We start from the raw sequence: 57671 nt of genomic DNA, 5'->3' as shown, positions 1-57671 counted from the left end.
ATGCAATTCCGGTTTGACGTCCATTTGCAATTATCGAGTTATCCTCAAGATCGTAATACACCGGCAATCTTGGATTATGCCCAGAAAGGCAATTGATCACCATTGATGCCTCATCGGCTGCCTGCTGATTATCAAAAGCATATGAATAGATATAGACGCCGTAGGGAATTCCGAGTCGCTCGCACTCAGAAATATTTCGATTAAATTGATAGTCAACTCGACCGCCCCAAGATGGAGCGCCAAATCCAACACGCAGAATAGCGAAATCGATACCAGAAGCCTTAACAGCATTCCAGTCAATACGTCCTTGATGCTCACTGACATCGATGCCCTGCGCCGTAGCCCCATCGGGAAGAATGCCCATGGACAATAAGGCTATTCCATCTTCTTCGGAAGAAGCATCCTCTGCGACCAATTGCCCACCCTCATAACGCCAGGAATTCTCAACTAGGGACCGCGCAGCTTCCGCGTTCGACGGGAAAACAAACACAGAAATGGGCGCAAGGACCATCAGCACCAACAATGCCGAAAATAACTTAAGATGTTTGCTCATGTAAACCTCGTCATTCGTTCTTGTTTACGTCTAGCTTACAGCATGGCTGTGAAAGATTTCCGAACATCCAACTGGACAAGACGCCATCTAGGACGACAAATAACTGCACGCAATACCACAATGTAAACAAGAACTTCCCAGCAGGGTGAAACCAAGGACTCCTAGTCCCTACTCTTAGCCCCAAAGAATGCCGACATCAGTTAGCTTTCAAACCAGATGTCAAAAAGGTAGGGGACCCAGAAAGTCCCCTACAGCTCGGAATTCTAACGAATCAGTATTACTTTCGATGGGCCAAAGCAGTCAAACCGGAAATGCGATTTCCATAACCATCGCTATGCCAGAACAAGTTTTCGCTCGGCGAATTGCCCCAGAAAAAGCCAATGTGGCTATCGTCCGCATATGGGTTGTAAGGATTGAAGAACACAATGTCCCCCTTACGGGCCAAACCGCTACGCAGTAACTCATCAATAGAGTTGAAATAAGTCACGTTCGCGCACGTATCGATAGCGTAGCCGTACCAACGATAAGCGTTTACGCAGCCGCCCCTTCCGGGACCTCCACTCCAAGGGGAATGGCTCTGCTCGGCGGCAATGGGAGCTAAATTGCCGCCCGCCTTCATATATGCGTGCGATACAAATCCACCGCAGTTCATACCGGTATACCCATCCCAGCGAGGATCTCCCTTTGGATACATGCACGTTTCCTGGCTGAGATGTGTGTCGTAGCGTGTTCCACGGTAATAGCCGTCGTTTTCGTGGCTCATAAGCCAATTGACCAGGCTGGACCTATTGACCCCCAAAACAGAACCAGACGTATTCAACCATGCACCGCTTGCATTGAAGTAGTAGTCGACGCCATCGATTTTCAGCCACCCGTTAGCAAACATAGCGCCCGAAGGCTGAAGCCAGTACCACGTGCCGCGGTCATTGAGCCATCCGGTCTTCATCTTGTACGTGGAAGGATCCATCCAATACCACGCACCGTTAACATATTGCCAACCAGACTTAAGGACACCATTGGAAGATGCGTAATACCAAGTATTGCCGCTTTCGTCAGAAGCGTCTTTCGACATAAACCAACCAGATGCTACATTGACGGCGCCGTTTGCATCCGCATAGAAAACCGCGTCTCCAATATGAATCACACCTGGCAATGAAGACGAGTCGGTACGATCAGCGACTACGGGAGATCCATCAGATGAAGTAGGCAACGGCTCGCTCAGTGCTCCAGACGAATTCGCCCATGCCATACCGTTGCTCAAATTAATCCAGCACGAAGATGCCATCGCACCGGAATCATAAGAAAAATAGCGCGTGCTTCCTACCGCGAATTCACCAGTACGCATTGCGCCGGATACATCATCAAGGTAATACCAGGCGCTTCCGGACTTTATCCATCGTCCTCGTTGAATAGCTCCGCTTGATGCGGCGTAATACCAAGTGCCATCAGCAAGTGCCCAGCCCGTTGCCATGGCACCTGAACTCGTAAGGAAATAGGTGGACGAGCCCACTTGCACAAAGCCCGTGAGCATAATATGGCTTCCCGGATCAAGGTAACACCAAGAATTCCCCAGAAGTAACCAGCCTCCATGCAGTAAGCCGTTGGAGTCAGCGTAATACCAGTTGTTGTCAATAAGTGCCCACTGGGAGGATAGCATGGCCCCTGAACTGTTAAAGATATAAGAGGTGCCATTGCATTCTTTCGTCCCGGTAGCCATAGAACCGTCTGCAAGATCAAGCCAGTACCAACGGCCCCCATCCGAGAGCCAGCCCTTTACCAGAGCGCCAGAGCCGGAGAAATAATGCCAGGCAGAAGTGGAGCCAGTAGAATCTAGGTACCAGCCGACACGCATTGCACCCGAAGAGGAGAACCCATAAGTCGCACCCCCGACTTGGACCAATCCATCCTGAGCCATTCGACCTTTGTCGTCGAACCAGTACCAGCTACCGTTTATATGTCTCCAAGAAGAAACAGCGATTGTTCCGTCGGACAAGCCCCAACGCCAAGAACCAGCCCCTTCTTCGGGTGATATCCACCCCTGATGCCAAATAATTTAATTCGAAACCTCAGAAGGGGTCTCATTATCCACCTGAGAGTTCTGCTCGACAGCGAAGGTCGATTCGCACTGAGCATCAATGACTGACTCAACAGAAGCAATAGCAACGTTAGATGCGGAACCTTCGTCAGTGTTATTCAAATCAAGGGCGTATAACATCGAGGGCGAACTCAAAAGGAGCCCCAAAGAAACAAGGCCGGAAAAGACCAGCACCCCGAATGAGCATTTCTTCATAGCAGCACGGTATCCAATCACGCAGCGACCCCGTCACCTCAGGGCAACGGGGTCTCAATCAAAACTAACTCAGTAATGTGCTAGCCAATTTGCTGGCAGTTTTTGCACTCTCGTGAAGCACCACGCCTCTGGGCCTCCTGAATAGAGATCTGCGAATAGCCCTTTGCGTCCTTACCAACGGTACGGCACTTATGCGTATGGTAAACATCGCTACCGTTCTTATACCAAACTAGGCCGTAACCCGGAATCCACTTGCCGTCCTCGCCGACATAATAGGAGCCGACCCAGGCGTTCGTAGCCATAGCGCCGGAAGACTGGAGATAGTAGTCGCCGACCCAGGCGTCGTGGGCCATAGCGCCGGAACCGTTAAAGTAGTACCAGGCGCCGTCAATCTGACGCCAGCCGGTGGCCATGGCACCGGCGCTGTCGAACCAGTACCAGACTCCGCCAATGTTGGCCCAAGAGTTAGAGGCCATAGCGCCCGAACTTCCGAGCCAATACCACGTGCCGCCATTGCCGAGCCAACCGGTTGCCATGGTGCCCGAACCACTCGCATAGTACCAAGAGCCGCCTGCCAAGAACCAACCAGTTGCCATTGCACCGGAGTCGCCGAACCAGTACCAGGAGCCGCCGAGGCTGCGCCAGCTGTTAGCGGCCATGGCGCCCGAGCCGTCGAGGTAGTACCACGTACCGCCGATGTTGAGCCAGCCAGTGGCCATCGCGCCGGAGGCGTTGGCATAGTACCAGGTACCCGAATCGTTGATCCAGCCAGTCAACATAACACCGTACTCGTTGAAATAGTACCAAGTTCCAACGATATTTTGCCAACCGGTCAACAACTCGCCGTTGGAAGTCGCATAGAGCCACTTTCCATAAATGGAGTCATAGATCCAGCCGCCATGCTGCATGCGGCCATCGGCGTTGGCGCCAGGGGTGTTCAGGAAGTAGTTCTTGCCGTCAATTTGAACTCGGCCGTATGCCATATCATGGCTTTCGGGGTAGAAGTAGTACTTGTCCCCACCGATAGACTGCCAGCCCGACACCGCGATCCCGTCAGCGCCAAAATAGTACCAGACAGCTTCGTATTCGTTATGCCACTGGTTCGTGACCATGGCGCCAGTTTCGGGATCGAAATAGCGAAGGTTGCCGTCCTCGCACCGAACGAGTCCAGTCTTCGGACGACCGTCGGAACACCATTCCGTAATCGGTCCACCGCCTCCGCCACCGCCAGCAATATCAGCAAATGAGGGCGCCGGGGCAACCGTCATGCAGGCAGCGGCAAATGCAACAACTCCCAGCACTGTTAGTCCGCGCCATCTTTCTCGAAGGTTTTTCATACGACATCCTTTCTCCGAGATTTAAGGCTCTCTTAAGTTATTTTTAAACTATCAATTCAGTATTTCAACGGGAAATCGATAAAAGGTGTCTTTGTGACTGCAATTTAAATATGAGTCGCCACACCTCAACCGTTACGCCAAATAGCTTCTGAGTCAAACCGAGCACATAAGCGAACCAATTTAATACAACCACTTGTAAAAATCCTGAGGCACGTTTTCGATATGACAAGAGGCGCTTAAACGAGGAGTACTTGAACCCCACCGCTCTTGCAGCTCTTGAGGGCACTTTGCCGGATCTTGAAATTACTTCGCGCTAAAGCGAGAAGTGCTCACTGTCGGAGGATAAGTTCGGTCCGAGCCAGGAATCACCATCCAAGAAGAACTCCGGGCAGCGCTGCATGAACAGCGCCTGTTCGCGTTTCCAGCGGCGCAGTTTATCCTCGTTGGCCTCTTCCCTGCCGCGCGAGGTGAACTCATAGTGGAGAAAATCGGTAAATCAGTTTCACAAACTTATCGTGACAATATCAAACATATTTACCGAAAAATCGCCAAAAAATGCCCCAGTGTTTCGCTTGTATCAGAGGCGTCTGGGGCTTCATTGACAGAGTAACCGGGTCGCCGCATTTAAGAAAAGCAGAGTTCGGCCTTCATGAATCAAACACTAGTAAACGGCGCTCGCACGTGTCATTGAATCTTCTAATGAGCAAGAAGACAGGGATCTATGAGAGACTTGATAGTTCTTGGAAGCTGGGAATCATCGAACTCACCATCTTTAAACAAGAGAGAATCATATAGCTTCTTATCGTTCTGTTTCGAAAAGATATGAGTGACCAGATGCACATCGCGGGCCTTTGAAATACAATCTTCGTCCCTTAAAGATTCAGCAACATAACAACCGCCCCAATCAAAAAACCGAGATAGCCCCGGCTGATAATCAAAGAGGCGGTTGGATTGGCAACACCTATTTGGACGATTCCGGGAGGGACAGCCCCGCCTCCCTGAACTCGACCGGCGACATGTAGCCCAGCGTCGAGTGGATCCTGAAATTGTTGCACCAGTGCACGTAGTCCGAGAGTTTGACCCGGAGCTCGCGCGTCGTGCCGAACGTCTCGCGGTGGACGAGCTCGGCCTTCAGTATCCTGTTGGTCGACTCGTCGACGGCGTTGTCGTAGGGGCAGCCCATGGCCGACAGCGACCTCTCTATGCCGAAGGCCTCGAGCATCAGGTCGATCTCGGCGTTGTCGAACTCGCTGCCGCGGTCCGTGTGGAAGACCTCGATGTCCGAGATCGGGAAGGAGAGCGTCGCGAACGCCGACCTGACCAGCCGGGCGTCCTTTGTGTTCTGGTGGCGAAGCTCCTGCGGTGGTACATTTCATTTTTCAGCGTCGCAAAGAACGACTCTGCGACGGCGTTGTCGTGGCAGTTGCCGGTACGGCTGCAAGAGAGGCGCACATGGTTGCCCCTGGCCCACTCAGCGAGCTTGCGGCTGGTGTACTGCGCCCCCTTGTCCGAGCGGAATATGGCGTTCTCTGCCACGTACCCGCGCGCACGCGCGCTCTCGAGGGCGCTGACGACGATATCGGCGGTCATGCGCTCGGACAGCGACCAGCCCACGAACATGCGGGTGTTCAGGTCGATCACCGTCGACAGGCAGAGCCAGCCCTGGCCGGTGCGCAGGTAGGTGATGTCGCCGACGAGCTTGTAGGTGGGCACCGGGCTCGTGAAGTCCCGCCTGATCAGGTCGGGCCTTGGCTTGGCGTCCCTGTCGGGGACCGTCGTCCTCTTCGACTTGTACGGCGTGCAGCCGCGGATCCCCAGCTCGCGCATGCACTTGCGCACACGGTACAGCGTGATGCCGCGCAGGCCGTCGGGCAGGAAGCGCTTCACGAACCGCGCGCCGAAGCGCCTGTCGGACTCGAGCCACACGCGCCGCACGGCGTCGCGCGCCTCGGACCAGTCGTCGACGGGGCAGCCGTTGGAAACCCAGCTGCAGTGGCCCGACCGGCTCACCCCCAGCACCTTGGCCATCATCGCCACCGTGAAGTTGCCCTTCTCCGCCTCCATGAGCCTGTACCTGGCTAGAGTGCCTGCTCTTTGGCGAAGAAGGCCGCGGCTTTTTTTAGGAACGCGTTCTCCGCCTCGAGCTCGCGTATGCGCTTCCTCGCCTCGCGAAGCTCGCGCTCCTCGGCCCTCGGGTCGGGCTCGCCCCCCAACTCGCGCTTGCGCTTGAGCACCCAGTCGTTCACCGTCTTGGGGTTGAGCCCGAGCTCCCCGCAGACCTGGGTTATGGGGCGCCCCGTGGAGATGACGTAGTCGGCTGTCTCCCGCCTGAACTCGTCGGTGTACTTCTTCTGATTGGCGACCATGAGGCAATCCTTCCGTCCATCGGCTTGAATGCAGTCTAGGGCATCGCGGCCACACGATCCCTCCAGCCCGCGTGTCCGACAAAACGATACAGGTCAGAGGTCGCCCCGCGACGCGGCGCCACGCGACGAAGTGCAACCGCAGGCTGATCGACCGCAGGGAGGCCATGGCCGCCGCCGGCAAGAGGCCGTGCATGGCCAACTGCGCCACGGCGCGCGAGATGGCGTGCTGGGTGTGGGCCATAGCCGGGATGGCGGCGGCGTAGCGCGCCGCCGCCCCCGGACACGGGTTCCGACCCCGGCGCGCGCCGCGCTCGAGGCCGTTGGGAGGCCATCCGAGTCCCTTTTCTGGGCGGCGGGAGACCGCCATGCCCGCATAAAGACTCCGATTTCGCCGCGAGGCCCCCAGCCGTAGCAACGAAATGCGCAGCCGAGAAGGCCACGCGCGGATATTAGAATGCCGAACGTGCGTCGAGCAGACACGCCCTCCAGCGGCGCGGTCGCAGGGTGAAGATAGGTAGGCCCGGCCGTGCGCGGTAGCTCCGCGGGCGGCCGGGCCGGTTTTGCCTCTTGGCAATGTTCAACTCATATTAAAAGGGAGGAGTCGACTGATCGGCCCCTCCCACGGCGTTTCGCCGTTTCTCTCTGCACATATTAGCACACGGAAGGAACGTCACCGCTTGCGCCCGTAGCCATCGATGAACCCCTCAATAAATCCGTATTTCTGCCGGTCACCGCTTCCGACGATCATCATGTACGTATCAACCCCGACAGCGCTCTCGAGCTTCTCGAGCTCCCGCAGGCATTTCCGAAGAAAATCTCTGGAACGCTTCTTCTGATGCGTTAGCAAGGTCAATAGGTAGGCCAGGAGAACGATGTAGTCGATTATGGAATTGAAATTCAACCTGTACCCGATAGAAAGATCCTCATCGAGAAGCTCGCCAACCGCGGCCAGGTTTCTGTCGGTCTTGGGATACTTAACCGATTGGCTGAACCTCGAATCAAATACCGCCCCGTTATGGGCGACCGCGTTCCTTAAGGGACGAATCGTCTCGACGATGTTGATGACGATGCCGGGGTTCGCATGTAAGAGACCTAGGTCGCTTGCGATATCGGCGAGGATTTCATCGGGAAGGCTTCTGCATACGCTTGTGAGATCGCCGAGGGTCATCACCTCGAAAATGCTCCAAACGGGCGCGTCATCGTCGCGATCGACATAATGCTTCACGAGATCGTTTTTGTAACTCCGTCTCACGATGTTCTGAAGCTGGCTCTTGAGCTTGAGCTTTTCCCCCATCTGCCCGTTCACGACCCTTCCGTTGACATCCCTGCATGTCCGGAGGCCGCGCTTTAAGAAGGTCGCCAGCCCGGGGTCCTCTATGTTCTCAAGTATTCTGGCCAAGACTATGTTTTTAACCGCCGTTTCGATGAACATTATCTCCGGGTAGATTGCAGCCTTGATGGCGGAATCGAACCCGTATATGTCCATGAGTGCATCGAACGAAGGGAGGGGGAGCGCATTTTTGGGCTTTCGGACAAACCGGAAGCCTTTATAGCCATGGAAATAGCCCATGTTTCTCAGCAGTATCTTTCTGTCGCTCCCCCGCAAATCCTCCATACCGTGATTCGTCCTCATGTGCTTCATGAGGGAATTGATGCTCATGCCCTTCTTCATCGAACCTCCCTTGGCCTCCTTCTAGGAAATTATATCCCAGCCCGCCTCGACGGGGCGAGCCTGTCGTTGGCGCCGGCCTATTTGTGTTTGTTAACGTCGTGATTGCGGGTTTAGGCTCCCCGTGCACAAGTCGGCCGAGGGGTTCGACTGGTCGCACGTGCGGTTCTCCGAGGGCTGGGGCCGCGACGACATGCTTTCGCTGGGCTTCGTCGGCGCCCGCGAGGACCTCGTGTTCTTCGGCAAGACCGGCAGGGGCAAGACCCACATGGCCGTGGCCCTGGCGATGCGCACGGCCGCCGCCATCTGGTCGTCGCCGAACACCGCGCCCCACCGGCTGAACTCCAGGTTCGTGGTGATGACCACCGACTGCCGCTCGTAGGCGTCGGCGAACACCTAGAAGAGAGCGCGCGCCGTCGGGATCCAGCGGCAGGAAGCCGAGCTCGTCGATGACGAGCAGCCTAGCGCAGCCGATGAGCGCGGCCTCACGGTCAAGGCGCCCCTCGTCGCGGGCGCGCCGCAGCCGCATGACGAGCGATGACGCGGTGAAGAAGCGGGGCTCCATCCTCCGCTCGCACGCCAGCATGCACAGCGCCGAGGCCATGTGCGTCTTGCCGGTGCTGACGTCCCCCACCAGCACGAGGTCCTCGCAGAAACCAGTTTCATGGAGCGTTTCATTGAAAATCCCCCTAATCTAGCAACGGTTTAAAGTCTACTAGATTGGGGGGACGCGAGCCAAGTCGACAAAGGCAGTTAACCGGCAGCTATTCATGCCTCGATTTAGAACCGCTCGAGAATCTCCGCAGCATTCTCTCGCAGATAGATATCTAGGTCCGGCACGGCAAACTGCACGTAGCCCCTCTGTGGTGCCTGAATAACCTCTCTTTGTACCAATTTGGCCCTAATAGAGCTGATCTCATTGGTCTTTTTACCCATGCGCTTAGCAATCTCGGCTGATTTGGACTGTTGTTTATCCTCGCACATCGCCAAAAGGTATTTGATATCGTTAAGTCCCAGTCCAGAAATCGCGGGCTCGTGAACAACATCGTGAAAACGAGCCTCTGCCAGCGCAATGCCTTCGGTGACATCGTGTTCGCTCACAATGGCACTTTTGGCACGATGCAAGTTGGCGCGCTGCCAAATGGAGTAACCGACCATTTGCACCAGATAGGCATAGCCCTTAGTGGTCTTAGCGGTTCTCGACAGCAGTTAAACCATTGTCTAAAGCGAGAAATACTCACTCTCGGCAGATAAGTTAGGCCCCAACCACGGATTACCCGTCAAGAAAAACTCCGGCCAGCGCTGCATAAACAGTGCCTGCTCGCGCTTCCAACGGCGCAGCTTCTCCTCGCTGGCCTCTTCCCTGCCGCGCGAAGTGAACTCGTAGTGGTACAGCTCGGCATAAGGCGTAAAGATGGTGCGGTAGCCCGCCTCCCATGCGCGCAGGCAAAAATCTGCATCGTTAAAGCCAACGGCGAACTCCTCGTCGTAACCTTCAACCTGCTCAAACACCTCGCGTCGGACCATCTGGCAGGCGCCCGTTACGGCACTAAAGTTGCCCGGACGCACAGCGCGGGCAAGATAGCCCTCACGCTTTGCCGAGAAGTCCTGGTTAGCATGGGCAAGCGCACCACGCACGCCAACCAAAATGCCGGCATGCTGCACCAGATGATCGGCAAAATAGAGTTTGGCACCCACCACGCCCGCATCGGGACGCTGCAGATAACCCATCATCTCTTCGATAAAGTCCGGGCTTATGACCTCGGTATCGTTGTTGAGCAGCAGTAGATAGTCGCCCTTAGCATGCTCAACGCCAAAGTTGATGATCTGGGAGTAATTGAACTCGCCCGGCCAGTACACAACGCGCGCGCTGCCCTTGCCACCAGATGCAGCGGTTACGCGCTCCGGCAGGGTTTCGTAATACGCAAACGTCTCTGGGACTTCGCTGTTGTTCTCCACCAAAACGATCTCGTAGTTGGCATACGTGGCCTTCTGAGCGATCGACATCACGCAGGCGTCGAGCGTCTCGACGTGATCCTTGGTGGGAATCACAATGCTCACCAGCGGTGCAGGCTCTGGCAGCGCATAGCGCATACGGTAGACAAACGGAGTTTCGGACTCCTCGACCGCTCCATGAACGCCCAGCGAGCCAAAGTGACGCTGCAGGGCCAGGCGTCCGGCCTCGATGGCATACGGTTTGCTGTCGGCGGATCCGTCGGCGGTCGACCCCGGATGCACGCGCCAGTGATACAACACGTGCGCAATATGCTCAAAGCGCGCGCCCGCCGCAAGGCAGCGGAGCGTCAGGTCGTAATCCTGGGCGCCCGCGACGTCTTCCGGCGACATGCCGATGCAATCAATGAGCGCCTTCTCCACCATCAGGAAATGCGTCACGCAGTTATGGCTATAGAGCAGGTCGACGTTGAGTCGCGTCTTAAAGACCGGCTGGCCCCACTCCCCCGTTTTCTGGAACATGTCCTCGTCGCAGAACAGGACCTGGGGACGCTCTCCCTCGGCAGCCTTGTTCAGCGCAGAAACATAGTGGAATAATGCGTCCGGTTCCAGGATGTCATCGTGGTCCAAGAACGCGATGTAGTCGCCTGTCGCTTGCTCGATACCTGCGTTGGTGTTGAGCACAATGCCGCCGTTGCCGGAAAGCTCGATGCGGCGAACGCGCTCGTCGTTGGCGTCTGCCGCAAGAGTGGCCACCGCGTCCCATTCGGGCGAGGCATCCATGAGCAGCAATTCCCAGTTGTCATAGCTCTGGGCTAGCACCGAGTCCAGCAGCTCGCGCAGGTAGACCCGATCAGTCTTGTAGCACGGCACCACAATGCTCACGAGCGGCCTATAGGCAAAGGCCGCCGAAGCGACACGCTGGCACACCAAATCGCCCGGCTTTGCGCGATGCTGTTCAAACCAACGTCGATAAGCTGCATCGTCTGCACGCGCGTCCTTCATGCGGTTCCAGCTGTCGTCGACCATGCCGTTGTACAGGCGACCATCCATGGCGCAAAACCCGCTCTGGATTAGGCCCGTGGGATCAGCCGCAATCGCGACAAAATCCCGTATATCCTGAGGCATCTCTACGCTCAGATACGTTTTATTGACGCGGCATCCGTTCTGCTGCGGCACGTCAACCTGCGATTCAAAAACATGCACGGTAACATCGATGGCGTTCATATGTGTATCGAAGATCTGGAACTCAGGGGTGCACTGGGGGTCTCCCGCCCAGGTAACCTCATAGCGCCACACCGCGCCGGCGTCTGCCGGCAAATAGCGAATGGCATCGATCTCGTAGCGACCGCAGCATTCGCCACGCTGCGCATCGCGGATAAGCGCGCACAGCGCAGGCTTTGCTTTGTAGTTAACCTTGGATTCCAGCTTGGCCACGCGGCTATCGGGGCGAATGGAGCCAAGCTTTTGGCCATCGGACGCAAATGCGACGTCAATCGTAGAGCCGTCCAAAAAGGGAAGCACCAAGACGGCGAGCTCGCGCTCGTAATCGGAAACGGAAGGGCAAAGCGCCAGCACACGGCCATGATCGACCGGGAGCACCAGCGACGGCACACAAGAACCGCTCGTCGTCGCATGGGCAAACGCTTGAGAACCCTCCCGTTCAATAAGCGCGGCGACATCCTGACCGGCAAAACGAAGCAGCACAAACAGACGGCCCTGACTGCGGCAAAGTGCCAAACGCTTGATACTCATCTACACTTCTCGCTTTCCCAGGGCGTTCGCTGCCATACGTTTGCAGGCACCCAGGCGTCCAAACCTCAAGACGTCGTAATCGAACATGAGCTTTTTGCACTCACGGGCATTGGGGACCTTGCTGGTAAGCGCCGCACGCACCATAGCGGCAACAGAAGGAGCGCATTGTGCGAGCGCAGCATCGCTGCCCACGGCAGAACCGGCAAGCGCCGCGGCAACGGCGGCAAACACCTTGCCGCAGTCCGAACCCAGCAACCTGAGCGCATCGTACAGCACCAGATCGCATAGGAAGTACGCCAGGTCATCGGCATACTGGACATCGAGACCGTCGCGTTGCCAGTCAGCCAGCACCGCGGAGTAAATCTTCACGTGCTCCAGCAGACGCGTCTCGTCGTCATAGCGCATGGTGTCCATAAGCGAGCCCTTGCGCGCCACGCGGTAGTCATACAGCTTGTTCGAGATAAGCGCGGTCTTACGCGAACGACCGTACACGGCAAAATCGAAGACCTGGTCCTCGCCATACTTAACGGTTTCGTCAAACACGATCCCGTTGCCCAGCAAAAACTCACGCTTGCAGGCGGTGCGCCATGCAAAGGGGCGAGACGCTTCCTTAAACAGCAGGTCAGAGCTATAGCCTTCAAACGACACATCGCGCGGGCTCAGCACATAGTTAAGCCACGGATACCCCGCCTCCAGCGGATACGGATTCGCGCCAAAGGTCAACACGTCGCAATCCTCGCGTTCAAAGGCATCGACGATCACGCGGCATGCATCGGGCGTAAAGCGGTCGTCGGAATCCAAAAAAGCAACAATAGGCGCCGTGGACGCAGCGATACCCGCATTGCGGGCGCTCGACAGGCCGCCGTTGGGCTTATCGACCAGCGTAAAGCGCGCGTCCTTTTCGCAATAGGCAGCCGCAATATCGCGCGAACCGTCCGGCGAGCCATCGTTGACCAGCACGCCTTCCCAATCGGGCATGTCCTGCGCAAGCAGGGAGTCCAGGCACCAGGCCAGGCACTCCTCCACGTTATAGATAGGAACGACAACGGAAATCTTGGGGGTAGCCATAGTCACTCGCTCCTACTGTGCGGCCGGAACGTCATCGGGGTGCGGATTATCACCGTAGGTGCGCTGATACGTCAGCACGCGCCAGACCAGCGGCAGCCCGCCAATCTTAAAGTAGTGCTTAAACGTATTGATCTTGCCCGGCTTTTTAAAGCCAAAGCGCGAATCGATATAGGCGCGGGGCGACTTGACCATCAGGCGCAAGTCGGTCTCGCCACGCGGATCGAACAGCGACAGGTCAAAGCGACCGGCATCCCAATCGGACTTGAGCTCGGGAGAGGCCTTCTCCCAAAACTGCTCGCGCAACTCATCGACCAGGCGCTCATCATTCCAACGGTACGTATCGACCTTCATGCGCATTAAAATGCCCTGAAGCTGAGCCTTGAGCTCGGGACGCTCGTCCAAAAAACGTTGCATCTCAGCATATTCGTCGCACACGCAAAACACCTTGTTGGGCGAATTAACTGAGCTCTTCTCGTTGTCTTGGCGATAGCACAAAATGGGGTCCGCAATAAACGCGGCACGCTCGGCGCATGCCCAGACCTTAAAGTTAAAACCCGCATCCTGATACGAAGCACCCGGCGTGGGAAGGAACCGAATCTGATTGTCGTTGAGGAACTCGCGCCGATAGATAGCCGACCAAATGGAAGGTTTGCGGTAGAAAATGCCCGGGCGATCGACGGGGCGATACGCGGCGCCCGTCATATGCTCGTCGATGATCCCAAACAGCTCACGGCGTTCGCTGGGCGTGGACCAATACAGGTAAAAGTCGCCCTTTACCACATCGGCATGTTCAGCATCGGCCTTGGCGACCAGCTTTTGGAGCGAGTCCTCAAACATAAAGTCGTCGGACTCAAGGATGCCCACGTACTCGCCGCGAGCCATCTCCAGGCCGCGGTTCATCGAGTCGCCGTAGCCGCTGTTGGCTTTATCGATCATCTTTACACGGGGGTCGCGCTCCATGTACTCGCGGATGATATCCGGCGAGCTATCGGTGGAGCCGTCGTTGATACAGAGGATCTCGATGTCCTTGAGCGTCTGCGCCACGGCGGAATCGAGGCACTCGCGCAGATAGCGCTCGACATTGCAAATGGGGACAAGCAGCGAAACTTTAGGGGTATCAGAGTTCTGCAAGAGAACCTCCTGTTGAATAGCGTGTAACAGGGTTATTTTAGCAGCCGAGTTGCGGCGGGCGGCAGCGCTTGGAATTAGATAAAGCGCTCCAGGCAGGCTTTGAGACCGCGAGTCGAAAGATAGAACTGCGTGGCGTCTGCCATCGAAACGCCCGAGGTCGCCGCAACGAGCTTGTGGGCAACACGACGAACGGCACCCTTAGCAGGCATATCCGCCCACTCCGTTCCCAAAAACGTCGTGAGGTCCATGTTGACGCGAGCCGCCACGCGATGGAAGCCATCAGCATCCAAGCGCACCAGGTCGAACACAATGAGGTCCAAAAACCAAGTTATCAGCTCGCCGGGGCACAGGTCCAAAAGACCGTAGGCCGCCCAGCCCTCCAAGACCTCCTCGAGCATCCTCATGTGGGCGTCAAGCTTTTTGACGCGAGCCTCGGCACTGTTGAACTCATGCGTCGCCGATTCGCTCTCCATCACGTAGTGGTAGAACTTGTCCGGCATGACAACGGCCTTGCGGGCAAGCGCATAAGCCGCAAATTGGAAGACAACGTCCTCGCCCAAAGCCAAACCGGGGGCGAAGCGAATGCCTTCGCGATTGAGCAGCTCGCGCGAAAAAGCCGCACGGCAGGCGTAGGGCTGCGCATTCGCATGGAACAGCAACTGGGGATCACGGGCGCCGAAGGTACCGGCTTTGGGGCTCATGAGTTGTTGGACGCGTTTGGGGGCAGCATCGGCTGGTTCACAGACGCCGCCAAAAACGGAGACCTCGGCATCTGCAGGCTCCATGGCATGCAGCACGCGCTCGACCGTCTGGACATCGATGTAATCGTCGGCGTCCACAAAAAAGACGGTCTCGCCCTCGGCGGCATCGATACCGGCATTTCGAGCGCACGAGACGCCCGCGTTTTCCTGGTCAATAACCAGTACGCGATCGTCGGCCAGCTCGATCTGGCGCAACACGTTCAACGAATCATCGGTCGAACCGTCGTTGACGCAGACAACCTGAATCGAGCGCTCGGACTGGGCCAACAGCGAATCGACGCATCGCTGAATGGAGCGCGCAGAGTTGTAAACGGGGACGACAATGGTAGCTTTAGGACACGAGGCCTCTCCCATGCCGACCTACCCCCTCAGCGATTCGATGAGGAAGGCGGCGACCACGCCTGGGCCTCCAACCGAGGCGTAATACTTAGCACGCCCCAAGGCACCATCCGTCGCAAAACTCGGATGCTCGTCAACCCAGCCCTCAGGATCTTTGAGGATGGCAGCGAGATTTGCGCGCTTCCACGGCTTGAGATCGTCAAGCGAAAACTCCCCCGCGTCCAAGGCCGCTTGGAACTCCTTGGCCATCTGAACCAGGAACTCCTTATAGAACTTAGGCGCTAGACGCACGTAGTTCCACATGTACGAATCGTACTTAATGAGCTGATTGAACTTGAGCATGCGCGCGACGTCATCACTTGCGTGGTCACGGGCATAATCCTCTCGAATCCAACGCTCAATCTCGGCATACTCGGTATTGACGCAAAAGACCTTAGCCGAAGAATTGACCGAGGAATTCTCGTTGTCCTGGCGATAAGACAACACGGCATCATGAAGGTAAACAGCCTTATCGGCGCACGCGATCACCTTAAAGGCGAATGACGTGTCCTGAAAGGATGCCCCCGGAGTCGGCAGGAACTTAATGCCGTTGCGCTCAAGAAAATCGCGACGGTACACGGCCGACCAAATCGACGGCTTTTGCTTAAAGAACTGCGTCGTATCGCTCGGGTGCACCGGCTTGCCACAGTCCTTGGCTTTAAACATCTCGTGCAGCGAACGGCGCTCCTCGGGCTTAGACCAGTAGAAATCAAAGTTCGCCTTCGCAAAGTCGGCATTATTGCTATCGGCGGCCGAGACAAGCTTTTCGAGTGCGTCGGGCGCCATAAAGTCATCGGACTCCAAGATGCCAACGTACTTGCCACGCGCCATCTCCAGACCGTGGTTCATCGAGTCGCCGTAGCCGCTGTTGGCCTTGTCGATCATCTTGACGCGCCCATCGCGCTCCATATACTCGCGAATAATCGCGGGCGAGTTATCGGTCGACCCGTCGTTAATGCAGATGATCTCAATATCCTTGAGCGTCTGCGCCAGGGCGGAATCGAGACACTCGCGCAGGTAGCGCTGAACATTGTAAATGGGAATAAGCAGCGACAGAACAGGGCTGCCAGAGGCGTTAGTAGACAAATGTGCTCCTTAGGAAATACCTGTCGTTTCATGGTATCAAAGGGTCAGCGCGCCAGCGGGCGTTTATATAATCTATGGAGCCTCTTGCGGGCAAAGTAGCCGCACGTCATGCGGCGGGCCCATGGCAGGTTCCTGCGTTTTATTCAAAGCTTGCCGTCAAGGTGCGGCGAGCCTTTACAATAGGACAGTCCCAAGGACGTATTCGATAGCTTCCGCGCAGCGCTCGCCCGCCGCGCGTGAAAGGATATATTGCCCCATGCCTTCAACCCTTCCCGCCCCCATCGATAAGCTCGCCATCGTTGTCGTCACGTACAAGCGCCAGGAACTCCTGGCCAACTTGTTCGACTCCATGACCGAGCTCACGGCAACGCCCTGGCGCATCGTGATTGTCGATAACGAGAATTCGCGCGAGACCGAGGCCATGTGTACCGCATTCAACGAGCGCCTGGCCAACCTGTGGGGCATCGACACCGAGCAGCCCGACGCGCAGGGCGGCACCGACCGTGTCATCTACGCCCCGCAGCTCGAAAACGGCGGCGGTGCGGGCGGCTTCTCCGCCGGCACTAAATGCGCCTACGACCTGGGCGCCCAGTGGTTCTGGGTCATGGACGACGACGTGCTCGTCATCCCCGAAGGCATCGAGCGCTTGGCCAAGTGGACCGACCGTTACGACGTCATTCAGGGTTCGCGCCTGGACTTTGACGGCGGTGCTTTCTTTTGGCAGTACCAGCTCATCCTTTCGCTCGGCATTCCCAACCCCATCGCCAAGTGGGATCTGGGACCCGAGGGCTACCGCACCATGAACCAACTGTGCTTTGAGGGCGGCATGTTCTCGCGCCGCGTGGTCGACAAGATTGGCCTGCCAGACGCGCGCTTCTTTATCTACGGCGACGATGCCTGCTACGGCTACGTAGCCAGCCAACACTTCCCCGCCGCCGTGGTCGCCGACGTGGTGCTCAAGCGCGCCCGCGCCGTCTCCAACTGGGATATCGCCGGCAAGCGCCAGCTCAACTCCACGAGCGACACCAACCGCTACTACATCATGCGCAACCGAGGCTTCCTCGCTCGCTATATGCAGATCTACGGAGACTACCACCCCATGCTGTTCCGCCTGGGCAATGCCGCGACCTTCTGCAAGGAGTTCATTCGTCTGGCTGCCGTCGACAAGTGCTTTAAGACCGGCATTCCGGCGCTGCGCCGCGGCATGAAGGACGCCCGCAAGATCGTCAAGGACCCCAACTGGAAGCCCATGCCGCCCCTGAAGGACGCCGAGTAGTAAAGGGCTTTCGCCCGCCGCTACAGTCGTTGACACACCACGGACACACGCTGACCGTCAAAGCCAAAGCCCCAACGCATGCGCCCGACGGCGGGGCGCGGCACGCGGATATCATCGATGCCGTCGCGCTCTATGTCGAGCAGCGCCTGAACCGCCAACAGTTCCAGGCCCAGGGCATCGACGCCAGGGTCGTACAACATGTTGACCGTAATGAGCGGTCGCTCATCGAGCATGCCGAGCGTGTCGGCCACGTCAAACACCCGACCGGTGGGAATCACCTGGATATCCCAGCGATCCGAGACGCCACTTCGCTTGGAGCTGGGATTGCAATAGCCGGGCAGTCCAAAGCAGAGCCCCTGAAGCGCCAGATGATAGGCTGTCGGCATATCTGATTGGCCCACATCGATGCCCAGATCGCCGATAGCACAGCTCAAAGCTTGCTTTACAGTGTCCTCGTCTCCTCGACACAGCCCGTCATGGAACGAGTCGATAACTCCAACGTCCTCAACGGCGCACTCAAACCATTCCAGAATTACAAGACGGAGCGCCTGACGCACTTCGTTGTTAGGCAGACGCAGGGAACGAAGGCACGCGCCGTCCTCCGAATGCCCCGTCATGTCCGTCGTAAGAAATCCAGACAGATACAGCGCTGTCCAGATATCTTCGGGCTTGGCGACATCGGCCACCTCGGCATGCACATGCACTGGCGCCTCAATAAACCCATGCGGCTCAAGCAAATCGAACAATGCGGACAGGCGCATGAGATTCCAGTCACCGACGCATGCGCTCAGACGGTCAGCGTAACCATACAGATCTGCCCGAACAGGCGCGACGCAACCGCGATGTGCGTAGTCCACCACGCGCTCCGGGCTCGAGCAATAAAAACCACCAAACAGATAGCCCTCGAGCCACTCACGCGCGTCATCCAGACAGCCGTTGCGACCGACGCAATCCAACAGCACCTGGACTTCGTCGTCCGAAAAACCGAACCATCGATCACACCAACTCGACAGTGGCGTCGCCGATCGATAGGAAACCCCACGCTGGGACAACGCAAGCTCGGCAGGACCGGGGCGCTCGCCCATCAGACACGTCAATCGCAACGAGTCGCCGGCGTCGGCAATGGTGTCGAACAACATTCGGCTGAGCGACTCTAGGGAATCCACGCTACCGTCGTCCTTAGCGTCCAAACGCTTTGGACATACCGCGTCGTAGTCGTCTATCAGAAGAACAACCCGCTCATCGAAAGCCGTCTGAAGCAGTTTAATAAGCACGCCAAGCGCCGCATCGATCTCCTTATCGCTGGCCACCCCACGCGTCGCCCTCTCGATAAGACGAATCTCACGTCTTGACAGATCAGGCGCGTCAAGCAGCGGCAGCAATCGGGCGCACTCGTGCGCGACAGCGCTGCGAATAGCCGCCGCAGCATCAGCGTCGCGCCTCGCAGCGGCAGTTGAAAAGTCGAGCGTGATGACCGGATAACACGCGTACTCATCACGATAGCGACCACCGTCCGCCTGCCAAATCTGGGTGCCGACGAACGGGCTTCGATCCGGCCGCCGGTGATCAGGTCGTTCCAAATAGCATTTGAGCATCGATAGATTCATGCTCTTGCCAAAACCCTTGGGCCGACAACAAATCGCAACAGGTGCTTCGCTGTCCAATATATCGGCAATAAACATAGTCTTATCGACGAGTAAACACCGATTGATTGCATCGGAAAAGTCGTGTACATCAACCGGTAGAGCTGCGCTATCCGCATGATTGAGCAACCGTGCACCAAACGCATGAGTAAAACCACAATTCACCTGTTCAGACACTGTAAACTCTCCTTCTAACGCAGCACGATGCCCATTGTAGCGAGCGGGTAGAGCGCAACAATATCGACATGCAAACGTTTCGGGCAGCGGTAGCAACAGACCCCCGAGGGGGCATAACAAATCGTTGCACAACAAAAAAGGGGCCCGATGCCGCCGCACCGGACCCCGTCCCAAACTCTTATAGAAAACGATCTGGAAGATTACTCCTCCAAGCCGTCCTCCCCAGAAGCCTTCTTCTGCTGATCGAGCTTATGCTTACCACTTACGATAGACGTAGCGCCCAGTGTGGCCAAGCTTGCACTGGCAAGGCTCGCCATCACAATCAAGTCGCCCGTCTTGGGCATGTTGCCGCCCGAGGACTTAGTCGTTGTAGTCGTCGTGGTCGTGGTGGTCACCGTTTTGGAGTCATTTTGCTCCTGGACCTGGTTGTCAGCACCGCTCTTGTCGTCGTCTTCGGACTGTTTCTTTTCGCCCCCGGCCTTGCTCTTGTCCTTCTCCTCAGATTCAGACTTCTTATCCTCGCCCTTCTTCTGTTCGGACTTGTCGCTCTTCTCCTCAGAGCTAGAACCCTTATCGGATTCGGTCTTCTCGGAAGCCTCGTCCTTGGAGTCGCCCTTTGCGGCTTCGATCTTTTCCGTGGAAACCTGATCAGAGTTGCCCTTGTTCTGGGTCGAGCCGTTATTGACGCCAGCCATCAGCGAAGAGCCCAGCGTAGAACCAAGCTGCTCGGAGAAAGAAGGCTTCTTGTCCGGCGAAGCAACGGGAACGTCCGGCGCCTTATTCGAGTCATCCTTGGAAGCATCGGAACCAGGGGTTGCGTCAGAGCCGGAGCCGATGTTAGAGCCGGTGCCAACGGACGAATCGCTCGAGCCGGTGGATGAGTTAGAGGTGCCAGCGCCGGTCGAACCAGAAGCGTCGCTGTCCGTATTGCCGGCAGAGCTTGAAGACGAATCGCCCGCAGCAGAGCCGTTCGAAACGGAGCCGTTCGAGGTAGAGCCGTTGTTGGTAGTGCCACCAGCAGAGCCATCACCGTCAGCATCGGTCGAGGGCGCATCCATCCTGTCATCGTTAGCATCGTCACGCGAGTCGTCATTCGAATCAGGCGCCGGCGTAGGCTCGGGCTGCACGGGCGTCGCAGCGGCAGCGGCCTCGTCCTCGGCGATATAAACCAAGCAGTCCTTCAGCTCGTTGCGGTAGCGGTTCTTCCAGCCCTCATGATACTGGGGCTGGCTCGAAAACTTGGTGGCAACGTTATCGACCACGCTATTGGAGAGCGCCGTCACAAACTCGCGGTCGGACATATCGTTGGAGAGATTCGCCCAACGGAAGAAGTCCCTGCAGCCACCGGTGCCGCACATGTTGGTGATGCTCCACACCATGCCCTTAACGCAATCGGCACGGCCCGAAATATCAATACCTAGGCCGCTCTTGAGCCACGCCTCGGTCACCGCATAGTACGAGTTGTACGCATAGGCATCTTGCAGAGCCGAAAACTCAGCAGGGTCGGTGTTATAAGCGCCCTGGAAGGCCTCCTGCGCAATACGGCCCAGCTCAGTGAGCTGGGCGTTCTCGTACATGGCATTGCTCGTGTTGGAAATCTCGCTGCCGCGATCAATCGCATCCTTGAGCATGCTGTATTTCTCGGGATTGTAGTTGTAGACCTGCTTCATAAACGGAATGAGCGACCAACGACGGTCGAACTGGTAATAACCCAGCGCGTTATAGCCGTCGCCATACGAAAAGCCCTGGTTATAGTTGCCATGGCTCTCGTACTTGGTAAAGTACTTCATCTCGGGGGTCACGTTAACAAACGAAACGCCCTGGACCGACCTCAGCACGCCCGAGAAGGACTGCTGGGTGTAGAGACCCTTATCGATATCGGTGGCATCCGAGGCAACGCCCGGCGTGGGCTCCTCGGCAGCGGCGGGTGCCGGCACGGAAACGGCGCCAAACGAAAGCACCAGCGTCAGGCCCGCGACAATAGCAGAATGCTTGCGCTGCATAAGATCCTCCCTGCATTGGTGTAGTTAAAGTGCAGTTTGCAAAGATAAGAGTAAGTATTGCAGCTCGCCCGTTGTTGCACAACAACCCCTCGGTAAACGGCAACAACCCTCCGCGAAATCCGCGAAATCTAAAGGAATTAAACAAACTGGTCGTCGGGCACCAGAAGAAGATCGCCGTAGCGTCCCATCAGCCCGTCTCTCAACTGACAGAAAGCGGGGATATAGACGTTTAAGATACGCTGAATCAAATCTTGAGCGAGCTTGTTGTCATAGATATGGACGTTCGTATTGCGGTCTCTGAGCATATCTAGCCATGCCGCCTCATCAATAAAGTCGTAGAATCGGTAGGCTTCCTTCAAGATGGCACGAGGAGACCCCGATGCAGCAAGCGTGGCGCCCTCATACTCGAGCAGACGTTTAAGGAGCTTCCAGCTCAGTTCAAACTGAAGGTTGAACTTATTAATCAATCCACTCTGAACAAAATCATTGCTAAGATCCTGATTGGGTGCATCCTCAAGATTCGCCAAGGCGCTGGCAAAGTTCTCATATTTTTTCATACAGAATCACACCATCCCTGGCAATTTCATCGAGCAATTGCTGCGATAAGGACTCATCCAGATTGACGACGTCTATATCTAAAAGAGTATCAAGACGCTCCTCTATCAGATATGAGAAACGGTCGAAATCCCGGCAACCTGCTACAGCAATATCAATATCGCTCTTAGGCAAGTTGTCACCTCGAGCGCGGGAACCAAACAGCACAACCTTCTCGGCGTCACATTCCCGAGCAAAAACTTCAATTTGCTTATACACCTTGTCGAGAGATGTCATTTGCAGCCCTACAGCTTAATGTCGAAGTTGATCTCGGGGACGGCAGCAAGGTCGGCCAACGTCACGCCGTCGACGTACTTTTCGATCACGTCGTCCAGACCGCGCCAGAATTTGACGGTTGAGCACAGATCGCTGCGGGCGCAGCTGTTGTCGATGCCATCGCACGCCACCGGAGCCGTACTGCCCTCGACAGCGCGCAGGATGTCGCCAGCACGCACCTCGGAGGGATCCTTAGCCATCATGTAGCCGCCGCCCTTGCCGCGCACGCTCTTAAGCAGGCCAGCCTTCATAAGCGGACGAACCAGCTGTTCCAGATACTTCTGCGAAATGCGCTCGCGGTCGGCAACCTCGCGCAGAGCAATCTTGCCCTCGGCGTCACCGAGCGCCGCGATATAGATCATCAGTCGGAGGGCATAGCGGCCCTTAGAAGAAATGAGCATACCTACCCTCCCATCGTTACTGGGACAAAACCAGGCTTGTTTGTCCCAAATCCTATGCAAGCGGAGCAAACAAACCTGATTATTATGTCCCACATCTAGAAAAGTCGAGTGGATTAGTCGGGTTTTCCCTTGACTAACGCCGAACCCATAGTAACTTTATTCCGAGAAGATTCCTAGGGTTTAGTACACCTATGAGTACACCATATACAGAGAGGGACAGCATGAGTGCAAATCCGCTGCTTTCCATCGAAGGTCTGACCGCCTCCGTGGACGAGAAGACCATCCTCCACAACGTCAACCTCAACGTCGCCGCCGGCGAGACCCATGTGCTGATGGGCCCCAACGGCGCCGGCAAGTCCACCCTCGGCCACCTGGTCATGGGCGACCCCGTCTACACCGTGCAGGACGGCCGCATCGTCTTTGACGGCCAGGACATCACCGAGCTCACCACCGACAAGCGTTCGCGCGCCGGCCTGTTCCTGAGCTTCCAGGCCCCGGTCGAGATCCCGGGCGTGCCGCTGTCGAGCTTTTTGCGCGCCAGCATCGCCGGCCGCCCCGGCCTGGAGATGAAGGGCAAGGAGTTCCGCCGCCGCGTGAAGGAGCTCGCGACCGAGCTCAACATGGACACCGCCTACCTCAACCGTGAGCTGGGCGTGGGCTTCTCGGGCGGCGAGAAGAAGAAGGTCGAGATGCTCCAGCTCCTGCTGCTGCAGCCCAAGCTCGCCATCCTGGATGAGACCGACTCGGGTTTGGACGTCGACGCGCTTTCCACCGTCAGCCACGGCATGGACGCCTACCGCAAGAGCTGCGACGGCTCCATGCTCATCATCACGCACAACACGCGCATCCTGGAGCACCTGGATGTCGACCGCGTCCACGTTATGGTCAAGGGCCACATCGTGCGCGAGGACGACGCTTCGCTGATCCCCTGGATCGACAAGAACGGTTTTGAGGCCTTCGAGCGTGAGGCCGCCGAGCAGCGTGCCCAGGCCGAGGTCGCCGCTGCCGAGCAGCAGGCGTAAAGGGGCGACGCAATGACCAAGAACCGCACCGAGGTCGCGGACATCGACCGCAGCCTCTACGACTTCACCTATGGCGAGGAGGGATTCGAGCGCCTCGACGCCGGCATCACGCCCGACATCGTGCGCGAGATCAGCGCCAAGAAGGACGAGCCGCAGTGGATGCTCGATCTGCGCTTAAAGTCCCTCGAAATCTTCAACCGCTTCCCCGATCCGACGTGGGGCCCCTCCATCGAGGGCCTGGACATTGACAACATCGTCACCTACGTCAAGCCCAACACCGACCAAAAGCACGACTGGGAGTCGGTGCCCGACGACATCAAGAACACCTTTGAGCGCCTGGGCATCCCCGAGGCCGAGCGCAGTTACCTGGCGGGCGTCGGCGCGCAGTACGACTCCGAGCTGGTCTACCACAACATGCAGGACACGGCGTCCAAGATGGGCATCGTCTACTCCGGCATCGAGGAGGCCCTGCACGATCCGCAGTGGGAGCCGCTCATCCACGAGAAGTTCATGACGCTCATCCCGCCCACCGACCACAAGTTTGCGGCCCTGCACGGCGCCGTATGGTCGGGCGGCTCGTTTGTCTACGTGCCCAAGGGCACTAAGCTCGACTTTCCGCTGCAGAGCTACTTCCGCCTCAACGCCAAGGGCGCCGGCCAGTTTGAGCACACGCTCATCATCGTCGAGGACGATGCCGACCTGCACTTCATTGAGGGTTGCTCCGCGCCCAAGTACAACGTGGCCAACCTCCACGCCGGCGCTGTAGAGCTCTTTGTGGGCAAGCGTGCGCACCTGCGCTACTCGACCATCGAGAACTGGTCCAAGAACATGTACAACCTCAACACCAAGCGTGCGCGCGTGGACGAGGACGGCGACATCGAGTGGATCAGCGGCTCCTTCGGCAGCCACGTGGGCTACCTCTACCCTATGAGCGTGCTCAACGGCCGCCGCGCTCGCTCGAGCTTTACCGGCATCACCTTTGCCGGCGCCGGGCAGAACCTCGACACCGGCTGCAAGGTCGTGCTCAACGCCCCCGAGACCTCGGCGACCGTCGAAACCAAGGGCATCTCCAAGAGCGGCGGCATCCAGACCTTCCGCAGCTCCATCGTGGCCACGCCCAAGGCCGAGGGTTCCAAGGCAACCGTGAGCTGCCAGTCACTGATGCTCGACGACCAGAGCCGCTCCGATACCATCCCCGCCATGGACATCCGCGCCAAGAACGTCGATATCGGCCACGAGGCCACCATCGGCCGCATCGGCGACGACAAGGTGTTCTACCTGATGAGCCGCGGTATCTCGGAGGAAGAGGCCCGCACCATGATCGTCAACGGCTTTGCCAACCCGGTCTCCAAGGAGCTGCCGCTGGAGTACGCCGTCGAGATGAACAACCTGATCAAGCTCGAGATGGAAGGAGCGATCGGATAATGAAACAGGAAACCAACACCGCTGCTACCACGCTCGAGCAGGTCAACGCGATGCCCGCAGCAACCTGGGGCTGGCTTAAGATGAACCAGACCAAGCTCGAGCTTTCCGACGAGCTTGTCACCGCTCCCGCCGAGGCCGTTGAGGTCGAGGGCTTGGACGAGCAGTTCTCCGGTGCCGCCGACGCCTTTGACGCCGCCATGGAAGCCATGGCCGAGCGCTTCCCCGAGCGCCGCGCCGCTGCCCCCGGCGACGCCGCCGACCGCGCCCGCATCACGCCCGAGACCGAGCTCGACGTGCCCGCCACCTCTGTCTACCAGGCCGGCGCCATCAAACTCGAGGAAGAGCTCTCCCCTGCCGAGGCCTTCGAGACCGGCATGGGCGAAGCCGCCTACACCTACCTGGCCGACCACACCACCAAGCGCATCGTCATCGATGTGCCCGCATACCAGCACGCCACGGTTACCGTGCGCGTGAGTGGCGTCGACGCAGCGGCTGCGATTGCCGCCATCGACGTCGTCGCCCGCCCGCAGGCAACGCTCGACCTGCAGATCGCCCTGGACTCCCCCGTTGCCGGCGAAGGCGTCGTGGGTTCCGCGCTGCGCGTGTGCGCCCACGAGTATGCCACCGTCAACGTGACCTGCACGCAGACGCTCGACGACAGCTGGATCGCACTCGATGACACCGGCCTGTTCCTGGACGAGGGCGCGCGCGTCAACGTGCAGCACACCGTCCTGGGTGCCGGTGCCAGCGCCACCGGCCTTGCCGGCGACCTGCTGGGCGACACCGCCAAGGTGACCATCGATACCGATTACCTGGGCGCCCGCGAGCAGGTGCGCGACTTTAACTACGAGCTGCGCCACCGCGGTCGCAAGACCGAGTGCGAGATCGACGCCAACGGCGTGCTGACCGGCACGTCCAAGAAGGTCTACCGCGGCACCATCGACCTCGTGCACGGCTGCAAGGGCGCAACCGGCACCGAGCGCGAGACGGTGCTGCTGGCCAACAAGGGCGTCGACAACAAGACCGTCCCCGTCATCCTGTGCGACGAGGACGACGTCGCCGGCAACCACGGCGCCACCATCGGCCACGTCCGCGACGAGCAGCTGTTCTACCTCGCCTGCCGCGGCCTCGACCAAAACGCCGCCGAGGACCTGTTCATCCGCGCCAAGCTGGAGGACGCTGCGCTTTCCGCGACCGACGAGCGCGCCCGCGCCGCCGTCGTCCGCCTGGGCAACAACCTGATCGACAACTTTGAAGAGGAGCTCGCATGATCGATACCGAGCACGTTAAATGCGATACCTGCACCGCCCCCGAGCCCATGGAGCTCGACGCCAGCGACGAGGCTTCGCGCGGCTGGCCCACCGTGGACATCGAGAATAGCCCCTACAAGGCGCAGTTCCCGCTGTTCCAGCAGCACCCCGAGATCGCCTTTCTCGATAGCGCCGCCACCACGCAGCGCCCCGCCTGCGTGCTCGATGCCGAGCGTGACTTCTACCAGCGTATGAACGCCAACCCGCTGCGCGGCTTGTACTCGCTGTCCGTCGAGGCCACCGAGGCTATCGCGAAGGTCCGCCAGCAGATCGCCGACCTCATCGGCGCCGCCCAGGCCAACGAAGTCGTCTTCACCCGCAACACCAGCGAGTCGCTCAACCTGGTCGCCAAGAGCTTTGCGCCCACGGTGCTGGAGCCCGGCGACGAGATCGTCATCACCATCATGGAGCACCACTCCAACCTGATCCCGTGGCAGCAGGTCTGCCGCGAGACCGGTGCCAAGCTCGTCTACCTCTATCCCACCAAGACCGGCCAGCTCACCACCGAGGAGGTCCTGGCCAAGGTGGGTCCCAAGACCAAGATTCTGGCCGTGGGTCAGGTCTCCAACGTGCTAGGCGTCGAGAACCCGGTCAAGAACCTCGGCAAGCTCGTACACAAGTACGGCGGCTACCTGGTCGTCGACGGCGCGCAGTCGCTGCCGCACATGCCGGTCGATATGGCCGATCTGGGCGCCGACTTCTTTGCCTTTAGCGCGCACAAGGCCATGGGCCCCATGGGCATCGGCGTGCTGTGGGGCAAGATGGACCTGCTCAACGCCATGCCGCCCATGCTTACCGGTGGCGAAATGATCGATTCGGTCACCGAGCAGGACGCCGTCTGGGCGCCCGTCCCCGAGAAGTTCGAGGCCGGCACGCAGGACGCCGCCGGCATCTTCGCCACAGGCGCCGCCCTCGACTACCTCGTCAACACGGTGGGCTATGAAAACATCCAGGCACGCGAGCAGGCACTCGTCCACTACCTGATGGGTGAGCTCATGCAGCTCGACTTTGTCCAGATCATCGGCTCCATCTACTGGGACAACCATCACGGCGTCGTGAGCTTTAATGTCAAGGGCATCCACCCGCACGATGTCGCGAGCATCATGGACATGGACGGCGTCTGCATCCGCGCCGGTCACCACTGTGCACAGCCACTGCTCACCTGGCTGAGCGTCGAGAATCTCGCCTGCTGCCGCGCCAGCGTAGCCTTCTACAACGACAAGGCCGACATCGACAAGTTCATCGCCGGTCTGCATCACGTTTGGAGTACGTTCAATGGGTAACCTTTACACCTCCACCACGTTCATGGAGCACAACTCACACCCCGACTATAAGTACGAGATGGATGCCCCCACGCACGAGCACGACGGCATCAACCCCAGCTGCGGCGACGAGCTCACCTTGCAGCTGCGCGTTGAGAACGACGTGATCGAGGAGGCGTCCTTTACCGGCCACGGCTGCGCCATCAGCCAGGCCAGCGCCGACATCATGGCCGACCTCATCACCGGCGAGACGGTCGAGGAGGCGCGTCGTCTGGCAGGGCTCTTCCTCGCCATGATCCGCGGCGAAGAGCTCTCCGAGGAGGACCTGGAAGACCTGGACGAGGCCGCCCAGCTCCAGGACATCTCGCACATGCCCGCCCGCGTCAAATGTGCCGAGCTCGCCTGGCGCACCCTCGACGGCATGCTCACGGGACAAAATAATCAGTAGTATTTGTCCCAAATCTTAAGAATTTTGTTGGCCGAATCGCTTGACAAGAGTGGTTCGGCCATTTTCTATTCCGAGCCCTCAGCCTGAGCATTCACCCGCGCATAAGCGCGCACGATACGAGAGACGGTACTCTTGCTGATTCCCGTATACCGTTCGATCTCGCGCACCGTGTAGCCGCCATCGTGCAGGGCGAAAATGATTCCGTCTCGCCGCGAGGGTGCTACGGTCTTGAGTTTGTTGAGCGGCACACCCAGGCGCTTCGCCATCTTGTCGGCAAACGCACGCCGCTCCCACTCTGTCTCATCCATATCGTGAATCACCGGATCGGAACCATCGGGCATTAACAGAGAATAATCCAGAAACCCCCTGACAGACTCAAAGAGCTCGAGCACACAAGAAGGGTCCGAAAATCCCCTCGTCATATCGTTGTCATACGCTCGCAGATACTCGGCAAAGCTGCTCCACGGATAGCGCTCGATCAGGGCGATACCCGCCTCCTGCGGATTAGCATGAACATAGCGAATGGCGGCCATTAGATAACGGTCGGTATCGAGCGAGCGCCGGTCAAAACGGTTCTGGAACAGATGGCCCGTGCGCCCCGTGCGTTTATTGAACCGACGAGCGTACGTCAAAAGCAGTCGTTGCATCGCCGCGCTCATCGTGTCCTCATAATCCGAGAGTACCAGATCCACGTGATTGCCCATAAGGCACCAGGCGATAACCGTCACGCCCGCCTCGCGGCAGCACTCGCGCATCAGCTCCAAAAACTCCCACCGGTCTTCATCGCCCTCAAAGATGAGCTGCTTGCCCGTACCGCGGGCACAAACATGGTAAAAGCCGGTAACCGTTCTCCAAACGCGCTGCATGGCGCTCCCTTCGCCTGGATCTGCTTGCCATCCAATACAACACGATTGAAGCGTGCCACCAAAACATTCACGCAAAACAATACATTCGCGCGGCCAAAGGCAATAAACAGGCGGCGAACGGCACCGTTGCAACAGGTCAGCCCCTGCAACGCTTACAAGAGCTGACCAAAAGCTTGCCCAAGACGAACCCCCTCTACAAAAGTTCACGACCACAGAATATAGAGTTAAACCGTTTCAATTAAAACTTCCGGACTTCTCGCTACGAAAACTGAGCCGTTCGCCGAATATTCCGTGCATTTCGCGGTATTATAGGGGCTGCATGTCATGTCCCTTTCGAAGGGTCGCCCGGCAATCGCCAGCCACGACCCCCAGACGGGACGCCAACACGATAGAGAGGAGAGGCATGCAGTACTCACAGGAAGTGGAGAACATGTGCCCCGTTGCCAAGGGTGCATACCACGGCCCCGCACCCATCCCCGAGGAGGGCAAGTGGGTCCAGGCTAAGGAGATTTCCGACATCTCCGGTCTTACGCACGGTGTGGGTTGGTGCGCACCTCAGCAGGGCGCCTGCAAGCTCACGCTGAACGTCAAGGACGGCATCATCGAGGAGGCCCTCGTTGAGACCATCGGCTGCTCGGGCATGACCCACTCTGCCGCCATGGCTTCCGAGATCCTTCCCGGTAAGACCATCCTCGAGGCCCTCAACACCGACCTCGTCTGCGACGCCATCAACGTTGCTATGCGCGAGATCTTCCTGCAGATCGTTTACGGCCGCAGCCAGACCGCGTTCTCCGAGGGCGGCCTGCCCGTGGGCGCCTCCCTCGACGACCTCGGCAAGGGCCTTCGCTCTCAGGTCGGCACCATGTTCGGCACCAAGGCCAAGGGCGCTCGTTACCTCGAGCTCGCTCAGGGCTACGTCACCCGCATGGCTCTCAACGACAAGAACGAGATCATCGCGTTCGAGTTCCTGAACCTCGGTAAGTTCACCGACGCCGTCAAGGCCGGCAAGACCCCCGAGGAGGCCATCGCTGGCGCTATGGGCCACTATGGTCAGTGGGAGAACGCTGCCAAGTACATCGACCCGCGCACCGACGAGGAGACTCACTCCGTCGCCAGCGTGTTCCCGGTTCACGAGTAGAAAGGGAGGGAAATAACTATGACTGTTACGTTCGAAGGTTACGAGCGCCGCGCTGACAAGATCAACAAGTGCCTCGCCGACAACGGCATCGCCTCCCTCGAGGAAGCTCTGCAGATCTGCACCGACAAGGGCTTCAACCCGCGTGAGATCGTCAACAACACCCAGTCCATCGCCTTCCAGAACGCCGAGTGGGCCTACACCCTCGGCTGCGCTCTCGCTGTCAAGCGTGGCGCCAAGTCCGCTTCTGAGGCTGCCGCCATCATCGGCGAGGGCATCCAGGCCTTCACCGTTCCCGGCTCCGTCGCCGAGGACCGCAAGGTCGGTCTGGGCCACGGCAACCTGGGCGCTATGCTGCTCTCCGACGACACCGAGTGCTTCGCCTTCCTGGCCGGCCACGAGTCCTTCGCTGCCGCTGAGGGCGCTATCGGCCTGGCTCTGAACGCCAACAAGGCTCGCAAGAAGCCGCTGCGCGTTATCCTCAACGGTCTGGGCAAGGATGCTGCTCAGATCATCGCCCGCATCAACGGCTTCACCTACGTGAAGACCCAGTTCGACTACTACACGGGCGAGCTCAAGGTCGTCGAGACCATCCCCTACTCCGATGGTCCCCGCGCTGCCGTTAACTGCTACGGCTCCGACGACGTCCGCGAGGGCGTTGCCATCATGTGGCACGAGAACGTCGACATCTCGATCACCGGTAACTCCACCAACCCCACGCGCTTCCAGCACCCCGTCGCTGGCACCTACAAGAAGGAGCGCCTCGAGGCTGGCAAGAAGTACTTCTCCGTCGCTTCTGGTGGCGGCACTGGCCGTACCCTGCACCCGGACAACATGGGCGCCGGCCCTGCCTCTTACGGCATGACCGACACCATGGGCCGTATGCACTCCGACGCCCAGTTCGCCGGTTCTTCCTCCGTGCCTGCGCACGTCGACATGATGGGTCTCATCGGCATGGGCAACAACCCCATGGTCGGTGCCACCGTCGCCTGTGCTGTCGCCGTCGAGGAGGCCCTCAAGGCCTAATCGCGCCCGCGCGATGCTCATATAGTTGAGCTTTGGAGCCGCTACCTTTCGAGGTAGCGGCTCTTTTTGTTTGCGTTGTCGCAGGGTGGCTAATGCCGATATATCAGTTGGGGTGAAATACGAGATGTAATGAGATGGAGCCACCAAGCAGCCCTAACGTCCACCAGCCATATTTGCCCTTTACCGATTTGCCGAGTCTTTGCGATACCTTTGCCGATCACCCATGCGACAATGCGCCGGACGAGAAAGGAATCCGATGGAATCGACTGATGTACTGGTAATTGGATCTGGCATTGCGGGCCTTTGCGCCGCCATCGAAGCGGCACGCACGGGTGCAACCGTCACTGTGGCAAGTGCCGGCAAAACTATGAGCGGATCAAGCTTTTTCCCGGGAACCTGGGGTCTCGGCCTTATTGGCCCCGTCGACGAAGACGACGAACGGGACCTCATCGACACTATCCAGGCCGTGGGCTGCGGCGTTGCCGACCCCGAGCTCGTCCAGACGTTTGTCCACGGTATTCCTAAGGCCATCCAGTGGCTCGAGCAGGATCTGGGCGTTGAGCTCCAGCGTCCGCAAAGCGCCGAGAGCGCCCAGCAAAAGCAATTTATCCCTTGCTTTGACCACAAGACGCGCATGTGGCGCGGCCTCACCCGCAAGCCCCTTGAGGACGCTCTGACGACCCAGATCGGGTCGCTCGGCATTCACCTGCTCCCCCGCCATGAGCTTATTGACCTTGTTGAAGATAAGGACGGAAAGGTTATCGGCGCCACGCTCTACGACCGCGCAAACGAGCATCTCGTGCCTCTGGCAGCTAAAGCCACCATCATCGCCGCCGGAGGCACGGGCGGACTGTTCGAGCGCAGCCTCACTTCGGCCGATGTGCTCAGCTCCTCGCAGGCCATCACCCTGGCACACGGTGCGTCCCTTACTAATATAGAGTTCATGCAGATGATGCCCGGCTTCATCGAGCCTAAGCGAAACCTTGTCTTTAACGAAAAGACCTGGCGTTACGTACATGTAGACCAGCCGGTCGATATTGCCGACGAAAAGTTGGACGATCTGCTTGAACAGCGCTCCGGATACGGTCCCTTCACTTCGCGCCTGGCTTCCAGCGCCATCGATCTTGCCATCGATCAAGCAGGCGCCGAAGGCCTGGCGCTCCACTACGACTTCCCCCGCGAGGACGTCCCCGAGTTTGTGCAGACCTTTGCCACCTGGCTGCAAGACGAGCACGGCATCGCACCGACCGACGAGATGCGCGTGGCGATGTATGCCCACGCTGCCAATGGCGGCATCAAAATCGACAAGACTGCGTACACAGGCGTTGAAGGCCTGTATGCCTGCGGCGAGGCGACAGGCGGCATGCACGGCGCCGATCGCATCGGAGGCCTGTCGAGCGCCAACGGCATCGTATTTGGGCGCATCGCGGGCGCATCGGCAGCCCAGGCAGCACAGAATGCACCTGAGGCAGCCCTGAAGGCGGATATCGCCCTCCCCCAGTACGGCATTGCCACAACAGATGCCGAACGCCTGACACACAGCCTTAAGCACACGATGAGCACCTATTGCATGATCAACAGGACCGAAGCAGGTCTATCCAAGGCCCTGCAACAGCTTGAAAGCCTGAAAGACGAGGCAACGGCTCTAAATAAGCCGCATGCCAACGACAGCGAAGTCGCAGCCCTCGCCCGCCTGCAATCGCAGATTCAACTAGCACAGAAAATGGTCAAAGCCATGCGCAAACGAACCGAAAGCCTCGGATCGCACTATCGAGCGGACTAATTCGATTCTCACTTAGAGTTTAATCACAATTTCTCAACATGTATCGAGCCCTGTAAGCATGATTCCCCCAAGGAGAACACGCTTACGGGGCTTTAGCCGTGTTTTCCCTAAGGGAATCACTGTGCAGATAGCTCAGCTCCGTGCCCTTTCGGGTTCGACCGCATGCGAGGTTAACAAAAAAGCGACCAGCCTAAGCCAGTCGCTTTAACATACTTTGGGTGGGCCGTCAGGGGGTCAGCCTGCTTTGCAGGCGGCCGCTTCGGCGCTTTGCGCCTTGCGCGCTGCGCTGGTAAATGCTTACGCATTTCCTCAGCTCCGCGCCCTTTCGGGTTCGACCCCATGCGAGGTCAACAAAAAAGACGGCCAACCGAAGTTGACCGTCTTAACAATCTTTGGTGGGCCGTCAGGGGGTCGAACCCTGGACCTTGGGATTAAGAGTCCCCTGCTCTACCAACTGAGCTAACGACCCAAAGCTAAAGTCCGTGGTGGCGGACTTTAGAGGAGATATCGTGTGGTGGGCCGTCAGGGGGTCGAACCCTGGACCTTGGGATTAAGAGTCCCCTGCTCTACCAACTGAGCTAACGACCCGATATCACCACGAAGCAAGAACTGGGGTGGGTAAAGGGACTCGAACCCTCGACCTACGGGACCACAACCCGTCGCTCTAGCCAACTGAGCTACACCCACCGTGTCCTGTGCGCTTCGCGCTCGACTATTATTGCAAGGAACGCCACGCGATGCAAGCCCCAATTTTCAAGAATTTTGAAAAGAGTTTTTCGAGCCCGTTTCGAGCAAATCCCACCGGTTCCATAGGAGTAAACTTGCTCCACCCAATGCTCGAAAGGATAGGCATGAAAGAACTCTCCAACCGCACGGCGGCGTTTACCGATTCGGTCATCCGCCGCATGACGCGCATCTCCAACAAGTATGGTGCCGTCAACCTGTCGCAGGGCTTCCCCGATTTCGATCCCCCGGCGCAGCTGCTCGATAGCCTCAGCACCATTGCCACCGACCCCAAGCCGCTTTACCACCAGTACTCCATCACCTGGGGCTCCCAGGCCATGCGCGAGGCGCTTGCCACCAAGCAGGAGCACTTTATGGGCATGCCGATCAACCCCAACGAGAACATCGTGGTCACCTGCGGCTCCACCGAGGCCATGATGGCCGCCATGATGACGGTCACAAACCCCGCCGACAAGGTCGTCATTTTCTCGCCGTTCTACGAGAACTACGGCGCCGACACGATCCTCTCGGGCGCTGAGCCCATCTATGTGCCGCTCAACCCGCCCACCTTTGACTTCGACCGTGAGGTCCTCGAGGCGGCCTTCCGAGACAACGATCCCAAGGCAATCGTTCTATGCAACCCGTCCAACCCCTGTGGCAAGGTCTTTACCCGCGAGGAGCTCACCTTTATCGCAGACCTGTGCAAAAAGTACGACGCCTACTGCATCACCGACGAGGTATACGAGCACATCGTCTACGCGCCCCACGAGCACGTGTACATGGCCACGTTGCCCGGAATGTTTGAGCGCACCATCAGCTGCAGCTCGCTATCCAAGACCTACTCCATCACCGGCTGGCGCCTGGGCTACACCATCGCTCCTGCCGAAATCACCGAGCGCATCAAAAAGGTTCACGACTTCCTCACCGTGGGCGCCGCCGCTCCCCTGCAAGAGGCCGTCGTCACCGCCCTCAACTTCGACGACAGCTATTACCAGGAGGTCCTCGACCTCTACACCGCCAAGCGCGACCTATTCTGTCAGGGACTCGACAGCATCGGACTCACGCACAACGTGCCGCAGGGCGCCTACTACGTGATGATGGATATCTCGGAGTTTGGCTATAACAGCGACCTCGACTTCTGCGAGGACCTCGCGTACAAGGTGGGCGTGGGCGCCGTTCCGGGCTCCAGCTTCTTCCGCGAGCCCGTCAACCACCTCATCCGCTTCCACTTTGCCAAGCGCGACGAAACGCTTAACGCGGCGCTGGAGAACCTCAAGTCTCTGCGTGATAAAATCGAGCCGCGCGGGTAAGGACGGCCAGTAACTAAAGGCACTAAAGAAACCTCGTGAACCCGTTGGGCTACGAGGTTTCTTTTTATAGCGACCTCATTTATTTTTTAGAGCGCTATACTTTAGAGAAGGAGCAACTCGTCCCAGAGAGGAATACTATGGCAGAGCAGCCGCTTATCGGAGCGCTCGAGGCCGGCGGCACCAAGATGGTCTGCGCCACGGGCTATGCAGACGGTACGGTCCTGGAGTGCGAGCAGATCGCGACCACGACCCCGCAGGAGACCGTTGAGGCCGTCAACGCATGGTTTGCGAACAAGGGCATCGCCGCGCTGGGCATCGGCGCCTTTGGCCCTACCGCAGTCAACCCTGCCTCGCCCCAATACGGCAAGATCCTGGAGACGCCCAAAACGGCATGGCGCTACTTTGACCTGCTGGGCACCATCCAAAACGAGCTCAATATCCCCTGTGGTTACGACACCGACGTCAACGTCGCCTGCCTGGGCGAGGTCACCTTTGGTTGCGCCCAGGACCTCACTGACGTGGTGTATCTGACCATCGGTACCGGCGTGGGCGCCGGCGTGCTCTCGGGCGGTAAGCTCGTGCACGGCATGATGCATCCCGAGGCCGGCCACATCCTGGTCACTCGCGACCCGCGCGACACCATCGGCAAGCACAGCGGCTGCCCCTTCCACGACAACTGCCTCGAGGGCCTCATCGCCGGCCCCGGCGTCAAAAAGCGCTGGGGTGGCAAGAGCGCCGGAGAGATGGCCGACGACCCAGAGGCCATGGATCTGCTTGCCGGATACCTTGCGCAGGCGCTCATGACCTACATCCTGTGCTACGCACCGCAGAAGATCGTCATCGGTGGCGGCGTGGCCGACCACACCCCCATCGTGCCGCTCGCGCGCAAGAAGTGCGCCGAGATGCTCAACGGCTACATCGTCACGCCCGAGATGGCCGACATTGATAGCTATATCGTCAACAACAGCCTCGAGGGCAAGCAGGGCATTATGGGCTGTCTGGCCCTGGGCGCACAGGCGCTTCAGTAACAGACGCACCCGCAGGGCGTGGCGCGCCCGGCAAATCCGACCTACGGAACAACGCCATCACGCCTCATATAAGCCCTCAAATAAAAAAGCCGCCTAGGACCAAACAATACGTCCTAGGCGGCTTTTTTGGCGCACATCAGCGGCCGTAAGAGATATCGGAGCACAACACCCGTTGCCGCTCCACAGCAGTCGATCATCACATCGGTGATCATGCCGGCACGTCCCGGCACAAAGAGCTGAATCGTCTCGTCGATCGAGGGAATCAGCAGCAGGAACACCGCCGTGGGCAGCAGCACGTCAAAGGTGCGCCGCCCCTCATAATCAAAGGCATGCGTTGCCAGGATGCCGAGCACCGTATACTCGGTAAAATGCGCGCACTTGCGAACAACAAAGTTGGTCACCCATGCATATGGAAGTCCCACGCCGTGCAGGAAACCGCGGATAGCTTCCATGACCGTTAGGCTCAGCGAGCCCGACCCCGAGCCGGGAACCAGCGAATTGCCCCAGATCAAGAGCGCCATCAGGCAGGTCACGACCGCCCATTTTCGATTGATCCTAACCATGCAGAAGTTATGCCTCCGCGCGGAGCGGCGCGAAGCTGGCGGTACCGCCCTCGATAACGCTCAGATAGGCACGGCCCGTACGCTTGGCGGTAGAGGACTGCAGGCGCTCGATCTCTTCCTCGAGGATCTGATTGACGCGCTCGTGACGACGATTTTCCATAATGCCGGCGGCAATAGCCTCGGCCCGCTCGATGCCCTCGCGCGAGATACGGGCGGTATCCTCGGGGAACACAGCACTGTGACGGCCGACATAGGCGGGGGCAGCAGGCTGAGGGGCAGCGACGGGAGCGGGGGCTGCAACAGGAGCAGGCTCGTCAATCTCATCCAGAATCGCGGTGGCGGCGGCCCACATGTCCTCGTGGCCCGAGTAATCAGCCATGGGGACATCAACCTCGAGCGAGGCATCCGGAAGGTCGCCGGTGTCGATGCGATCTTGGGCATCAATCGATGCGGTGATGGCCGCAGGCTCATCGAGGTCATCGAGATCGATGTCCGCGACACCGGAGATGATAGGCATGCTGGCGAGGTTTGCGTTGTACGGCGCAGCCTCAGCCGCCTGCTGCTGGGCAGGAGCGCCCCAAAGCGAGCTTTCGGCGGCACGGCGGGCGGCAACGGCCTCCTCGTCCGCGGTCATGTCTTCATCAACGTACGAATTATCGGCAGAAGCGTTCGCGTCCGCCGAGGTAGCGCTGTAGGCGTTATTGGCTGCCGCGTTGGCAACGAGTGCCACGAAAGCCGCCGTGCTGCCCGCAGGGGCGGCCTGGGAGCCCGACACGGCGCGTGCCGCGGCGGCGATGTCATCGCGATTGAAGGAGCCAGTCTGCCCGCCGTTGGTGAGCTCGTCGATGGCGACTTGATAGACGTCTCGCGAGCGCGCAGGGTCGCAGCTAACCGGCGAATCGTCGTCGAGCATGCTGTCGATCATGGACCAAGCCTCGGCCTCGTCCATAGCATCTGCGGCTCGAGCGATGGTAGGGACACCATCATCGGCATGACGGCGCTGGAACGCACCAGTCAGGCCGGAAAGGAATGCCGAGGTAGACTGCTCCGACTGAGCCTGAGAAGCAGAAGCGGCAGCATATGGAGTCGCATCCTGCTGCTGAGCTGGAATCGAGGCGGTCTTGAACTCGCTTTGATGCTGATTGAGATTGGCGGCACCGCCCATGGCATCGGGCTGGAACAGACGCTCTTCACGCTGCGCACGGTACTCGGAGATACCCAGCGAGGCGGCATAGATGCCCACGCCCGCCACCGCACCGACGGCAAAGGGAACAGCGCCCGCGACAACCGTCTCGTTCACCGACGAAAACGGCAGCGTCGCGGCATACATAACCACGGGAGCGGCAAGGCCGATCCCACACGAAAGTCCGGCAAGGACTGCTCGTTGTGTTGCATCAGAAGAAGCCATGAGCTCTCCCCATCTTCCAGCACCCAAATCGCATCATTCAGTTGGCTGCGCGAGAGAAGATGAAGCGGGGCTATGCCCCAAAGCAACGGTATATGGTTCGTTTCATCTGCGTTTTCCGTCGCGAAGCTTAAAAGTTATTATGCGAAACCGACCCTCCGATTGCAAGCGACGATGTCGGATTGAAACGGGAAACCTGCTGCTCGTCGGTCTTACGGTCAAAAATAAGCGCGGAGCGGCGCTATGGAAAAGGGCCGAGGCTCAAAGCCCCGACCCTCTATCGCATTGATGACTATCGCAGCGCGTGGATGACAACCTAGAACGTCTGCTCGTAGTCGCTGTGTTTTTTGGCCGAACGCACCAGGAACTCCTGGTTCGTGTTGGTGCCCTTAAGACCCTTAATAAACGATGCGGCCGCGCGCTCGGTGTTGTTCATGCCGGCAAGAATGCGACGCAGACCAAAGACAAACGGACGCATCTGCTCGTCGACCAACAGATCCTCGTTACGCGTACCGGAGGCAACGGGGTCGATAGCCGGGAAGATGCGGCGGTCGGCCAGGTCGCGGTCGAGCTTAAGCTCCATGTTGCCGGTGCCCTTGAACTCCTCAAAGATGACCTCGTCCATCTTGGAACCGGTGTCGATGAGGGCAGAGGCCAGGATGGTGAGCGAGCCACCGTTCTCGATATTGCGGGCTGCGCCTAGGAAGCGCTTGGGCGGATACAGGGCCGCCGAATCGACGCCGCCCGAAAGGATGCGGCCTGAGGCGGGCGCCGCCAAGTTGTAGGCACGGGCAAGACGCGTGATGGAGTCGAGCACCACCACAACATCGCCACCCAGCTCCACGATGCGCTTGGCGCGCTCGATGACGAGCTCTGCCACGCGGGTGTGGTTGTCGGCAGGCATATCGAAGGTCGACGCCACAACCTCACCCTTGATGGAACGCTGCATATCGGTGACCTCTTCGGGGCGCTCGTCGACGAGCAGGCAGATGAGGTGCACCTCGGGGTTGTTAATCGAGATAGACTGGCAGATCTTCTTGAGGATCGTGGTCTTGCCGGCCTTGGGCGGGGACACGATCAGGCCGCGCTGGCCCTTGCCGATCGGTGACACGATGTCGATGGCGCGGCCGGTAATAGAGTCCTTGCCGTGCTCCATGCGCAGCGGCTCGTTGGGATAGACCGGGGTGAGGTCGCCGAACTTGGGACGGTTGCGAATCTGCTCGGGGTCCAGACCGTTGACGGTCGTGATTTTGGCGAGGCCGGCGCGCTTGTCGCCGCCGCGCGAAGGACGCAGCGAGCCCTCGATGACGTCGCCCGTGCGCAGGCGCGCGGAGCGGATGAGGTAGGCGGGCACGAAGGCGTCGTCGTTGGACTTCATGTAGCCATGGGCGTGGATGATGCCGGAGCTGTCCGGGCGAATCTGCAGAATGCCCTTGATGTCGCGGAAGCCCTCGGCCTTCGCAGCGGTGACGTAGATTTCCTCGACGAGCTCGGCTTTCTTCTTGCCGGTCGTCTCGATCTCGAACTCCTTGGCCTTCTCGCGAAGTTCGGCGACCTTCATGGCAGCGAGCTCCTCGCGCGAAAGCGTGGGCTCGGTGGGAGCGGCATTACGCTCCTTGTTGCGCTGTTTGCGATCGCGCTGGCGGTTGCGACGGTCGTTGTTGCGGTCGTCCTTACGCTCGTCGTTGCGCTTGTGCTGGCGACGGTTGGGACGAGTGCCGTCTTCGCCCTCGGCGGGGGCGGCACCATCGGTTGCGGTGGTGTCAACATTGGCCGCAGCGGCGTCATTGGCCTCGGCGCCAGAATCAACCTGCGCTTCGACATCAGCATGCTGCTCGGCGGCCTTGACCTTAACGGACTTCTTGCGACCGCGCTTGGGCTTCTCGGATGCAGGCTGTTCGACGTCCTGGGGCTCGACGGCATTAGTCGATGCATCGGCGGTCGTCTCGGCGGAATCCTCGGACGCACCCTTCTTGGCAGCCTTAGCCTTGGACGTGCGCTTAGCAGCAGTGCGACGGCTGCGACCGGGACGGACGTCGGCGGGCTCGGCATCGGCAGAAACGGCCTCGGAAGTCGTGGCATCCTGGACGGGTGCATCGGCAGCAGTTGAGGACTTGGCAGTCGCCGCAGCATCCCGAGCGGCGGCGGCTGCGGCTGCGGCCTTCTCGGCCTCGACAAAGGCCTTGGGCTTGCGACCGCGACGGTGCGGGCGCAAAGCCGGATCGACAACGGGAACTTCGCTGGCCTCGACAGGCGCAGCGGGCTCAACAGGCGATGTGCCCTCCCCTGCCGCGGAACGGACCGAAGCCTCAGTGAGCTCGGGGGTTACCTGTTCAGCAACCTGCTCGGCCTTAGCAGCCGTGCGACGGCGTGTGCGCGGTACCGGCTTCTCGGTCGGCTGGTCGGCGACAGGAGTCTCGGTGGCGGCAGGCGTCTCGGGCACAGACGGAGCTGCAAGCTCGGTCAGAGCCGCGGCCTCGCGCTCGGCAGCACGACGGCGGGCGCGCACCACCTGAGCCTCGCTAATCTGCGCCAACGCACGTGCCTGCGCGACCTCATCGGAAATCGGCGCCGAGGAGTCAGCTGCAACGGTGAGCCCGGCGCGCGTCGTGCGCGTGGTACGGCGCTTTGGCTTGGTGACCTCCTCGCCGTCAGCGGCAGGCTTGGCCGTGCGGCGCGGGCGCTTGGGCTTTGCCGGAGCAGCCTCCTCACCAGTTGCAGGCACGGCCTTCTCAGCCGCTACAGGCATAGGCGTCGAAGCAGCCTTAGGCGTCTCAGGAGCCGAGGCTTGCGCGGGCGCCGCGACCTGGTCCGACGCAACCGGTACAGCGGGAGCGGCCTGCGTCGTCGTTATTTCGTTTTCTTGCTGTTGATCAGACACAGTGTTTGCTCAACTTTCTTTTCAAGCCCTGTGATCACATGCTCCCTGCATAAACCTTCAGGGCGGCTAAACAGTCTAGTTCCGTTCAAAACGACGGACATCATTGATATGTATCGAGATGATTGCGTCAACTACGCAGCGTTAGTGTAACACAACCGCCGCCACCTGCAACTTAGTCATTGGGGGGACGTTCTTAAACGACTAGTCAAAAGGGACACTCTTTGTTTGCCACCCACAAATCTGACTGCCTCCGCCAAAACTATGGCGGTTTACTACGATGAATCGCTCAACCGCGACCACTCCGAAACTTGTTGAACTAAAACCGCAGGTAGATGCCTTGCACTTTTTAGCAAAAAGCCGGCGTGGTTAGAATTCCTCAATTCATCGTAGTAAACCGGCATAGTTTCGCATTTCCAGCAGTTCCAAATTCATCAATACGTCGGCGTTTGCGAAAAAAGCCCGACCTCCGTAGGAGATCGGGCTTATAGGGCTCAGTTAAACCAAACCTACACGGTCAAATGACCCGCAGATTACATCTGCTCGGGCGCGGAAACGCCAACGAGGGTGAGCACCAGGGCGAGCGTCACACGGACGGCATCACAAGCGGCCAGACGGGCACGCGAAAGCTCGGGGTCGACGGGACGACCCTCGCTCGGCAACACCTGGCAGGCAGCGTAAAAGCTGTGGAAGTCACCGGCGAGTTCCTCGGCAAAGTGGGTCAGACGGAACGGAGCGCGATCGCGAGCGCAGCTGGCGATCAGGTCGGTGAGCTCGTTGAGCTTGCGCGAAAGGGCGAGCTCGGTCGGGTCGGTCAGCAGCGAGTAATCGACGTTCTCACCGATGGCCTTGGCGGCAACGGCCTTCATGCCCATCTCGTCGGCCTGCTCGGGCGTAACGTCGGCGGCACGGCGCAGGATGGAGCATACGCGGGCGTGGGCATACTGCACGTAATAGACCGGGTTGGAGTTGTCGCGCTTCTTGACGGCCTCGATATCGAAGTCGACCATCTGGTTGGAGCTCTTGGAGATGAGCGTGTAGCGGGCGGCGTCAGAGCCGACCTCGTCGACGAGCTCCTGCAGGGTCACCATGGTGCCCTTGCGCTTGGACATACGGACGGGCTTACCGTTACGCAGCAGGTTGACGAGCTGGCCCAGCAGAACCTCAAACTTGCCGGGGTAACCCAGAGCGTCGCAGACGCAGCGAACGCGCTCGATGTAGCCGTGGTGGTCGGCACCCCAGATGTCGATGACGTGGTCGACGCGCTGGAACTTATCCCAGTGATAGGCAACGTCGGAGGCGAAGTAGGTGTACTCACCGTCGGACTTGATCAGGACGCGGTCCTTGTCATCGCCCAGGTCGGTGGAGCGGAACCACAGGGCGCCGTCCTTGGTGTAGAGGTAGCCCATCTTGTCGAGCTTCTCAAAAGCGCGGTCGACGGCAGAGGTACCGGCGGTCTCGCCCTCGGTGTCCTTCACGTACAGCGAGCGCTCGGAGTACCAACGATCGAAGTCGCAATTGACGGCGTGGCAGAGGTCGCGCATGTTGTCGACCATCTTCACGTAGCCGCGCTCACGGAAGCTCTCCATACGCTCCTGCGGATCGGCGTCGACCCACTTGTCGCCGTCGGTGCGCCAGAACTCGGCGGCCTCGTCGATGATGTAGTCGCCGCCGTAAGAGTCCTTGCCCAAGGTCTCGGCAAAGTTGTCCTGATACGGATGGGTCTCGGGGTGCTCGTCGTTCTCGTCGGCAACAAAGGCGTCACGGTCGGCGATCAGCAGCTTGTGAGCCTCGTCGATATCAACGCCCTGCTTGGCGATGATGTCGGCAAGCTGCATATAGCGCGTGCTGATGGAGTTGCCGAAGGTGTTCATCTGAGAGCCGTGGTCATTGATGTAGAACTCACGCTGGATCTCATAGCCGGCGTGGTCCATAACGCGGCAGAGCGAATCGCCCAGCGCGGCCCAGCGGCCGTGGCCGATGTGCATGGGGCCGACGGGGTTGGCGGAAACGAACTCGACCTGGGTCTTCAGGCCACCACCGACGTTGGACTTAGCGAAGTCCATGCCCTTCTCGCGAGCCTCGCCAAAGATGGCATTCTTGACGGCAACGGAGAGGTAGAAGTTGATGAAGCCGGGGCCTGCGATCTCGACCTTCTCGATCGCGGGGTCCTCGGGCATATGGGCAACGATGACCTCGGCGATCTTGCGCGGGGCGCAGTGGGCCAGCTTGGCGGACTTCAGGGCCATGGTAGAGGTCCACTCGCCATGAGAAGTGTCAGCCGGTCGCTCGATAGCGCAATCGTCAAGTTCAAATGCGGAAAGGTCGCCGGCCTCCTGGGCCGCAGCAAGCGCAGCGCGTACCAGCTCTTCAATCTTCTCGGGCATAGATCCTCCTTGTGTTAAAGCCCCCGAGCTCTTGGTCACTCGTAGGGCAAAAGCCAGAGTTTGTAGCACTCTATCACAAGCGACGGGCACTGTCGCAGGGTAAAGCTAATAGATATTGCATATGCACAAAAATGACTACAGCTTGCATGGAGTCACTCAAAGATGCCGGTCTGCCTGCAGATTATGCAGGCGTTGAAAATGCATAAAGGTGTGAATGAGCTGCGTCTGTTATCGAATACTCTTACCTATCAGAATTGTGTGCTTTTCCTGCATAAAGTAAGGGTTTGCGCACGTCAGCGTGTTATTCTAGACATACGTAAATTCGTATAAGTTGGAGGTAGCATGTTCTCAATCGGTCAACACGTCATTCATCCGGGTCAGGGAGTCTGCACCGTCGTCGGTTTTAGGGACGACACGCCGCAGCCCATGCTGTTGCTCGAGACCAAGCAGGGACATGCGCAGACGATCCTCATGTACCCCGTGGCGCAGGCCGATCGTTTGCATGCCGCCATCTCCCAGCAAGATGCCGAGCACCTGCTGAGCCACTATGACGAGCTGGAGTGCGACACCTTTACCGAGCGTAACAGCTCGCTTGAGGAGACGCACTTTAAGCAGCAGCTCAAGCTGGGCGCGCCCGAGACGGTCCGCGTGGCAAAGACCATGATGCACCGCATTCGCCAGGCCGAGGAAGCTGATAAAAAGCCCAGCTCTTACTACATGCGCGTACTCAAGGAGGCCAAGCGCCGCTCCATTGAGGAGTTCGCCGTGGCCCTGGGCGTCACCGAAGAGGACGCCGAAGCCCGCCTAGCCCAAGCCGCCCTCAACTAACCCATCCGCGCCAAAAACCACCACAAAGGGGACAGGCACCTTTGTGGTGGTTTTTTCGTTCTAGTCGTTCCAGTAGTATTCATTCTTAGCGATACCCACGAGCACAAGGAGTCTCTTATGGCAGAGCCGCTTACCGCCGGAATCACCCGCGACCGCGCGTTCGAACTGCTCAACGAGCACAACAAGGACCCGTTCCACATCACCCATGGCGAGACGGTCGAGGGCACCATGCGCTACTTTGCGCGCGAGTTCGACCCCGAGAACGAGGAGTTTTGGGGCATCGTCGGCCTGCTGCACGACCTGGATTGGGAGGAGCATGAGGATGACCCCATGAACCACACCATCTATGCGGCCGAGATCCTCGAGGACGAGGGCGCATCGCCCGAGCTCATCCGCGCAATTCAGACGCATACGTCCGACTTCAACTCTTCGCTGCCCAAGCCCGAGCTGCAGATGGAGAAGATCCTGTTTGCCTGCGACGAACTCACCGGTCTAATCGGTGCTGCCGTGATCATGCGTCCGAGCAAAAGCGTCATGGACTTTACGACCAAGTCGCTCAAGAAAAAGTTCAAGGATAAGCGCTTTGCCGCCGGCTGCTCACGCGACGTGATTTCGCAGGGCGCCGAGATGCTGGGCTGGGAGCTTCCCGAGCTCTTCGACCGTACCATCGCGGCCATGCAATCCTTCGCGCCCGATCGCGATACCTTCCAGGCCTAACCGCCCACGCCACCTAAAATCACCACAAAGGAGACAGGCGCCTTTGTGGTGGTTTTTCGTTTGCAACAGGTTTAGGGGCGGACCTGGCCGGTGCCACGGAGCTTGTATTTGTAGGTGGTGAGGGCCTCGGCGGCAAAGGGGCCGCGGGCATGGAGCTTTTGGGTCGAGATGCCAATCTCGGCACCCAGACCAAACTCGCCGCCGTCGGTGAAGCGGGTGCTGGCGTTGGCGTACACGGCCGAGGCATCGACCGCGTCCAGGAAACGCTCGCAGGCATCCGTGTCCTCGGCAACAATGGCCTCGGAGTGCATGGTGCCGTAGCGATTGATGTGCGCGATGGCCTCATCCTCGTTCGCCACGACCTTCACGCTCATCTCGAGCGCCAGGTACTCGCGGCCCCAATCCTCCTCGGTCGCGGCCACGTAGTCGTCGTCCTCGGCAAGACCGGCATCGGCGCATGCGGCGCACGTGGCCTCGTCGCCGTGAATCAGCACGCCGTGGTCGTGCAGCACGGCAACGACCGCCGGCAAAAACGAATCCGCCACGGCACGGTCGACCAGCAGCGACTCGGCGGCATTGCACACGCCCACGCGCTGCGTCTTAGCGTTGACGATAATGTTGAGCGCCTTGTCAAAATCGGCGGATTCATGCACGTAGATGTGGCAGTTGCCTGTGCCCGTCTCGATCACCGGCACAAGCGACTCGCGCACGCAGCGCTGGATCAGGCCCGCACCGCCACGCGGAATGAGCACATCGACAATACCGCGGAGCTTCATGAGCTCGCCGGTGGCCTCGCGGTCGGTAGACTCGATCATCGAGACGGCCTCGCGCGGGAAACCCTGGGGCTCAAGCGCATCGGCCAGCAGCTCGGCAATCATGGCGCACGAGTGATAGGCCAGCGAACCGCCGCGCAGGATGCAGGCGTTGCCGGTGCGGATGCAGATGCCCGCGGCATCGGCCGTCACGTTGGGGCGCGCCTCGTAGACCATGGCAACCAGGCCCAGCGGCACACTCACGCGGGTGAGGTCCACGCCGCTTGCGAGCACACGGTGATCGAGCACGCGGCCCACGGGATCGGGCAGCTCGGCGAGCTTCTCCAGGCCGGCGGCCATGCCCTCGACGCGCTCGGGCGTCAGCAGCAGACGATCGAGCAATCCGACCGAGGTGCCCGCATCACGCGCAGCGGACATATCGAGCTCGTTGGCGGCGACGATGGAGTCGATACCGTTGCGCAGTGCTGCGGCCATGGCGCGCACGGCCTCCTGGCGCTGCTCGTCGCTCGCCGTGGCAAGCGAGGCCGACGCTGCCTTAGCGGCAACGGCAAGATCGTGGACATACGTGGCTATATCGACCGACATGGACGGCCCTTTCTCCTAGAAGTTTGCAACCATGGTAGCCGATTTGCGCATGGCCTCGCCCGCGGCGGTAGAATTGGTCAACCCGAAACACCGCAACGAACGGAAGACTCACATGGCCCTCATTACTTCGTACCACGTCCCCGGCCTGTATGTCGAGGACCACAGCATCGACGTCCCCCTCGACTGGCGCGGCCTGGAGCCAATGCTCCTAGCCGTCGGCAGCACCATGCGCCGCGGCGCTATGCCGGCACCAATCGCCGGCGCGCCCGAGAGCATCAAGCTCTTCTACCGCGTGGTTTGCGCGCCCGACCGCATCAACGACGATCTGCCGCTGCTTCTGTTTTTGCAGGGCGGCCCCGGCGGCGAGAGCCCGCGTCCGCTGTCACCCTCAAGCGATGGCTGGATCGAGGAGGCCGTCAAGCACTTCCGCGTGGTCCTGCCCGACCAGCGCGGCACCGGACGCAGTAGCTGCGTGGACGGACGCACGATTGCCACCTTGGGCGATCGCGCCGAGGCAGCCGGCGCCGATGCGGACCGCTCGCAGGCGGACTTCCTCAAGCGCCACCTCGCCAGCTCCATCGTGCGCGATTTTGAGTACCTGCGCCTGGTGGGCTTTGGCGGCAGGCCCTGGGTCACGCTCGGGCAGAGCTACGGCGGCTTTTTGACGCTGAGCTACCTGTCGCTCTTCCCCGAGGGCGTGGCGGCAAGCTTTACCTGCGGCGGCATCCCCCACGTACCGGCGAGCGCAAGCGAGGTCTACGCGCACACCTTCCCGCGCATGGCTGCCAAGACGCAGCAGTATTACAACCGCTACCCCGCCGACGTCGAGCGCGTGGCGGCCCTGGCAGATGCCCTCAAGGAGCAAAAGCCCGTGCTACCCGACGGCTCGCCGATGACGGTCGAACGCCTGCAGCTCATGGGCAGCGACTTTGGCATGAAGCCGAGCTTTGAGCGCATGCATTGGATTATCGATCATGCTTTTGTTGACGGCGACGGCACGCTGGCCTGCGGCGCCTCGGTATCCGACAGCTTTTTGATGCGCGCCTTCGAGCGCACCAACACGCGCACGAATCCGCTGTACTGGACGCTTCAGGAGTTCATCTACGCCGACGGCGACACCATGCCCATTCGCTGGGCCGCGGCAGAAGAGAAGGCCCATCGTGCCGAGTTCGACACGCTCACGCGACCGCTCATGTTTACCGGCGAGGCCATGTTCCCGTGGATGTTTGAGCAGATGCCCGAACTTAAGCCCTTCAAGCCGGCGATGGATCTGCTTATGGAAGACACAAGCTGGGACAAGATCTACGACCCGCAGCGCCTGGCGTGCAACGAGGTGCCCCTGCAGGCCGCGGTGTACTTCGATGACATGTACGTGGACTCGGGCATGCAGCTCGATACGCTCAGCCGCGTGGGCAACTCGCATGCCTGGGTGACCAACGAGTTCGAGCACGACGGCTTGCACGGCAGCGTGGTGTTCAAGCACCTCTTCGACGAAGCCCTCAACCGCGGAGACCTGCGCCAGATCTTCTAGCAAAGGAGTGTCCCCGTCTGCCGGCACAATAGGAACGTCCCCAAGTGCCGGCAACGACAATGCCGCTGGTAGAGGACAGAAAGCGAAAACGCCCCTAAGCGAGCAAGGTGACGTGAAAGAGGAGGGCATTGACCTTTTGGTCATGCCCGACGATTGAACGTCAGATTGCCGCTTAGGGGCGTTTGCAGCGTCAATTGGTTAGGCGAACACTATCAAGTTGTCCCTATGGATCGCGGGCTTCTCGGCCAGGTCTGCGAGCAGGCGGTTGCTGGCAATCTGGTCCTGGCGGCGGCCGGCTGCAAGCTCCAGCACGTCCGAATCGGCCTCGGCGATACCACGGGCGACAACCATGCCGCTCGGGTCGCACACGTCGAGCACATCGCCCTCGGCAAACTGGCCATCGACCTCGCGAATACCCACCGCGAGCAGCGACGATCCGCGGCTGACCAGCGCCTTCGCGGCGCCATCATCGACCGTCACCGAGCCATGCGCCTTGTCACCCAGTGCGATCCACAACTTGCGCGGCGCAATGTCCAGGCGCTCCGCCGGCGGATCGAACAGCGTACCCACGCTCTCGCCGCGGGCCAGACGCACGAGCGCATCGGGCTCCTCGCCCGAGCAAATCACGCTTTGAATGCCCGCCGTCATGAGAATGCGGCTCGCGCGAATCTTGGTGATCATGCCGCCCGTACCCACCGATGTGGAAGAATCGCCCGCCGAGGCGATAATCTTGGCATCGATCTTATGCACGACCGGGATAAACTCGGCCGTCGGATCCTCATGCGGATTGGCGGTGTAGAGGCCATCGATGTCCGAGAGCGTCACGCACAGATCGGCAGAAACCAGGCAGCTCACAAGCGCCGCCAGCGTGTCGTTGTCGCCGAACTTGATCTCATCGACGGTAACGGTGTCGTTCTCGTTGACGACCGGCACCACGCCCAGCTCCACCAGGCGCAGCAGGGCGTCGCGCGCGTGCAGGTAGGACGTGCGGCGCGCCGTGTCGTGACGCGTGAGCAGCACGAGCGAGGTGAGCAGGTCGCGCGCATGGAACTCCTCGTCGTAGGCCGACGAGATGATGCACTGACCGGCCGAGGCGCAGGCCTGCAGGCTCGGCAGGTCGCCGACCGGCTTACGGTCGAAGCCCAGCACGGGATAGCCGCAGGCAATGGCGCCCGAGCTCACCACGATCAGGCGCCAGCCAAGCTCGCGCAGCGCTGCGGCCTGGTCGGCAAGCCCGCCGATAAAGGCGCGGTTGACCTTGCCGTCGGCGCCCACCACCGTGGACGAACCGATCTTTACCACCATCGTTTTATAAGAAGTCGTCATACGTCAAACCAATCAACTGTTCAGCGAACGGCCGAGCCGGCGGCCAGGGAAGCGTGACTCGCCCCTACCGCCCAAGGAATTAGTGAGCCCAGGGAAAGGCAGAGGCCGCGGCCATGTTCTTACGCACGAGCTCGTCGCGCACCTGAGCCAGGCCCTGCTCCATACCCACCACATAGGTCTGCGGGTACAGGAAGCGCTTGAAAGCTGCGTCCAGATGGTCGAGCGCCCAAGCACAGCGCTCGCGCGCGTCCTGGATGCTCTCACGCGGAGCCACCGCACTGCCATCGCGCACGATCGGCACCAGCAGCTCGCGATACTCGAGTTCGGACACGTCGGTCACCAGGGCGGCATCGTTCACGGCCACAAGGGTATTGCCGCGCGCGGCGCCCTCCCCCGCCAGATGGTCCTCGTCGTAGATCATGTCGCAGACCGGGCCGCCAAAGCCGTCGTAATAACGGCGCACGCGTTGCACACCCGGGATCGTGCGCTTGTATGGCTGCTCAGAGAGCTTGACCACCGGCGTCCATGGATCTGCCTCGCTCGCACGGCGGGCGGAAAGCTTGTACACGCCGCCCAGCGCCGGCTGGTCATAGCAGGTCGCAAGCTTGGTACCCACGCCAAAGCTGTCGATGGGCGCGCCCTGGTCGAGCAGCGACTGAATCGTGTACTCATCCAAATCGTTAGAAACCGAGATCCCCACATAGGGCAGGCCCTCGGCATCAAAACGGCCGCGCACATACTTAGAGAGCTTGGCGAGGTCGCCGGAGTCGATGCGAATGGCCGACAGGCGCTCGCCCACCGCTTCCATCTCCTTGGCAACCGTAATGGCATGTTCACAGCCCTCGCGCACGTCATAGGTGTCGATGAGCAGCGTACAGTTCTTGGGGCTCGACTTGGCAAAGGCGCGGAAGGCCTCGAGCTCGGAATCGAAGCTCATCACCCAGCTGTGCGCATGCGTGCCAAAGACGGGAATACCGTAGCGGCGGCCGGCGAGCACATTGGACGTAGAGGAGCAGCCGGCAACGTAGCTCGCGCGCGCGACGGCCAAGCCGCCATCGGGACCCTGAGCGCGGCGCAGGCCAAACTCGGCAACGGGACGGCCGTCCGCCGCCAGCACCACGCGCGCCGTCTTGGTGGCGACAAGCGTCTGGAACCCAACGATGTTGAGCAGCGCCGTCTCAAGCAGCTGGCACTCCAGCGCGGGGCCGGTGACGCGAACCATGGGCTCGCGCGGAAAGACGAGCTCGCCCTCGGGCACGGCGTCGATGTTTACATGCGCACGAAAATCGCGCAGGTAGTCGAGGAATCCAGGCTTGAACATCGCGCCGCCGGCCGGGGCCTGGAGCGAGGCGAGGTAGTCGATGTCCTCGGGCGTAAAGCGCAGATTCTCGACCAGCTCGGGCAGTTCGGCGGTGCCGCACATGACGGCATAGGCGCTGCCAAAAGGATGGTCGCGGTAAAACGCGGTAAAACAACCCTGCTCATTGGCCTTGCCGCTCTCCCACAGGCCCTGGGCCATAGTGAGCTCGTACAGATCGGTGAGCATTGCAATGTCGGTGGGATGCGAGATGTCGGTCAAAGCCATGGGGCGACCTTTCGGATGCGTTGTGCAGAGGTTGAGGGTTGGAAAAGGGCAGAGTGATCGGGCATGGCACCCAGCGCGAATGGGCTAGAGCAGGCCCATGCTGGTCAGGATCGTGTAGCCCATAAAGATGACAAACGCGATGAGGGCAAGGACAATGATGATTTTTTGAGCCGGCGCCATGCCAGGGATCTCGTTCTCGCCCGTAGGCTCCTTGGAGGTAACCATGCGCTGGGCAAAGGTCATCTCGTCACGGCTCGGCTTGGGCTCGACGGACTTGGAACGAGCGACCTTTTTAGGCTGAGGTTTAGGTGCGGTGGGCGCGGGCTTCGCGGCGGCGGGCTTGGGCGCGGGGGCGACGTTCGCGGCGGCCTCCTCGGCCTTCTCGCGCTCGGCACGCAGGGCGGCCAGCTCCTCACGCTCGCGGCGTGCCTCTTCCTGGGCCTCGCGACGAGCTTTCTCGGCGCGGAGCTCTTCCAACTCGGCGCGTTCCTCGGCAGACAGTGGTTGGGACTCAAGCTTGGCCATGGTACAGCCCTTTCTTTTAAAAAAAGCCGCCGACACAATGTCAGCGGCTTATCAAATCCAAGGGTGGAGACGAAGGGAGTCGAACCCTCGGCCTCTGCCATGCGACGGCAGCGCTCTCCCAACTGAGCTACGTCCCCAGGACAAGTTGATATTTTACCTACGGCTCGCCAACTGTCAACGCCCAATACCCAGTCTTTTTGGGACGCGGCTGTTTTAGCTACCCCGACAGACAACGCGAACGGTTTGGTCGAACAGCGGCAGGGGTAGCTAAAACAGCCCCGTCCCAAAAAGACTACTCAAAGAGCCTCGTCCCAGATTAGCTGGTTTGAGCACTAGTAAGAACACCGGTGGTATCGAACGCCGGGGTAAAGCTCTCGTCTACCGCGCCGCCTTCTTGCCAAAACATCGTCGTAAAGCCCAGGTCGTCGGCATGGTCGAGCACCTGCTCGTACTCCTCGCGCGTCACGGCGCGCGCCAGGTCGCCGCCTTGTTCGCGCATGAGGGCATTGGGCGTGTACTGGTTCATGACCGAGATCGGCACGTCGCCCACCGTCTGCCACACCAGGTCCAACACGCGGCACGAATCGTCCGCATGCCCCGGCAGCACCAGATGACGCACGATTATGCCGCGCCTCATGAGCCCGTCCTCGTCTACCAGCTCTCCCCCGCGGCGCTCAATCTCGCGCGCCATCTGGGCCAGACCCGACACGGCCACGCGCGGGTAGTCCTTAATATGAGAAAGCGACTGAGCAAGCCCGGCATCGGCATATTTAAAGTCCGTAAGCCACACGTCGACCAGGTCGCCCAGCGCCGCCACGGCACTCGCGCGCTCGTAACCACTCGTGTTGTAGACAATTGGGATGACCAACCCGCGCGTCCGTGCCGCGGCAATCGCGGCAGGCAACAGGTGCGCATAGTGCGTCGCCGTTACCAGGTTGATGTTATTGGCGCCCTGGTCCTGCAGCTCCAGCATAATCTCGACCAAACGCTCGGGCAAAATCTCAAGACCGAAATTGCCCGTCGAGATCTCGTGGTTTTGGCAGTAGATACATTTGAGCGAACAGCCGCTAAAGAAAATCGTACCCGAGCCGGCCTCGCCCGAGATAGGCGGCTCCTCCCACATATGAAGCGCTGCGCGGGCCACCTTAAGCGTGTTGTCGGCGCCGCACACGCCACGCGTGCCCTCGTCGCGCGCCGCACCGCAACGGCGCGGACACAAATGGCAGGCGGGCGAAAAAAGTTCGGTCAACGACGTCGGCATAAAAACATGCTCCAAAACAATGATTCAGCAGCTCAAACGTAAAGGGACCAACCGCACAGACGGCTCGAGCCCAAGGCGCCGTAATCGTCCGACACGATTTTTATAATGTCAAGACTGGAATCGACAAAGTGCCGCTTTATGATGTAGGTATTCCGCCCCCCGCGGAGCAACTGGGTGAACCGTCGCGTTTATTTAGGGAGCCCACACAGTCGTACCTAGTACAGGTATCCTTCGTTGTTAAGGACGCTGGAACAGTCGATGAGGGCACCCACCTGTTTTAGGTGGGTTCATTTTCGTAACGTGGGGGGTGGTTTTCATTTGCCGAAAACCACCATTACAGCCCATATGGATCCCCGCCGGTATCCCGACAAGCCATCGACAACATCCCAATATCTGGTAAGCGCGTGATTATCGCTGCATGCAATTCCATGCACCCCCCGTGGTCGAGTATCATGGTTCGGCTATGCCCTTTGCGCATGGCGTTCTTCTGACCTTTTCCTTCGACGCTTGGCGGTTTTTAGATTCATGGCTTCATCCCCGAGCTACATACCGTACCTATGCGTGGCAGCGGCGGCCTTTATCACGACCTTCCTCATGGTGCCCCTGGTCAAGCGCTTGGCAATTAAGCTCGACGCCGTCGACTATCCTTCCAAGCGCCGCATCAACACCAAGCCCATCCCGCGTTTGGGCGGAACGGCGGTGTTTTTGGGCCTGGTCGTTGCCTGCATTGTGCAAATCCTAGGCACCTGGCACCTAGGCTGGCCGCCCGTCCTGGTGCCGCACCCGCGCCTTCACATTAGCTATCCCATGCTGGCGCTCTCCTTTACCGTCATCTTTGCGACCGGCGCTATCGACGACGTCATCCAGCTCAAGCCCAAGCAAAAGCTGGCCGGACAGGTCCTCGCTGCGCTCATCGCCTGCGTGGGTGGCCTGCGCATCGGCGTCATTGTCAACCCGTTTGCCCCCGGCGAAATCATGCTCGGATGGCTCGCCTACCCCATCACCGTGATCTATCTGGTGGCATTCACCAACATCATTAACCTCATCGACGGCCTCGACGGCTTAGCCACGGGCATCTGCGGCATCGCGTCGTTCACCATGTTTTCGATGGCCGTTCTCTCGGGCCGCATCGACGCCGCCGCGCTCTCCATTGCGCTCTTTGGCGCCTGTCTGGCCTTTTTGCGCTACAACTTCAACCCCGCAAGCATCTTCTTGGGCGACTCGGGGTCGCTGCTTCTGGGCTTTGCGCTAGGCTCCATCTCGCTACTCAACGTGAGCCGCACCGCCGCGCTCACCTCGCTTATCATCCCGCTCATCGTTGCCGGCGTGCCCATCATCGACACGTTTAGCGCCATCGTGCGCCGCAAGCGCGCCCACATTAGCATCGGGCAGGCCGACAAGGGCCACATCCACCACCGCCTGATCCAAGAGGGCTACAACCAAAAGCAGGCTGTGCTGCTCATCTACGCCTGGTGCATTATGCTTTCGGCCGGCGCCGCCGCGATCAACCAGGTCGAGGTGCCCATGCGCGTGCTCATCTTTACCGTGCTCGCCATTGGCTCGGCGGCCTTCGCCAAGCACCTTCACCTGTTTGAGCCCGTGCTGCGCCACCATTACAACAAGCGCACGCACGAGGATGAGCTCATTACGCCCGACGACCCCGCCTTTAAGCAGGAGGAGCAGGCGGCCGAGGAACGTAAGGAAGAGCGCCACCACAAGCTCTAGGGTAAGCTGCCGAGGATATACCCAGGCACCGCTGGCCAAGCGCAGCCGCGCCGCACCCATCGCACGAGCTGCCCCTCTTCCGCCCCTCTCCTGCTTACGCCCCGCCCCTCCAATAAACGCGTTATCATCTTGACCCATGAACATACGTTAGGAGCAATCATGCCAAACGAGAACAGCTACGAAGTCGCGCTGCAAAAAAGCAACGCCATTCGCGAGGGCCTGGCCAAGACGCCCGAAAAGTTCACCATGCTTACCGGCGACCGCCCCACCGGCCGCCTGCACCTGGGCCACTACTTTGGCACCCTCAAGGGCCGCGTGGAGCTGCAGAACATGGGCGCCAAGACCAACGTGCTCATCGCCGACTACCAGGTCATCACCGACCGCGACACCACCGAGCACATCCAGGACAACGTGTACAACATGGTCATGGACTACCTTGCCTGCGGTATCGATCCCGACAAGACCATGATCTACGCGCACTCCGCCGTGCCCGCCGCCAACCAGCTCATGCTGCCGTTCCTGTCGCTGGTGTCCGAGGCCGAGCTAGCGCGCAACCCCACGGTTAAGGCCGAGATGGAGGCATCGGGCCACGAGCTCACCGGCCTTCTGCTCACCTACCCGGTGCACCAGGCCTGCGACATCCTGTTCTGCAAGGGCAACGTGGTGCCGGTTGGTCGCGACCAGCTGCCGCACATCGAGCTCACCCGCACCATCGCCCGCCGCTTTAACAACCGCTACGGCAAGGTGTTCCCCGAGGTCGACGCGCTGCTGTCCGAGACCCCGCTGCTGCCCGGCCTGGACGGTCGTAAGATGAGCAAGAGCTACGGCAACGCCATCAACATCTCGATGACCGCCGAGGAGACGGCCAAGCGCATCAAGAAGAGCCAGACCGACTCCGAGCGCATGATCACGTTCGATCCCGAGAACCGCCCCGGCGTGTCCGGCCTGCTTTCAACCGCCGCCATCTGCACTGGCCGTTCCGAGGTCGAGATTGCCGAGGAGATTGGCATGGGCGGCTCCGGCCAGCTCAAGAAGTACGTGACCGAGGCCGTCAACGAGTACTTCGCGCCGATCCGCGAGCGTCGTCAGCGCTATGAGAACGATCTGGACTATGTGAAGGACGTGCTGCACGAGGGCAACCGTCGCGCCAACGAGATTGCCGAGCAGACCCTGGCCGAGGTTCAGGACGCCATGGGCATGGTGTACTAGATCGATCTGCTGGCTAGAACTTTCGATTGCTATAGGGCGGGCGCTACGGCGTCCGCCTTTTTGGTGCCCGACCGGTTCGGCTCTGCCCATTGCACTCCCCCGACAAACAGGAACAGGCCCGCTGGCAGTTAGTTGCCAGCGGGCCTGTTCCCGAAGTACACCGTTGAATCGCACAGAGGGGAGGAATGCGAATCAAACTCAACAGGGCAGGCTTTTTCATCGCCTATTGCCTGCTCCGTTGCTGAAAACAATATAGTTCACCGTGGTTTACTCTGTAGCGTCAAACCGCGCCGTCATACGTTCTCCATAAGTTAGCCCCGGTAAACCTGCAACGGAAAACCAACACAAAGGGGACAGGCACCTTCGTGGTGGTTTTAGCCACGGCAAAGCCGCTAGAGCCCTGCTGGCCAGCGACAGGCGGCCAAGTCGACGTGCATGGGATCGGTAAACGTCACGCCCTCCCCCATTAAGAGCTCACGCTGAGCATCGGGGCCGCCAAAGGCAAAACCCTCACAGATATGGCCGTCGGCAAACACCACGCGATGACAGGGAATCTGACCAGGGCGTGGATTGCTGTGCAGCGCATAGCCCACATAGCGCGCGCTTCGCGGGCGACCGGCGAGCAGCGCCACCTGACCGTAGGTGGCGACCATCCCCTCGGGAATCTGCTCGACTACCTCGTACACCCGCTCGAAAAAGCTCTCAGACGCCATCGCATGCTCCTTTCAACCGAAACCAGCATAAACCACCACAAAGGTGCCTGTCCCCTTTATGGTGGTTTTGACCGGAAAGCTAGTTGGCGGGGCGGAAGAAGGCTACGGCTACGGCACCGGGGCCCACGTGGGTGCCGATGGTGGCGCCAATGGTGTGGATGGGCAGCTCGCTCTCGGCATGGCCGGCCCACAGCGCGGCGCTGTCCTCGATGTACTTCTTGAGCACAGCGTCCGAAAGGCCCGTATAGCCCAGCGCCAGCGGCATGGAAAAGTCGATGCCGCCTGCCTTTTCGACCTTTTGGTTGAGCAGGTTACGGCCGTTCTTGGAACCGCGCGCCTTGCCCAGCTGCACGATCAGACCGTCTTCGGCGGCTACAACGGGCTTCACGTTGAGCAGCGTGCCCACGGCGCCGGCCGCAGCAGACAGGCGACCGCCGCGCACCAGATACTCCAGCGTCTCGAGCAGGCCGATAACCACCACGCGGTCGCGCACGGCCTCGACGGCCGCCGCGATCTGGGCCGCACTACGGCCCTCGTCCACCAAGCGCAGCGCATACTCGACCAGCACGCGCTCGCCCAAGGTCACGTTATTGCTGTCCACGACGAACATGTCGCCGCCCGGCGCCTCGGCAAGTGCCGTACGAGCACTCTGGTTGGTGCCCGAGAGCTTGGCACCCACGGTAATAATCACGGCCTCATCGCCGGCCTCACGCGCTTCGGCAATCGCCTGCGAAAAGGCGTACGGGTTGACCTGACCGGTCTTGGGCAGTTCATCGCGCTCCACAAGCATCTCGTAAAAGCGCTGGTGATCGATGTCGACGCCATCCATATACACATCGGTGCCAAAGGTGACGGACAGCGGCAGAACACGCAGAGCGGGGTGCTCCGCCGGCGACATATCGCTTGCGGAATCGGTAATAATGCGGACGGACATAACGAATCCTTTCTTGCGCAGGTCTCGCGCAGGGAATTTTGACAGCAATGTCCCGGCACGGCGTACGCGCTCATACGGGACGATGCAGTTCTTGGCTGAAAGCTAGCGCCAGCGCGGCTCTAGATCTCGCGCAGGGTGTTGAGGATCGTGCGCAGCGATGCATACATCTGCTCGCGCTGCTCCACGCCCATGGCCTTGCCGGTGGTATCGAGCACCTCGCGAATGATGCGATCGGCCTCGCTCATGCTCTCGCCGCCCAGGGCAGTCAGGCGCACCGGAGCACGATACTTGACGGCCGCATCACCCGAGTCGTCGACCTCGACGTAGCCGCCCTCCTCCAGATGTGCCAGTGTGCGCGAAACGGCGGCACGGGTAACGCCGGCCATGCGGGCGAGGTCGGCGCCAGTCAGGCCGTCCTTGCTGCGCTCAAGATAGTACAGGCACATAACGTCGGAGCCCTTGAGGCCCAGCCTTGCGCCTTCGGACGTCTTGATACGCTGAATCTCCTTGTAGAGGCCGCTGATCAGTCCGACAAAGTCCTCAAAACGTGTCTCGTCGTTCTGCTGCATGGTGACGACCGCCTTTCGCTTACATGATGCTAACGGGTAAACATCTTAGCCGCACAAGGCAACACCCGTACCCAAATATCCCATTTGTTAACCCATCAACAT

Annotated in this window: 47 protein-coding genes, 4 tRNA genes and 2 pseudogenes (1 of these 53 only partly in view); 17 read left to right on the top strand and 36 right to left on the bottom strand. The window is 59.7% G+C overall.

The window, feature by feature from the left end:
- From DW943_RS10350 to DW943_RS02570, 7 genes and pseudogenes are all read right to left on the bottom strand, one after another.
- The coding region annotated (locus DW943_RS10350; protein WP_147348619.1) for a GH25 family lysozyme crosses the window boundary (this coding region is incomplete at its 3' end): on the bottom strand, positions 1–553 show 553 of its 1361 nt. Its footprint begins 808 nt before the window's first position.
- Between the two features lie 277 nt (positions 554–830).
- On the bottom strand, positions 831–2546 hold the full coding sequence (locus tag DW943_RS02595; RefSeq protein ID WP_117862087.1) for a hypothetical protein: 1716 nt from the start codon (positions 2544–2546) through the stop codon (positions 831–833).
- Between the two features lie 377 nt (positions 2547–2923).
- A complete protein-coding gene (locus tag DW943_RS02590; protein WP_117862086.1) occupies positions 2924–4180 on the bottom strand; it encodes a hypothetical protein in 1257 nt (418 codons plus the stop codon).
- 961 nt (positions 4181–5141) lie between these two features.
- Positions 5142–5402, bottom strand: coding sequence for an IS3 family transposase (locus DW943_RS02585; protein ID WP_233508905.1), 261 nt, complete (start codon positions 5400–5402; stop codon positions 5142–5144).
- Positions 5402–6418 carry an IS3 family transposase gene (locus DW943_RS02580; RefSeq protein WP_233543583.1) on the bottom strand — a complete coding sequence of 339 codons (1017 nt, stop codon included), beginning with the start codon at positions 6416–6418 and terminating at the stop codon, positions 5402–5404. The genes DW943_RS02585 and DW943_RS02580 overlap by 1 nt, the downstream gene beginning before the upstream one ends.
- A pseudogene (locus tag DW943_RS10640) lies at positions 6319–6546 on the bottom strand (transposase); the annotation flags it as partial. The gene DW943_RS02580 and the pseudogene DW943_RS10640, both read right to left, overlap by 100 nt.
- 670 nt (positions 6547–7216) lie before the next feature.
- The gene (locus DW943_RS02570; RefSeq protein WP_117757939.1) at positions 7217–8218 is read right to left on the bottom strand and encodes an Abi family protein; all 1002 of its coding nucleotides are present in this window, start codon (positions 8216–8218) and stop codon (positions 7217–7219) included.
- A gap of 121 nt (positions 8219–8339) precedes the next feature.
- On the opposite strand from DW943_RS02570, the gene DW943_RS02565 reads away from it, so the two are divergent.
- Complete coding sequence (locus DW943_RS02565; RefSeq protein ID WP_117862094.1) at positions 8340–8597, top strand: ATP-binding protein; 258 nt, start codon at positions 8340–8342, stop codon at positions 8595–8597.
- Here the strand turns inward: DW943_RS02565 and DW943_RS02560 are convergent.
- The 7 genes and pseudogenes from DW943_RS02560 to DW943_RS02530 all read right to left on the bottom strand — a co-directional run.
- Positions 8567–8819, bottom strand: a pseudogene (locus DW943_RS02560) (ATP-binding protein); the annotation flags it as partial. The gene DW943_RS02565 and the pseudogene DW943_RS02560 sit on opposite strands and share 31 nt — an antisense overlap.
- Positions 8820–8995: 176 nt before the next feature.
- Positions 8996–9316 (bottom strand): hypothetical protein, encoded by a 321-nt coding sequence (locus tag DW943_RS02555; RefSeq protein WP_199572740.1) that lies wholly within the window; start codon positions 9314–9316, stop codon positions 8996–8998.
- A 120-nt stretch (positions 9317–9436) separates the two neighbouring features.
- Positions 9437–11923, bottom strand: coding sequence for a glycosyltransferase (locus DW943_RS02550; RefSeq protein WP_117862085.1), 2487 nt, complete (start codon positions 11921–11923; stop codon positions 9437–9439).
- Positions 11924–12991 carry a glycosyltransferase family 2 protein gene (locus DW943_RS02545; protein ID WP_117862084.1) on the bottom strand — a complete coding sequence of 356 codons (1068 nt, stop codon included), beginning with the start codon at positions 12989–12991 and terminating at the stop codon, positions 11924–11926. It lies immediately after the preceding gene.
- Between the two features lie 12 nt (positions 12992–13003).
- Positions 13004–14122: a glycosyltransferase family 2 protein gene (locus DW943_RS02540; RefSeq protein WP_158566063.1), complete on the bottom strand. Its 1119-nt coding sequence runs from the start codon at positions 14120–14122 to the stop codon at positions 13004–13006.
- A gap of 74 nt (positions 14123–14196) precedes the next feature.
- Positions 14197–15237: a glycosyltransferase gene (locus tag DW943_RS02535; RefSeq protein WP_117716835.1), complete on the bottom strand. Its 1041-nt coding sequence runs from the start codon at positions 15235–15237 to the stop codon at positions 14197–14199.
- 6 nt (positions 15238–15243) lie between these two features.
- Positions 15244–16347, bottom strand: a complete 1104-nt coding sequence (locus DW943_RS02530) for a glycosyltransferase (protein ID WP_117862082.1) — start codon at positions 16345–16347, stop codon at positions 15244–15246.
- 256 nt (positions 16348–16603) lie between these two features.
- Between DW943_RS02530 and DW943_RS02525 the strand changes: the two genes are divergently transcribed.
- Positions 16604–17623 (top strand): glycosyltransferase, encoded by a 1020-nt coding sequence (locus tag DW943_RS02525; RefSeq protein ID WP_117786538.1) that lies wholly within the window; start codon positions 16604–16606, stop codon positions 17621–17623.
- Positions 17624–17643: 20 nt separating this feature from the next.
- Here DW943_RS02525 and DW943_RS02520 read toward each other — a convergent pair whose 3' ends face one another.
- The 5 genes from DW943_RS02520 to DW943_RS02500 all read right to left on the bottom strand — a co-directional run bounded on the left by DW943_RS02520 (position 17644) and on the right by DW943_RS02500 (position 22717).
- A complete protein-coding gene (locus DW943_RS02520; protein WP_255415005.1) occupies positions 17644–19431 on the bottom strand; it encodes an AAA family ATPase in 1788 nt (595 codons plus the stop codon).
- Between the two features lie 212 nt (positions 19432–19643).
- Positions 19644–21446: a hypothetical protein gene (locus tag DW943_RS10435; protein WP_158566059.1), complete on the bottom strand. Its 1803-nt coding sequence runs from the start codon at positions 21444–21446 to the stop codon at positions 19644–19646.
- Between the two features lie 137 nt (positions 21447–21583).
- A complete protein-coding gene (locus tag DW943_RS02510; RefSeq protein ID WP_117635061.1) occupies positions 21584–22003 on the bottom strand; it encodes an HI0074 family nucleotidyltransferase substrate-binding subunit in 420 nt (139 codons plus the stop codon).
- Entirely contained in the window at positions 21990–22277 is a 288-nt protein-coding gene (locus DW943_RS02505; RefSeq protein WP_117862080.1) for a nucleotidyltransferase family protein, read from the bottom strand. Before DW943_RS02505 ends, DW943_RS02510 begins: the two co-directional genes overlap by 14 nt.
- 8 nt (positions 22278–22285) lie before the next feature.
- Positions 22286–22717, bottom strand: coding sequence for an Rrf2 family transcriptional regulator (locus DW943_RS02500; RefSeq protein ID WP_117757946.1), 432 nt, complete (start codon positions 22715–22717; stop codon positions 22286–22288).
- A 221-nt stretch (positions 22718–22938) separates the two neighbouring features.
- Between DW943_RS02500 and sufC the strand changes: the two genes are divergently transcribed.
- From sufC to sufU, 5 genes are read left to right on the top strand one after another with little or no spacing between them, the layout of a single operon-like run.
- Positions 22939–23739, top strand: a complete 801-nt coding sequence (gene sufC / locus DW943_RS02495; RefSeq protein ID WP_117862079.1) for a Fe-S cluster assembly ATPase SufC — start codon at positions 22939–22941, stop codon at positions 23737–23739.
- 12 nt (positions 23740–23751) lie between these two features.
- Entirely contained in the window at positions 23752–25164 is a 1413-nt protein-coding gene (sufB, locus tag DW943_RS02490; protein WP_117862078.1) for a Fe-S cluster assembly protein SufB, read from the top strand.
- Positions 25164–26435 carry a SufD family Fe-S cluster assembly protein gene (locus DW943_RS02485; protein ID WP_117862077.1) on the top strand — a complete coding sequence of 424 codons (1272 nt, stop codon included), beginning with the start codon at positions 25164–25166 and terminating at the stop codon, positions 26433–26435. The genes sufB and DW943_RS02485 overlap by 1 nt, the downstream gene beginning before the upstream one ends.
- Positions 26432–27757 (top strand): aminotransferase class V-fold PLP-dependent enzyme, encoded by a 1326-nt coding sequence (locus DW943_RS02480; protein ID WP_199572738.1) that lies wholly within the window; start codon positions 26432–26434, stop codon positions 27755–27757. The genes DW943_RS02485 and DW943_RS02480 overlap by 4 nt, the downstream gene beginning before the upstream one ends.
- On the top strand, positions 27750–28184 hold the full coding sequence (gene sufU / locus DW943_RS02475) for a Fe-S cluster assembly sulfur transfer protein SufU (protein WP_117862076.1): 435 nt from the start codon (positions 27750–27752) through the stop codon (positions 28182–28184). Before DW943_RS02480 ends, sufU begins: the two co-directional genes overlap by 8 nt.
- 65 nt (positions 28185–28249) lie before the next feature.
- On the opposite strand, the gene DW943_RS02470 is transcribed toward sufU, so the two are convergent.
- Positions 28250–29050, bottom strand: coding sequence for a transposase (locus DW943_RS02470; RefSeq protein WP_117862075.1), 801 nt, complete (start codon positions 29048–29050; stop codon positions 28250–28252).
- Between the two features lie 403 nt (positions 29051–29453).
- Here DW943_RS02470 and DW943_RS02465 point away from each other — a divergent pair, with 403 nt between their 5' ends.
- The 3 genes from DW943_RS02465 to DW943_RS02455 all read left to right on the top strand — a co-directional run bounded on the left by DW943_RS02465 (position 29454) and on the right by DW943_RS02455 (position 32994).
- Positions 29454–30188 carry an iron-sulfur cluster assembly scaffold protein gene (locus DW943_RS02465; RefSeq protein ID WP_006235554.1) on the top strand — a complete coding sequence of 245 codons (735 nt, stop codon included), beginning with the start codon at positions 29454–29456 and terminating at the stop codon, positions 30186–30188.
- Positions 30189–30206: 18 nt separating this feature from the next.
- Entirely contained in the window at positions 30207–31211 is a 1005-nt protein-coding gene (locus DW943_RS02460) for a GGGtGRT protein (RefSeq protein ID WP_117800431.1), read from the top strand.
- A 256-nt stretch (positions 31212–31467) separates the two neighbouring features.
- Positions 31468–32994, top strand: coding sequence for an FAD-dependent oxidoreductase (locus DW943_RS02455; protein ID WP_117862074.1), 1527 nt, complete (start codon positions 31468–31470; stop codon positions 32992–32994).
- Between the two features lie 393 nt (positions 32995–33387).
- On the opposite strand, the gene DW943_RS02450 is transcribed toward DW943_RS02455, so the two are convergent.
- The 3 genes from DW943_RS02450 to DW943_RS02440 form a co-directional block, all read right to left on the bottom strand.
- Positions 33388–33463 (bottom strand) — tRNA-Lys (locus tag DW943_RS02450).
- Between the two features lie 43 nt (positions 33464–33506).
- Positions 33507–33582, bottom strand: a tRNA-Lys gene (locus DW943_RS02445).
- 22 nt (positions 33583–33604) lie between these two features.
- Positions 33605–33681: transfer RNA gene (locus DW943_RS02440), tRNA-His, on the bottom strand.
- 164 nt (positions 33682–33845) lie between these two features.
- Between DW943_RS02440 and DW943_RS02435 the strand changes: the two genes are divergently transcribed.
- Positions 33846–35027 carry a pyridoxal phosphate-dependent aminotransferase gene (locus DW943_RS02435; RefSeq protein WP_117862073.1) on the top strand — a complete coding sequence of 394 codons (1182 nt, stop codon included), beginning with the start codon at positions 33846–33848 and terminating at the stop codon, positions 35025–35027.
- A 137-nt stretch (positions 35028–35164) separates the two neighbouring features.
- Positions 35165–36055, top strand: a complete 891-nt coding sequence (locus DW943_RS02430; RefSeq protein WP_117862072.1) for an ROK family protein — start codon at positions 35165–35167, stop codon at positions 36053–36055.
- Positions 36056–36168: 113 nt separating this feature from the next.
- On the opposite strand, the gene DW943_RS02425 is transcribed toward DW943_RS02430, so the two are convergent.
- The 4 genes from DW943_RS02425 to argS form a co-directional block, all read right to left on the bottom strand.
- The gene (locus DW943_RS02425; protein WP_117862071.1) at positions 36169–36618 is read right to left on the bottom strand and encodes a VanZ family protein; all 450 of its coding nucleotides are present in this window, start codon (positions 36616–36618) and stop codon (positions 36169–36171) included.
- A gap of 7 nt (positions 36619–36625) precedes the next feature.
- Positions 36626–38026 (bottom strand): hypothetical protein, encoded by a 1401-nt coding sequence (locus DW943_RS02420; protein WP_147348617.1) that lies wholly within the window; start codon positions 38024–38026, stop codon positions 36626–36628.
- A gap of 313 nt (positions 38027–38339) precedes the next feature.
- Positions 38340–40904 carry a transcription termination factor Rho gene (gene rho, locus DW943_RS02415; RefSeq protein WP_370448066.1) on the bottom strand — a complete coding sequence of 855 codons (2565 nt, stop codon included), beginning with the start codon at positions 40902–40904 and terminating at the stop codon, positions 38340–38342.
- 530 nt (positions 40905–41434) lie between these two features.
- Positions 41435–43288, bottom strand: a complete 1854-nt coding sequence (gene argS / locus DW943_RS02410) for an arginine--tRNA ligase (RefSeq protein ID WP_117635048.1) — start codon at positions 43286–43288, stop codon at positions 41435–41437.
- Between the two features lie 342 nt (positions 43289–43630).
- Between argS and DW943_RS02405 the strand changes: the two genes are divergently transcribed.
- A complete protein-coding gene (locus tag DW943_RS02405) occupies positions 43631–44116 on the top strand; it encodes a CarD family transcriptional regulator (protein WP_022094807.1) in 486 nt (161 codons plus the stop codon).
- A gap of 117 nt (positions 44117–44233) precedes the next feature.
- On the top strand, positions 44234–44833 hold the full coding sequence (locus DW943_RS02400; protein WP_117758339.1) for an HD domain-containing protein: 600 nt from the start codon (positions 44234–44236) through the stop codon (positions 44831–44833).
- A gap of 71 nt (positions 44834–44904) precedes the next feature.
- Here DW943_RS02400 and DW943_RS02395 read toward each other — a convergent pair whose 3' ends face one another.
- A complete protein-coding gene (locus tag DW943_RS02395; RefSeq protein WP_117862068.1) occupies positions 44905–46191 on the bottom strand; it encodes a glutamate-5-semialdehyde dehydrogenase in 1287 nt (428 codons plus the stop codon).
- A gap of 112 nt (positions 46192–46303) precedes the next feature.
- On the opposite strand from DW943_RS02395, the gene DW943_RS02390 reads away from it, so the two are divergent.
- Positions 46304–47722, top strand: a complete 1419-nt coding sequence (locus tag DW943_RS02390) for an alpha/beta fold hydrolase (RefSeq protein ID WP_117862067.1) — start codon at positions 46304–46306, stop codon at positions 47720–47722.
- A gap of 198 nt (positions 47723–47920) precedes the next feature.
- Here the strand turns inward: DW943_RS02390 and proB are convergent, their stop codons facing one another.
- From proB to DW943_RS02365, 5 genes are all read right to left on the bottom strand, one after another.
- Positions 47921–49048, bottom strand: a complete 1128-nt coding sequence (proB, locus tag DW943_RS02385; protein ID WP_089572036.1) for a glutamate 5-kinase — start codon at positions 49046–49048, stop codon at positions 47921–47923.
- A 79-nt stretch (positions 49049–49127) separates the two neighbouring features.
- Positions 49128–50633 (bottom strand): nicotinate phosphoribosyltransferase, encoded by a 1506-nt coding sequence (locus DW943_RS02380; RefSeq protein ID WP_117583751.1) that lies wholly within the window; start codon positions 50631–50633, stop codon positions 49128–49130.
- 84 nt (positions 50634–50717) lie between these two features.
- Complete coding sequence (locus DW943_RS02375) at positions 50718–51158, bottom strand: hypothetical protein (protein ID WP_099431890.1); 441 nt, start codon at positions 51156–51158, stop codon at positions 50718–50720.
- A 64-nt stretch (positions 51159–51222) separates the two neighbouring features.
- A tRNA-Ala gene (locus DW943_RS02370) sits at positions 51223–51295 on the bottom strand.
- 179 nt (positions 51296–51474) lie between these two features.
- Positions 51475–52419, bottom strand: coding sequence for a radical SAM protein (locus DW943_RS02365; RefSeq protein ID WP_117862066.1), 945 nt, complete (start codon positions 52417–52419; stop codon positions 51475–51477).
- A 525-nt stretch (positions 52420–52944) separates the two neighbouring features.
- Here DW943_RS02365 and DW943_RS02360 point away from each other — a divergent pair.
- Both DW943_RS02360 and trpS read left to right on the top strand, forming a co-directional pair.
- Positions 52945–54144 carry an MraY family glycosyltransferase gene (locus DW943_RS02360; RefSeq protein WP_117862065.1) on the top strand — a complete coding sequence of 400 codons (1200 nt, stop codon included), beginning with the start codon at positions 52945–52947 and terminating at the stop codon, positions 54142–54144.
- 159 nt (positions 54145–54303) lie between these two features.
- Complete coding sequence (trpS, locus tag DW943_RS02355; RefSeq protein WP_089572045.1) at positions 54304–55353, top strand: tryptophan--tRNA ligase; 1050 nt, start codon at positions 54304–54306, stop codon at positions 55351–55353.
- 392 nt (positions 55354–55745) lie between these two features.
- Here trpS and DW943_RS02350 read toward each other — a convergent pair whose 3' ends face one another.
- The 3 genes from DW943_RS02350 to DW943_RS02340 form a co-directional block, all read right to left on the bottom strand.
- Positions 55746–56066, bottom strand: a complete 321-nt coding sequence (locus tag DW943_RS02350; RefSeq protein WP_117862064.1) for an MGMT family protein — start codon at positions 56064–56066, stop codon at positions 55746–55748.
- A gap of 79 nt (positions 56067–56145) precedes the next feature.
- Entirely contained in the window at positions 56146–57000 is an 855-nt protein-coding gene (locus DW943_RS02345; protein WP_117862063.1) for a DegV family protein, read from the bottom strand.
- Positions 57001–57119: 119 nt separating this feature from the next.
- Positions 57120–57569 (bottom strand): MarR family winged helix-turn-helix transcriptional regulator, encoded by a 450-nt coding sequence (locus DW943_RS02340; protein ID WP_022093866.1) that lies wholly within the window; start codon positions 57567–57569, stop codon positions 57120–57122.
- Between the last annotated feature and the right edge of the window lie 102 nt (positions 57570–57671).

The organism is Collinsella sp. AM44-11, assembly GCF_003467145.1.
Lineage (GTDB): Bacteria > Actinomycetota > Coriobacteriia > Coriobacteriales > Coriobacteriaceae > Collinsella.
The sequence above is the reverse complement of the archived record's forward strand: the minus strand, read 5'-3'. Positions and strand labels throughout refer to the sequence as shown.

What these genes read in the sequence shown, in the direction of transcription:
- DW943_RS02380 (WP_117583751.1), bottom strand. Translation starts at nt 50,633, where the DNA reads ATGGCTTTGACCGACATCTCGCATCCCACCGACATTGCAATGCTCACC.
- DW943_RS02435 (WP_117862073.1), top strand. Translation starts at nt 33,846, where the DNA reads ATGAAAGAACTCTCCAACCGCACGGCGGCGTTTACCGATTCGGTCATC.
- DW943_RS02500 (WP_117757946.1), bottom strand. Translation starts at nt 22,717, where the DNA reads ATGCTCATTTCTTCTAAGGGCCGCTATGCCCTCCGACTGATGATCTAT.
- DW943_RS02590 (WP_117862086.1), bottom strand. Translation starts at nt 4,180, where the DNA reads ATGAAAAACCTTCGAGAAAGATGGCGCGGACTAACAGTGCTGGGAGTT.
- DW943_RS02505 (WP_117862080.1), bottom strand. Translation starts at nt 22,277, where the DNA reads ATGACATCTCTCGACAAGGTGTATAAGCAAATTGAAGTTTTTGCTCGG.
- DW943_RS02525 (WP_117786538.1), top strand. Translation starts at nt 16,604, where the DNA reads ATGCCTTCAACCCTTCCCGCCCCCATCGATAAGCTCGCCATCGTTGTC.
- DW943_RS02455 (WP_117862074.1), top strand. Translation starts at nt 31,468, where the DNA reads ATGGAATCGACTGATGTACTGGTAATTGGATCTGGCATTGCGGGCCTT.
- sufU (WP_117862076.1), top strand. Translation starts at nt 27,750, where the DNA reads ATGGGTAACCTTTACACCTCCACCACGTTCATGGAGCACAACTCACAC.
- DW943_RS02510 (WP_117635061.1), bottom strand. Translation starts at nt 22,003, where the DNA reads ATGAAAAAATATGAGAACTTTGCCAGCGCCTTGGCGAATCTTGAGGAT.
- DW943_RS02340 (WP_022093866.1), bottom strand. Translation starts at nt 57,569, where the DNA reads ATGCAGCAGAACGACGAGACACGTTTTGAGGACTTTGTCGGACTGATC.
- DW943_RS02350 (WP_117862064.1), bottom strand. Translation starts at nt 56,066, where the DNA reads ATGGCGTCTGAGAGCTTTTTCGAGCGGGTGTACGAGGTAGTCGAGCAG.
- DW943_RS02545 (WP_117862084.1), bottom strand. Translation starts at nt 12,991, where the DNA reads ATGGCTACCCCCAAGATTTCCGTTGTCGTTCCTATCTATAACGTGGAG.
- DW943_RS02425 (WP_117862071.1), bottom strand. Translation starts at nt 36,618, where the DNA reads ATGGTTAGGATCAATCGAAAATGGGCGGTCGTGACCTGCCTGATGGCG.
- DW943_RS02390 (WP_117862067.1), top strand. Translation starts at nt 46,304, where the DNA reads ATGGCCCTCATTACTTCGTACCACGTCCCCGGCCTGTATGTCGAGGAC.
- DW943_RS02420 (WP_147348617.1), bottom strand. Translation starts at nt 38,026, where the DNA reads ATGGCTTCTTCTGATGCAACACAACGAGCAGTCCTTGCCGGACTTTCG.
- DW943_RS02430 (WP_117862072.1), top strand. Translation starts at nt 35,165, where the DNA reads ATGGCAGAGCAGCCGCTTATCGGAGCGCTCGAGGCCGGCGGCACCAAG.
- DW943_RS02460 (WP_117800431.1), top strand. Translation starts at nt 30,207, where the DNA reads ATGACTGTTACGTTCGAAGGTTACGAGCGCCGCGCTGACAAGATCAAC.
- trpS (WP_089572045.1), top strand. Translation starts at nt 54,304, where the DNA reads ATGCCAAACGAGAACAGCTACGAAGTCGCGCTGCAAAAAAGCAACGCC.
- DW943_RS02485 (WP_117862077.1), top strand. Translation starts at nt 25,164, where the DNA reads ATGAAACAGGAAACCAACACCGCTGCTACCACGCTCGAGCAGGTCAAC.
- DW943_RS10435 (WP_158566059.1), bottom strand. Translation starts at nt 21,446, where the DNA reads ATGCAGCGCAAGCATTCTGCTATTGTCGCGGGCCTGACGCTGGTGCTT.
- proB (WP_089572036.1), bottom strand. Translation starts at nt 49,048, where the DNA reads ATGACGACTTCTTATAAAACGATGGTGGTAAAGATCGGTTCGTCCACG.
- DW943_RS02585 (WP_233508905.1), bottom strand. Translation starts at nt 5,402, where the DNA reads ATGCTCGAGGCCTTCGGCATAGAGAGGTCGCTGTCGGCCATGGGCTGC.
- DW943_RS02365 (WP_117862066.1), bottom strand. Translation starts at nt 52,419, where the DNA reads ATGCCGACGTCGTTGACCGAACTTTTTTCGCCCGCCTGCCATTTGTGT.
- DW943_RS02465 (WP_006235554.1), top strand. Translation starts at nt 29,454, where the DNA reads ATGCAGTACTCACAGGAAGTGGAGAACATGTGCCCCGTTGCCAAGGGT.
- DW943_RS02550 (WP_117862085.1), bottom strand. Translation starts at nt 11,923, where the DNA reads ATGAGTATCAAGCGTTTGGCACTTTGCCGCAGTCAGGGCCGTCTGTTT.
- DW943_RS02480 (WP_199572738.1), top strand. Translation starts at nt 26,432, where the DNA reads ATGATCGATACCGAGCACGTTAAATGCGATACCTGCACCGCCCCCGAG.
- DW943_RS02400 (WP_117758339.1), top strand. Translation starts at nt 44,234, where the DNA reads ATGGCAGAGCCGCTTACCGCCGGAATCACCCGCGACCGCGCGTTCGAA.
- sufB (WP_117862078.1), top strand. Translation starts at nt 23,752, where the DNA reads ATGACCAAGAACCGCACCGAGGTCGCGGACATCGACCGCAGCCTCTAC.
- argS (WP_117635048.1), bottom strand. Translation starts at nt 43,288, where the DNA reads ATGCCCGAGAAGATTGAAGAGCTGGTACGCGCTGCGCTTGCTGCGGCC.
- DW943_RS02405 (WP_022094807.1), top strand. Translation starts at nt 43,631, where the DNA reads ATGTTCTCAATCGGTCAACACGTCATTCATCCGGGTCAGGGAGTCTGC.
- DW943_RS02375 (WP_099431890.1), bottom strand. Translation starts at nt 51,158, where the DNA reads ATGGCCAAGCTTGAGTCCCAACCACTGTCTGCCGAGGAACGCGCCGAG.
- DW943_RS02395 (WP_117862068.1), bottom strand. Translation starts at nt 46,191, where the DNA reads ATGTCGGTCGATATAGCCACGTATGTCCACGATCTTGCCGTTGCCGCT.
- DW943_RS02360 (WP_117862065.1), top strand. Translation starts at nt 52,945, where the DNA reads ATGGCTTCATCCCCGAGCTACATACCGTACCTATGCGTGGCAGCGGCG.
- DW943_RS02535 (WP_117716835.1), bottom strand. Translation starts at nt 15,237, where the DNA reads ATGGGAGAGGCCTCGTGTCCTAAAGCTACCATTGTCGTCCCCGTTTAC.
- DW943_RS02345 (WP_117862063.1), bottom strand. Translation starts at nt 57,000, where the DNA reads ATGTCCGTCCGCATTATTACCGATTCCGCAAGCGATATGTCGCCGGCG.
- DW943_RS02470 (WP_117862075.1), bottom strand. Translation starts at nt 29,050, where the DNA reads ATGCAGCGCGTTTGGAGAACGGTTACCGGCTTTTACCATGTTTGTGCC.
- DW943_RS02570 (WP_117757939.1), bottom strand. Translation starts at nt 8,218, where the DNA reads ATGAAGAAGGGCATGAGCATCAATTCCCTCATGAAGCACATGAGGACG.
- sufC (WP_117862079.1), top strand. Translation starts at nt 22,939, where the DNA reads ATGAGTGCAAATCCGCTGCTTTCCATCGAAGGTCTGACCGCCTCCGTG.